At 61.9% G+C, this 56,199-nt stretch carries 53 protein-coding genes, 1 tRNA gene and 1 riboswitch (2 of these 55 cut by a window edge); of the genes, 27 read left to right on the top strand and 27 right to left on the bottom strand.

All coding sequences use genetic code 11. The annotated features are described in order from the left end of the window. The 3 genes from EHO51_RS05900 to EHO51_RS05890 all read right to left on the bottom strand — a co-directional run. Positions 1-148, bottom strand: the 5' end (the start) of a protein-coding gene (locus tag EHO51_RS05900; RefSeq protein ID WP_205789000.1) for a CoA transferase subunit A. It extends 506 nt beyond the left edge of the window; only the first 148 of its 654 coding nucleotides appear in the window; the start codon lies at positions 146-148; the stop codon falls past the left edge of the window. Between the two features lie 10 nt (positions 149-158). Continuing rightward, complete coding sequence (gene fabI, locus EHO51_RS05895) at positions 159-986, bottom strand: enoyl-ACP reductase FabI (protein WP_196394624.1); 828 nt, start codon at positions 984-986, stop codon at positions 159-161. A 214-nt stretch (positions 987-1,200) separates the two neighbouring features. Then, the gene (locus EHO51_RS05890) at positions 1,201-3,540 is read right to left on the bottom strand and encodes an RNA degradosome polyphosphate kinase (RefSeq protein ID WP_432431923.1); all 2,340 of its coding nucleotides are present in this window, start codon (positions 3,538-3,540) and stop codon (positions 1,201-1,203) included. A 112-nt stretch (positions 3,541-3,652) separates the two neighbouring features. Between EHO51_RS05890 and EHO51_RS05885 the strand changes: the two genes are divergently transcribed. Further along, a complete protein-coding gene (locus EHO51_RS05885) occupies positions 3,653-4,732 on the top strand; it encodes an alpha-amylase (RefSeq protein WP_245434769.1) in 1,080 nt (359 codons plus the stop codon). Between the two features lie 86 nt (positions 4,733-4,818). Here the strand turns inward: EHO51_RS05885 and EHO51_RS05880 are convergent, their stop codons facing one another. Then, positions 4,819-5,601, bottom strand: coding sequence for a 3-hydroxybutyrate dehydrogenase (locus EHO51_RS05880; protein ID WP_124738111.1), 783 nt, complete (start codon positions 5,599-5,601; stop codon positions 4,819-4,821). A 577-nt stretch (positions 5,602-6,178) separates the two neighbouring features. On the opposite strand from EHO51_RS05880, the gene EHO51_RS05875 reads away from it, so the two are divergent. The 4 genes from EHO51_RS05875 to EHO51_RS05860 all read left to right on the top strand — a co-directional run bounded on the left by EHO51_RS05875 (position 6,179) and on the right by EHO51_RS05860 (position 11,850). Beyond that, entirely contained in the window at positions 6,179-8,533 is a 2,355-nt protein-coding gene (locus EHO51_RS05875) for a DUF3141 domain-containing protein (protein ID WP_124738110.1), read from the top strand. Between the two features lie 761 nt (positions 8,534-9,294). Next, positions 9,295-9,771, top strand: a complete 477-nt coding sequence (locus EHO51_RS05870; RefSeq protein WP_124738109.1) for a hypothetical protein — start codon at positions 9,295-9,297, stop codon at positions 9,769-9,771. Next, positions 9,771-10,592, top strand: coding sequence for a hypothetical protein (locus EHO51_RS05865; protein WP_124738108.1), 822 nt, complete (start codon positions 9,771-9,773; stop codon positions 10,590-10,592). Before EHO51_RS05870 ends, EHO51_RS05865 begins: the two co-directional genes overlap by 1 nt. A 604-nt stretch (positions 10,593-11,196) precedes the next feature. Further along, on the top strand, positions 11,197-11,850 hold the full coding sequence (locus tag EHO51_RS05860) for a hypothetical protein (protein WP_124738107.1): 654 nt from the start codon (positions 11,197-11,199) through the stop codon (positions 11,848-11,850). Between the two features lie 360 nt (positions 11,851-12,210). Here EHO51_RS05860 and EHO51_RS20485 read toward each other — a convergent pair whose 3' ends face one another. The 4 genes from EHO51_RS20485 to EHO51_RS05840 form a co-directional block, all read right to left on the bottom strand. Beyond that, positions 12,211-12,570 carry a hypothetical protein gene (locus tag EHO51_RS20485; RefSeq protein ID WP_164479353.1) on the bottom strand — a complete coding sequence of 120 codons (360 nt, stop codon included), beginning with the start codon at positions 12,568-12,570 and terminating at the stop codon, positions 12,211-12,213. 93 nt (positions 12,571-12,663) lie between these two features. After that, positions 12,664-13,377 (bottom strand): hypothetical protein, encoded by a 714-nt coding sequence (locus tag EHO51_RS05850; protein WP_124738105.1) that lies wholly within the window; start codon positions 13,375-13,377, stop codon positions 12,664-12,666. Positions 13,378-13,486: 109 nt separating this feature from the next. After that, positions 13,487-14,416, bottom strand: coding sequence for a HEPN domain-containing protein (locus EHO51_RS05845; RefSeq protein WP_124738104.1), 930 nt, complete (start codon positions 14,414-14,416; stop codon positions 13,487-13,489). Positions 14,417-14,803: 387 nt separating this feature from the next. Then, positions 14,804-15,088 (bottom strand): helix-turn-helix domain-containing protein, encoded by a 285-nt coding sequence (locus EHO51_RS05840; RefSeq protein WP_124738103.1) that lies wholly within the window; start codon positions 15,086-15,088, stop codon positions 14,804-14,806. 143 nt (positions 15,089-15,231) lie between these two features. Between EHO51_RS05840 and EHO51_RS05835 the strand changes: the two genes are divergently transcribed. The 7 genes from EHO51_RS05835 (at position 15,232) to EHO51_RS05805 (ending at position 21,775) form a co-directional block, all read left to right on the top strand. Further along, complete coding sequence (locus EHO51_RS05835; RefSeq protein WP_124738102.1) at positions 15,232-15,804, top strand: hypothetical protein; 573 nt, start codon at positions 15,232-15,234, stop codon at positions 15,802-15,804. Positions 15,805-16,059: 255 nt separating this feature from the next. Then, complete coding sequence (locus EHO51_RS05830; RefSeq protein WP_124738101.1) at positions 16,060-16,656, top strand: hypothetical protein; 597 nt, start codon at positions 16,060-16,062, stop codon at positions 16,654-16,656. Between the two features lie 46 nt (positions 16,657-16,702). After that, entirely contained in the window at positions 16,703-17,668 is a 966-nt protein-coding gene (locus EHO51_RS05825; protein WP_124738100.1) for a hypothetical protein, read from the top strand. Further along, positions 17,665-18,981, top strand: a complete 1,317-nt coding sequence (locus EHO51_RS05820; protein ID WP_245434768.1) for a S49 family peptidase — start codon at positions 17,665-17,667, stop codon at positions 18,979-18,981. Before EHO51_RS05825 ends, EHO51_RS05820 begins: the two co-directional genes overlap by 4 nt. 55 nt (positions 18,982-19,036) lie before the next feature. Next, complete coding sequence (locus EHO51_RS05815) at positions 19,037-20,059, top strand: major capsid protein (RefSeq protein WP_245434767.1); 1,023 nt, start codon at positions 19,037-19,039, stop codon at positions 20,057-20,059. Positions 20,060-20,274: 215 nt separating this feature from the next. After that, entirely contained in the window at positions 20,275-20,565 is a 291-nt protein-coding gene (locus EHO51_RS05810; protein ID WP_124738098.1) for a hypothetical protein, read from the top strand. Further along, complete coding sequence (locus tag EHO51_RS05805) at positions 20,555-21,775, top strand: integrase (RefSeq protein WP_124738097.1); 1,221 nt, start codon at positions 20,555-20,557, stop codon at positions 21,773-21,775. The genes EHO51_RS05810 and EHO51_RS05805 overlap by 11 nt, the downstream gene beginning before the upstream one ends. 77 nt (positions 21,776-21,852) lie before the next feature. Here EHO51_RS05805 and EHO51_RS05800 read toward each other — a convergent pair. The 4 genes from EHO51_RS05800 to EHO51_RS05785 form a co-directional block, all read right to left on the bottom strand. Further along, positions 21,853-21,927: transfer RNA gene (locus tag EHO51_RS05800), tRNA-Gly, on the bottom strand. A 221-nt stretch (positions 21,928-22,148) separates the two neighbouring features. Beyond that, positions 22,149-23,147: a c-type cytochrome gene (locus EHO51_RS05795; protein ID WP_124738096.1), complete on the bottom strand. Its 999-nt coding sequence runs from the start codon at positions 23,145-23,147 to the stop codon at positions 22,149-22,151. Positions 23,148-23,185: 38 nt separating this feature from the next. After that, positions 23,186-24,187: a DUF1214 domain-containing protein gene (locus tag EHO51_RS05790; protein WP_124738095.1), complete on the bottom strand. Its 1,002-nt coding sequence runs from the start codon at positions 24,185-24,187 to the stop codon at positions 23,186-23,188. 35 nt (positions 24,188-24,222) lie between these two features. After that, entirely contained in the window at positions 24,223-25,380 is a 1,158-nt protein-coding gene (locus EHO51_RS05785) for a 2'-deoxycytidine 5'-triphosphate deaminase (RefSeq protein WP_124738094.1), read from the bottom strand. Between the two features lie 168 nt (positions 25,381-25,548). Here EHO51_RS05785 and EHO51_RS05780 point away from each other — a divergent pair, with 168 nt between their 5' ends. Further along, entirely contained in the window at positions 25,549-27,042 is a 1,494-nt protein-coding gene (locus EHO51_RS05780; RefSeq protein WP_124738093.1) for a vanadium-dependent haloperoxidase, read from the top strand. Positions 27,043-27,138: 96 nt separating this feature from the next. Continuing rightward, positions 27,139-27,217: riboswitch (SAM riboswitch) on the top strand. A 76-nt stretch (positions 27,218-27,293) separates the two neighbouring features. Next, positions 27,294-28,499: an O-succinylhomoserine sulfhydrylase gene (locus EHO51_RS05775; RefSeq protein WP_124738092.1), complete on the top strand. Its 1,206-nt coding sequence runs from the start codon at positions 27,294-27,296 to the stop codon at positions 28,497-28,499. A gap of 122 nt (positions 28,500-28,621) precedes the next feature. Here the strand turns inward: EHO51_RS05775 and EHO51_RS21210 are convergent, their stop codons facing one another. From EHO51_RS21210 to EHO51_RS20480, 6 genes are all read right to left on the bottom strand, one after another. Next, a complete protein-coding gene (locus EHO51_RS21210) occupies positions 28,622-28,753 on the bottom strand; it encodes a hypothetical protein (protein ID WP_281024508.1) in 132 nt (43 codons plus the stop codon). A gap of 112 nt (positions 28,754-28,865) precedes the next feature. Further along, positions 28,866-29,273, bottom strand: coding sequence for a hypothetical protein (locus tag EHO51_RS05770; protein ID WP_018408117.1), 408 nt, complete (start codon positions 29,271-29,273; stop codon positions 28,866-28,868). 3 nt (positions 29,274-29,276) lie between these two features. Continuing rightward, a complete protein-coding gene (locus tag EHO51_RS05765; RefSeq protein ID WP_124738091.1) occupies positions 29,277-29,507 on the bottom strand; it encodes a hypothetical protein in 231 nt (76 codons plus the stop codon). A gap of 114 nt (positions 29,508-29,621) precedes the next feature. Then, positions 29,622-30,017, bottom strand: a complete 396-nt coding sequence (locus EHO51_RS05760; protein ID WP_245434766.1) for a DUF2946 family protein — start codon at positions 30,015-30,017, stop codon at positions 29,622-29,624. A 156-nt stretch (positions 30,018-30,173) separates the two neighbouring features. Continuing rightward, entirely contained in the window at positions 30,174-32,759 is a 2,586-nt protein-coding gene (locus tag EHO51_RS05755; RefSeq protein WP_164479352.1) for a TonB-dependent receptor, read from the bottom strand. A 143-nt stretch (positions 32,760-32,902) separates the two neighbouring features. Further along, positions 32,903-33,268 carry a hypothetical protein gene (locus tag EHO51_RS20480; protein WP_164479351.1) on the bottom strand — a complete coding sequence of 122 codons (366 nt, stop codon included), beginning with the start codon at positions 33,266-33,268 and terminating at the stop codon, positions 32,903-32,905. 190 nt (positions 33,269-33,458) lie between these two features. On the opposite strand from EHO51_RS20480, the gene apaG reads away from it, so the two are divergent. Together apaG and argE are read left to right on the top strand one after the other, a co-directional pair. Further along, a complete protein-coding gene (apaG, locus tag EHO51_RS05750; RefSeq protein WP_124738089.1) occupies positions 33,459-33,851 on the top strand; it encodes a Co2+/Mg2+ efflux protein ApaG in 393 nt (130 codons plus the stop codon). A gap of 8 nt (positions 33,852-33,859) precedes the next feature. Further along, positions 33,860-35,017: an acetylornithine deacetylase gene (gene argE / locus EHO51_RS05745; protein ID WP_124738088.1), complete on the top strand. Its 1,158-nt coding sequence runs from the start codon at positions 33,860-33,862 to the stop codon at positions 35,015-35,017. 10 nt (positions 35,018-35,027) lie between these two features. On the opposite strand, the gene EHO51_RS21205 is transcribed toward argE, so the two are convergent. Next, positions 35,028-35,564 carry a hypothetical protein gene (locus tag EHO51_RS21205; RefSeq protein ID WP_205788999.1) on the bottom strand — a complete coding sequence of 179 codons (537 nt, stop codon included), beginning with the start codon at positions 35,562-35,564 and terminating at the stop codon, positions 35,028-35,030. Positions 35,565-35,923: 359 nt separating this feature from the next. Here EHO51_RS21205 and yajC point away from each other — a divergent pair, with 359 nt between their 5' ends. The 7 genes from yajC to EHO51_RS05705 are packed head-to-tail and all read left to right on the top strand — an operon-like array spanning position 35,924 to position 42,487. Next, positions 35,924-36,547 (top strand): preprotein translocase subunit YajC, encoded by a 624-nt coding sequence (gene yajC, locus EHO51_RS05735; RefSeq protein WP_245434765.1) that lies wholly within the window; start codon positions 35,924-35,926, stop codon positions 36,545-36,547. Between the two features lie 36 nt (positions 36,548-36,583). Continuing rightward, positions 36,584-38,176 (top strand): protein translocase subunit SecD, encoded by a 1,593-nt coding sequence (gene secD, locus EHO51_RS05730; protein ID WP_124738087.1) that lies wholly within the window; start codon positions 36,584-36,586, stop codon positions 38,174-38,176. Between the two features lie 13 nt (positions 38,177-38,189). Then, complete coding sequence (gene secF, locus EHO51_RS05725) at positions 38,190-39,245, top strand: protein translocase subunit SecF (RefSeq protein ID WP_124738086.1); 1,056 nt, start codon at positions 38,190-38,192, stop codon at positions 39,243-39,245. Continuing rightward, positions 39,242-39,619, top strand: a complete 378-nt coding sequence (locus tag EHO51_RS05720) for an Mth938-like domain-containing protein (RefSeq protein WP_018408103.1) — start codon at positions 39,242-39,244, stop codon at positions 39,617-39,619. The genes secF and EHO51_RS05720 overlap by 4 nt, the downstream gene beginning before the upstream one ends. A 4-nt stretch (positions 39,620-39,623) precedes the next feature. Next, positions 39,624-40,463: a phytoene/squalene synthase family protein gene (locus EHO51_RS05715; protein ID WP_124738085.1), complete on the top strand. Its 840-nt coding sequence runs from the start codon at positions 39,624-39,626 to the stop codon at positions 40,461-40,463. Between the two features lie 36 nt (positions 40,464-40,499). Then, positions 40,500-41,834 carry an ActS/PrrB/RegB family redox-sensitive histidine kinase gene (locus tag EHO51_RS05710; protein WP_124738084.1) on the top strand — a complete coding sequence of 445 codons (1,335 nt, stop codon included), beginning with the start codon at positions 40,500-40,502 and terminating at the stop codon, positions 41,832-41,834. Between the two features lie 59 nt (positions 41,835-41,893). Then, positions 41,894-42,487: an ActR/PrrA/RegA family redox response regulator transcription factor gene (locus EHO51_RS05705; protein ID WP_124738083.1), complete on the top strand. Its 594-nt coding sequence runs from the start codon at positions 41,894-41,896 to the stop codon at positions 42,485-42,487. A gap of 5 nt (positions 42,488-42,492) precedes the next feature. On the opposite strand, the gene EHO51_RS05700 is transcribed toward EHO51_RS05705, so the two are convergent. Next, positions 42,493-42,966 (bottom strand): MmcB family DNA repair protein, encoded by a 474-nt coding sequence (locus tag EHO51_RS05700; protein ID WP_018408099.1) that lies wholly within the window; start codon positions 42,964-42,966, stop codon positions 42,493-42,495. A gap of 105 nt (positions 42,967-43,071) precedes the next feature. Here EHO51_RS05700 and EHO51_RS05695 point away from each other — a divergent pair, with 105 nt between their 5' ends. Further along, the gene (locus tag EHO51_RS05695; protein WP_124738082.1) at positions 43,072-44,157 is read left to right on the top strand and encodes a polyamine ABC transporter substrate-binding protein; all 1,086 of its coding nucleotides are present in this window, start codon (positions 43,072-43,074) and stop codon (positions 44,155-44,157) included. Between the two features lie 72 nt (positions 44,158-44,229). Here the strand turns inward: EHO51_RS05695 and dnaA are convergent, their stop codons facing one another. The 6 genes from dnaA to coaBC form a co-directional block, all read right to left on the bottom strand. After that, a complete protein-coding gene (dnaA, locus tag EHO51_RS05690; RefSeq protein WP_124738081.1) occupies positions 44,230-45,732 on the bottom strand; it encodes a chromosomal replication initiator protein DnaA in 1,503 nt (500 codons plus the stop codon). A gap of 939 nt (positions 45,733-46,671) precedes the next feature. Next, positions 46,672-46,944, bottom strand: coding sequence for a 30S ribosomal protein S20 (rpsT, locus tag EHO51_RS05685; protein WP_026222925.1), 273 nt, complete (start codon positions 46,942-46,944; stop codon positions 46,672-46,674). Positions 46,945-47,063: 119 nt separating this feature from the next. Further along, the gene (locus EHO51_RS05680) at positions 47,064-47,837 is read right to left on the bottom strand and encodes an enoyl-CoA hydratase (RefSeq protein ID WP_124738080.1); all 774 of its coding nucleotides are present in this window, start codon (positions 47,835-47,837) and stop codon (positions 47,064-47,066) included. Positions 47,838-47,878: 41 nt separating this feature from the next. Further along, positions 47,879-48,325 (bottom strand): RrF2 family transcriptional regulator, encoded by a 447-nt coding sequence (locus tag EHO51_RS05675; RefSeq protein WP_124738079.1) that lies wholly within the window; start codon positions 48,323-48,325, stop codon positions 47,879-47,881. Continuing rightward, complete coding sequence (dut, locus tag EHO51_RS05670) at positions 48,325-48,786, bottom strand: dUTP diphosphatase (RefSeq protein ID WP_124738078.1); 462 nt, start codon at positions 48,784-48,786, stop codon at positions 48,325-48,327. Before dut ends, EHO51_RS05675 begins: the two co-directional genes overlap by 1 nt. Further along, positions 48,783-50,003 carry a bifunctional phosphopantothenoylcysteine decarboxylase/phosphopantothenate--cysteine ligase CoaBC gene (gene coaBC, locus EHO51_RS05665; RefSeq protein WP_245434764.1) on the bottom strand — a complete coding sequence of 407 codons (1,221 nt, stop codon included), beginning with the start codon at positions 50,001-50,003 and terminating at the stop codon, positions 48,783-48,785. The genes dut and coaBC overlap by 4 nt, the downstream gene beginning before the upstream one ends. A 415-nt stretch (positions 50,004-50,418) precedes the next feature. On the opposite strand from coaBC, the gene EHO51_RS05660 reads away from it, so the two are divergent. Both EHO51_RS05660 and recF read left to right on the top strand, forming a co-directional pair. Continuing rightward, positions 50,419-50,988: a DUF3124 domain-containing protein gene (locus EHO51_RS05660; protein WP_245434763.1), complete on the top strand. Its 570-nt coding sequence runs from the start codon at positions 50,419-50,421 to the stop codon at positions 50,986-50,988. Between the two features lie 43 nt (positions 50,989-51,031). Next, complete coding sequence (gene recF / locus EHO51_RS05655) at positions 51,032-52,171, top strand: DNA replication/repair protein RecF (protein ID WP_124738075.1); 1,140 nt, start codon at positions 51,032-51,034, stop codon at positions 52,169-52,171. A gap of 429 nt (positions 52,172-52,600) precedes the next feature. Here the strand turns inward: recF and EHO51_RS05650 are convergent, their stop codons facing one another. Next, positions 52,601-53,770, bottom strand: coding sequence for a zinc-dependent alcohol dehydrogenase (locus EHO51_RS05650; protein WP_124738074.1), 1,170 nt, complete (start codon positions 53,768-53,770; stop codon positions 52,601-52,603). Between the two features lie 255 nt (positions 53,771-54,025). Here EHO51_RS05650 and gyrB point away from each other — a divergent pair, with 255 nt between their 5' ends. Then, on the top strand, positions 54,026-56,199 hold the 5' portion of the coding sequence (gyrB, locus tag EHO51_RS05645; RefSeq protein WP_124738073.1) for a DNA topoisomerase (ATP-hydrolyzing) subunit B. Its footprint extends 274 nt past the window's final position; 2,174 of the gene's 2,448 nt are visible here — the first part of the coding sequence; the start codon lies at positions 54,026-54,028; its stop codon lies beyond the right edge, outside the window.

The raw sequence follows: 56,199 nt of genomic DNA, 5'->3' as shown, positions 1-56,199 counted from the left end.
AGATCAGAGTCAGCCCCCGCGCGCCGCGCGCCACTAAAGCGTCGATCACACGATCCGGAGAGCCGACGCCCAAGAAACCGCCGAACATGACGCTGGCGCCGTCAGGGATCATCGCCGCCGCCCTTTCAGCCGAAATGCCGTCTTGCATTATGTGCTCCTCAGGCGACGTTGTGCAGGCCAGCGTCCACATAGATCGTGTCGCCAGTCATTCCGGACGCGCCGCCTCCAACGAGGAAGGCGACGACGCGCCCAACTTCGGCGATGTCGACGAGTCGATGCGCGGGGCTGCGTGCGACAGCCGCGTCGACGAGTTCGTCGAACTGCGCGATGCCGCTGGCGGCGCGCGTCTTCAGCGGACCGGGCGAGACCGCGTAGACGCGGATGTCCTTGTCGCCGAGTTCCGCGGCTAGATAACGCACCGTCGCCTGCAACGCGGCTTTGACGGGACCCATGATGTTGTAGTGGTTGACGACCTTGTCGGCGCCATAATAGCTCATCGTCAGTATCGCCCCGCCTTCCGTCATCAGCGGCTCGGCGAGACGCGCCATTTCGATGAATGAATAGCAGGAGATTTGCATCGCTTGCTGAAAGCCTTGGAGCGAACAGTCGATCACCCGTCCATGAAGATCGTCGCGCGGCGCAAACGCGATGGAGTGAATAACAAAGTCCAGCCGTCCCCATTCAGTGCGAATCTGGTCGAAAGCGGCCTTAAGCTCTCCGGGATGCTCGACATTGAGAGGCATGATCAAGCTCGCCTGAATTTGTTCGGCGAGCGGACGAACATAGCGTTCGGACTTCTCGTTTGCGTAAGTCACCGCCAGTTCGGCGCCAAAGGCGCGCAGCTTAGACGCGCATCCAAAGGCGATGCTATTCTCGTTCGCGACGCCGACGACAAGACCTCGTTTGCCGCGCAACATGTCTCCGATGCGGCTTTCGGGATTCCAAACCTTGGGTAGCGGGTCAGTGAGTAGAGCGACATCGTTCATAATGGCGCCTCGCATGAGAATGGAGTGTCGCGACGGCGTTTTACCGCGTTCTTGATCTCGCGGGCTGTGCTGGATCGCGGCTGCTGATCTTTTCAACGATCCCCGTCGATACGGTTCAAGTTAGGCCGCGTAAATGACGTGGCCGTGAACTTTGCCCGAGAGACGAAATTTAAAGGCTTTGAACGCTGAGCGAAGATCAAACGCGATAGGTTTGCTATTCCGCGGCGCTTTCGATCGACTCCTCATCCTTCGTCAAACGCTGCGGGGCTGAAGCTCGCAGCGCCTCGCCGCGGCCTGAAAGGCTCGGATTGTCCAGGAAATACTCTTGCGCGCTGAAGCGTCCTTCGCCTTCCGGCGGCGTCATGCGCCGGCTCGAACCGTCCTCAAGAACGCGCCAACTTTGAACATTGTCGAGGAAATTGGCGAGCAGCACCTGTTCCAGAATCTGTTCGTGCAGCGTCTCGTTCGTGATCGGGAACAGCGTTTCGACACGCCGGTCGAGATTGCGCGGCATCAGGTCAGCCGAAGAAATATAGACCGCCGCCTCTTTATGAGGCAGACCGTGGCCGTCGCCAAAAGCGTAGATGCGTGAATGTTCGAGAAACCGTCCGACGATCGATTTCACGCGGATGTTCTCAGATAGGGCCTTCACGCCGGGCCTTAGACAACAGATGCCCCTGACGACGAGTTCGATGGCGACCCCCGCGGCGCTCGCTTGATAAAGCGCGTCGATGATCTCCGGATCGGCGAGGGAATTGCACTTCGCCCAAATCGCGGCGGGCCGCCCGGCGGCCGCATGTTCCGCTTCGCGTTGAATATGTTCGAGCAGCCGCTGCTTCGCTGTGATCGGCGTCACGAACATCCGCTCGAGAGGCGCCAGAACGCCCGAGCCGGTGATGTAATGAAAGATCCGCGCGACATCGCGCCCGATCGCCGGATTGGCGGTGAAGGCGGAGAGATCCGTATAGATGCGCGCCGTGACCGGATGATAATTGCCCGTGCCGACGTGGCAATAAGTCGTGACCGCGCCATGCTCTTCTTCGCGAACGACCATGCAGAGCTTGGCGTGAGTCTTTAGTTCGGGGAATCCGAAGACCACCTGAGCGCCGGCGCGCTCCAAGGTGCGCGCCCAGCGAATATTGGCTTCTTCGTCAAAACGCGCTTTGAGCTCGATGAGCGCGGTCACCGATTTGCCGTTCTCAGCCGCCTCGATGAGCGCATGAACGATCGGGCTGTCCGACGAGGTCCGATAGAGCGTCTGCTTGATCGACACGACCCTGGGGTCGCGCGCCGCCTGCTGGAGGAAAGTCACGACGACGTCGAAGGACTCGTAAGGATGATGAACGACGATGTCCTTCGCGTGGATCGCTACGAAACAGTCTCCGTCGAATTCGCTGACGCGTTCGGGATGGCGCGGCGAAAAAGCTGGAAACTTCAGCTCCGGTCGGTCGACGCCGACGATCTGCGAAAGACTGCTCAAACCTAGTTTTTCGCTTTGAACGATCATCCCCCTTGGCGAAACATCGACCTGCGACGCGACAAAATCGCGCAGCGCCAAGGGCATGGACGAATTGACTTCAAGACGTATGACGCAGCCTCGCCGGCGTTCTTTGATGGCCGCCTCGAATTCGCGGATGAGATCCTCCGCTTCCTCCGCGAATTCGATGTCGAGATCGCGAACGACTCGGAACAGGCCGAGCGCGCCGATCACGCAACCGGGAAACAGCCGGTCGAGAAATTGTGCGATGACGTCCTCAATGCGCGCGAAACGCAGTGCGTCATTCGGACCGTCGTCGAGGCGTACGAATCGCGTCAGCGTTCCCGGAATGCGCACGAGACCCGTGAGGTCGCGCCCATCGTTCTCCCGAACCAGTTGCGCAGCTAGGGACAATTCCAGATTGGGGATGAAGGGAAAGGGGTGCGACGGGTCGATCGCGATGGGCGTCACCACGGGAAAAATGTGGCTATTGAAGTGAGCGTCGAGCCGGTCAAGATCCGCGCTCGTCCAATCGGCGCGCTCCAGCAGCGTGACGCCGACGCCTTCGAGTTGCTCGCGCAACAATCGCCAGGTCATTTCCTGGTCGCGGCTCATTTTATCGGTCGACTCGAAAATGCGGGCGAGCAGCTCGGACGGCGTCAGACCATCCATTCCCGGCGTCTGGCCGCGCTCAATTTGCTCGATGACACCTGACACTCGGACCATGAAAAATTCGTCGAGATTGCTCGCCGAGATCGCCAAAAACCTCAGCCGCTCGAGCAGCGGATGAGATTCGTTGGACGCCTCTTCGAGAACGCGTCGATTGAAGGCAAGCCAGGACAATTCGCGATTGACAAAACGCCCTGGATCATTCGACGTTGTCGCGTCGAAGGCGCGAGCTGCCAGCCGAGGGCGTGCGGCCCCTGACCGTTTGGCTGCAGTTGTCGAAGTCACTCTACCACTCGGAAATCTGAGCCCCTGCTGAGGCGGTCTGCCTAAAGCAGCATGTGTCCGTGACAGTGCGGCAACAACGCTGGAAAAAGCGGCTCTCGCCAAGCCTCTCGCAGGCCAAGTCATTAGGACGTTTAAGAAGCGCCTTATGCCAGACGCGCTACAGGGTCAGCGCGTACTGCACTGATCCGAGGGTTGTCGAGTTCCCGGCGGTGACGAGATGTGTTTCCCCGGAAAAATGTTGACCGTAATGGGGTTGCTGTTCAGCACGACCGCCCTTGCGCAAGAGGCGGGCGGCAGCGGCGGAGTTCCAGACGTATCGCCGACGCCAACCAAGCAAAAGGCGCCGCCGGCTCCGCTTGGCGTATTCGGCTCCGATATCGCCGCGGTCGGCAAATTTTCGGTGGGGTTTTCCGGCGTCTTCACGGGGCTCGCCAATTCAAGAATCGGGACAAAAATCGTATCGCCGGAATATATTGTTTCGACCACGCCATGGTTTTTCGACCCCAGGAAACCCGTCCGGCTGGTCCCCTCGAGCGTCTTCGCGACCATCCAGTCAATCTCCTTCAGTTACGGCGTGGCGGAAAATTTCGGGATCGTCCTGGCGGCGGGCGCAGTGGAAAAAAGAGTCGCCGCGCTGACCTACGCCGCGCCGAGCGGAACGCGTTTTCTCGGTCAAAGCTACGCCACGGTCGCGGGCGTCACGGATCTCGAAGCCGCAGCGGTCTTACGCATCTATCGCGACGAGGTTCATCGCGTTCTCATCTCGCTTGGACTGACGTTTCCGACAGGGAGCAATGAATCCCAGTTCAGGCTGCTTCTCAGCGACGGCGCCTATGGGACAGTGCGCGCCTTCTATTCGATGCAGCCCGGCACGGGGACCTATGATTTTCTTCCCGGCTTCACCTATGGCGGCGTGATCGGACCCTACTCATGGGGAATCGCCTATCGCGGACGCTGGCCCTTGGCGTCAAATCCGGAGGGCTACCGTTACGGCGATCTTCACGACCTCCACGGCTGGATCGGATATTCATGGATCCCGGAATTGACGACGACGCTGCGCGTGACCGGCACGACCCGAGGCCCTATTCGCGGGTTCGATCCGAAAATCGACGGCAAATCGCAGTCGGCCAACCCCTTCTTTTACGGCGGGCAGCGCGTCGAGCTTTATGGCGGGGCGACGATCGCCGGAAGCCTTCTCGGATTGGATCGGGCCACTTTCGCAATTGAGGCGGGCATGCCGATTTATCAAAATCTCAATGGCCCTCAATTGTTTCGAAACTGGCAGGCGATTGTGGCCGTGCGCATCAGCCTGTGAGCAACAGACTGCTGCGAAGACGAATGTCGGCTGCAAATTCGACAGTCGCCTCCGCTTGCTTTCTCTTTGTCGACCGCGCCGGCCTTCTAATGCGCTGTCCAGCCGCCGTCCATGGCCAGAATTGCTCCCGTGATTGATTGAGCGTCCTCGGAAGCAAGAAAGACGGCGAGCGCGGCGACCTGTTCCGACGTGACAAACTCCTTGGTCGGCTGAGCCTTAAGAAGAACGTCGTGGATAACTTGTTCGCGAGTCATGTTCCGCGCCGCCATTGTCTCTGGAATTTGATGCTCGACGAGCGGCGTCCAGACATAGCCCGGCGCGATGGCGTTGACGGTGATGTGGTCGCGCGCAAATTCGAGAGCGGCGGTTTTGGTCAAGCCGGCGACGCCATGCTTCGCGGCGACATAAGCGGATTTGAAAGGAGACGCGATGGTCGCATGAGCGGAAGCGGTGTTTATGATCCGCCCCCACTGGCGGGTTTTCATTCCAGGCGCAGCAGCTCGGATCGCATGAAACGCTGATGACAGGTTGATGGCGATGATCGCGTCCCACTTCGCAATCGGAAAATGCTCGATAGGCTCGACGTGCTGGATCCCGGCGTTGTTGACAAGAACGTCGACCGAACCAAAGGCGCGTTCAGCCTCGGCGATCATCTGCGCAATCTGCGCCGGCGCAGACATGTCCGCCGGAGAGTAGAGCGCCTTGACGGCGAACTCCTCCTCAATGCCCTTGCGTTTGTATTCGATTTCGTCGGCCATGCCGAAGCCGTTGATGACGACGTTCGCGCCTTTTTCGGCATAGGCGCGCACAATCGCCAGTCCGATGCCGCTCGTCGAGCCGGTCACAACCGCTGTCTTGCCTTGGAGCATAATCTTCCTCCGCCGCCCGCCTCCGTCAATGCAGCGGCTGACCGATCATCGATATTCGCGCCTTCCGACAAATGCGCAAAGGCAATGTGACAGTTAAGCAAATTTGGATTCTAAGATGCGTCGCTGAACCAAGACTTTCGGTGAAGCGATTGAGACAATTACGAATTTCATTCGCCTGTAATCGAGACAGGACGCCGAGGGTCTTCAATTCCCGCGCCAGTCGCAGACCCGGTTGCCGATAGAGTGGGACAGCTAATTTTGAAGGAAGGCGGTTCATGATGTCTCGCGCCAAGCGGTCGCGCTCGCTATCCGCCGTCCCAGTGGGCCGGAGTCACCGGTTTGTCACTTAGGGCCGCAACAATGAAATTTGCGAACGAGGGGTTTTACAGCCTTTTGGAGCAGAACGTGGCTTTCCGCGAAGGGCGCAGTCTCTGTGTCGTCAGGGCCGAAGATCAAGCATGTGACTTGAATCTGTAGTCGAGCCCCCGGAGTTCGGAATGGCTATTGGAACGCCAATCCGCACCGCCTCTACGACTGCTGCGTTGGCCCTTCGTCCCCCTGCAGGAGAACTTGGGCGATGACGCCGCTTTTCAGTCTACAGAACGCTCCAAAACGCTCAGTCGAGGATCAGAAAGTCGCTGCGACAGCGCAGCAGCGCGTCATGACCGGCTATGCTCGGCGAATGGAGAAGATGGCGAGCGACCACGGCCGGCGCCTAGAGCAGCTGTGGGAAGAGGCGAAGGCGATACAGACCGAATTGAGTAAGCGCCGAGAGGCGGGCGATCTTTATCGAGCCGCGTATGATTACGCCGTCGACGCCGGGCGACGGACTGTGCTGACGCTAGATACGCTTCGCGAGAGGGGAAACAACGACATCGCTCACGAAGCCGCCGGCATGCCCCCTGCTCTCATCTATGACAACGAGGTGGTCGTAGACGGCCGCAATCTGCCGCGGCCGGTGAATTACCTCCTCTTGAGGATCATTCCTCCCAAGGGCGTCGAAAGCTTGAACTGGAAGCGCCCCTATCTGATCATTGACCCGCGGGCCGGCCACGGCGCCGGAATCGGCGGCTTCAAGTCTGATAGCCAGGTCGGCGTCGCCCTCCGCGACGGCCATCCGGTCTATTTTTTGGTCTTTCGTCCCCATCCCGAGCCGAACCAAACGCTCGCTGACGTCATGCGAGCCGAGGCGGCGTTTGTGAGCGAAATACGTCGGCGCCACCCTGAAGCCCCCAAGCCGATTATCGTAGGCAATTGTCAGGGCGGCTGGGCGACGATGATCCTTGCGGCCGCAAATCCGGACATCATCGGACCATTGGTCATCAATGGCGCGCCGCTGGCCTTCTGGTCGGGCAGGATCGGCGAGAACCCGATGCGCTACCTTGGCGGGCTTTTTGGAGGAACCTTGCCTACCTTAGTTCTCGCAGACTTGGGATATGGAGAATTCGACGGCGCGCATCTTGTTACTAATTTCGAAATGCTCAATCCTGGCCGCAACTATTTCAGCAAATATTACGACCTCTTTGCAAATATCGATCGTGATCGCGCCACATTTCTGGAATTCGAGCGCTGGTGGGGCGGATTGCATTTCATGAATGAGCCCGAAATCCGGTGGATCGTCGAACAGCTTTTCATAGGAAATCGTCTCTCGCGCGGAGAGGCGCGAATCGAGCGAGGGCGCCAGCTCGACATTAAGGCGATCAGATCGCCAATCATTGTTTTCACCAGCCGGGGCGACAACATCACTCCTCCCCAGCAGGCGCTCAACTGGATCGTCGACACCTATGCGGACGAGCATGAGATTAAGATTCGCGGCCAGCGCATCATCTACATGGTGCACGAGACCACCGGACATCTTGGCATTTTCGTCTCCTCCACGATCGCCAAAAAGGAGCACTCGGAAGTCGCCTCCACGATGAAAACCATCGAGGCTCTGTCCCCCGGCCTCTATGAGATGAAGATCGACGAGCAGATTGGCGAAGGATTGGATGCGCATTTCCTCGTGAGCTTCGAGGAGCGCACGATTAGCGACGTGCTCGCGTTTGATGACGAAGACCGTTCTGAAGAAATTGGCTTTGCTGCCGTTGCGCGCCTATCCGAATTGAGCGTCGAGCTTTATGATCTCTTCTTGCGTCCGTTCGTGCAAACGATGGTGACGCCGTTTACCGCTAAAATGATCAAGTCGACGCATCCCGCCCGGGCTCAGCGCCTCATTTTCACCGATCAAAATCCCCTAATGCAGCCGGTTTGTGAAATTGCAGCGCGCATTTCGAAGAATCGCGAACCTTTGGATCCGAGCCATCCGTTCCTCGCACTTGAGCGGTGGTGGGCCTCGAGCGTGTTGCAGACCATAGATGTTATGCGCGACTTCCGCGACGCGGCCTATGAAGCGATCTTTCTTTCGACCTACGGCTCACCCTTGATGACTTGGATCGGCGCTCCCCATGCTTTCGAGCGGACGCGCAAGGATCCGAAGGATCTTCGATGGCTGCCCGAGGTGCAAGCCATTCTAGTGGGCATTGATCGCGGAGGCTTCGAGGAAGCCGTCATCCGGATGCTGATTCTTCTTGCCGAGGCGCGTGGCTCCGTCCGCCGCGATCGGCTCCAACGATCGGCGCACGTTCTAACCAACGACGAGCCTTTCGCCTCGCTTGGGACGGAGCGCCGCGCCGCGCTCATCCGAGAGCAATCAATCATCGCCGAGTTCGAACCCGATCGCGCCATAGAGACACTGCCGGATCTCATACCCGAACGCCGACGCCAGGAGGCGATAGACGTTGTGGAATACATAGCGGGCTCCGTAGACGATATGGAGCCTTACACGGTCCGCACGCTTCAGCGCTTCCGCGCCGCGCTTGGTCTTCCGCGAATCGCACTTTCTGTCGCAACTCGAGATCCGCTCATTGCATCCATCACCACGCCCGCGTCCTAACTTGTCTCGTAGCGAGAGATAGCGAAGACGCGGTCGTCAAGCTGATGCGCTTTTTAACCGCGAAGCCTTTCATCTCACGAAGTTAAAAAAGTCTGGCGCCGCAGCGCAACGGGAAGCCACTCTGCGCGTTCCGAGAGCTCCGCTGATGCTTCCTTGTCATATTTACATGCTTTTTGCCCCGGAGGCCCTCAGCAGACTGCAGGCGCCCGAGGGAATAAGGCTTCCGAAATGCGTAAGTACGTTCTTGAGATTGTGGAACTGGGACATGCAAAATCGGCGGCTGAGATCGTATTGCTGCCGGAAGGCCAAGCCATTTGGCCTTCCGTCGAAGCCCTAGCTCTTCGTATGGCCAGCTCGGAGGGAGCCTTTATTCAGGTGAGTGATCCTAACGGAGCGACTCTTATTCGAGCAGGAATCTCGACTGCCTTGGCTTCGATCGAGAAGTGCCCGTGCTCAGAATGCATCCTCAAGAGAGAGCTACGACATCTTATCGTGACGGGCCGCGGCAGCGTTTATGGGTCGGAGCTGGTTGTCGATTGTCGCATGAGCAGCGCAGCTCTCGCTGCCTGACCCTCTCTGGCGGCGCACCGCCGGCCGGGCGTAGAGCTTCTGCGCAGGCGTCGCGCCATCCGATCTGCTTTTCTCAGCGCGCTGGATTGGAGCGGGCGATGGGAATCGAACCCACGACATTCAGCTTGGGAAGCCCGCATAAGCCGCTGATCTAACTACCTCTCGTTTCCCTCCTGCAACAGGAGGCGAAATTGAAAGTAGGTAAAAAGCAAACCGCCGCGCAGGGGGTCGGATCCCAGCGCGGCGGCAAAACAGAGGTGAAAGCAGCGAACTTTCGGGATTCAGACTACGTCCGCGACGGCCTTTGTGCAATCGCAAAATCGGGCTGTCCACACGCTAGCTTGATCGAGTCGCGTGCCACTGAAAGACCTCCGGCAGATTGGCCGAAGGTCTCTTCCGGATCACGATCACGCAGCGTCACGGTGATTTCAAACTTGCATCACGAAAGTTTGATCGCCGATCGCGGCGCTGGTTCCGCGCCCGACACAGAACTGTCGCCGCCAGTTACCATATTTGATCCACGGCTATTGCCGAGCCGCGCCACGCTCGCGCGGAAGTGGCCCGCGCTGAAGATCAACCGATTTACCGGCCGATGGCGCGATGACGCCAGCGGCGCTTTTGGGGCGGACGTCGCGTCGCTGCTCACCTTCCTTGGGGAGGGCGCGTGATGAACGCTTTCGCCCCAAAAGAGCAATCGCCGCAGTTTGGCGCTTGCGATGCAAAGTCGCGGACGTTCGCCAGCGAGGCGGCGGCCGCCCTCTATATCGTCATCGGCGCCGCAGCCGGGTCCGACGATCTTGACCGGCTCGTCAGCCAGGTGTGGCAAGGCGTCGTGCATGGCGCGATCGACGAGGGCGACGCCGACTTTCTGCAGTCCTTCGCCGAGCGCCGGCGACCGCTCGCTTGCGGGAGACGCGGCGTAGGTGGACGCGGGGTCGCGAAGCTCGTCAGCCGCTTCGTGCCGCGCCAGCGCGCCAGGTCGCACGATCACCAAGCGTCGCGCGAGCGTCGGCGCACGCTCGGCGGCTCGGCCGTCATGCCGCCGAATCTCCGCTGCCACTACACCGAAGGGCAGCGCGCGGTGTTGTGCATCCTCGCCGGCGAGGTGAAGCACCACGGCCTCTGTGATCTGGCGATCGACAAGATAGCCGCGCTCGCCGGGGTCTCTCGCACGACCGTGCAGACGACTCTGCATGAGGCGCGAAGGCTTGGGCACATCAAAGTGACCGAGCGCCCGCAGCCAGGCCGGAAGAACCTCACCAACATCGTGCATATCGCGTCGGCCGAATGGCTGATGTGGATCAAGCGCGGGCCGGCGGCTCATCGCCCGTTAAGGACAGGGTCCAATCCGTTTGCAGAAAAAAATTTGCGTCTCGATGAAACTTCGGTGAGCCCGACCAAGAGCACACATTTAAAAAATAGGTCTGGCGAAAAAGAGCAGTGGAGAGGTTCAGGGCCTCCTGAAACAAGGTGGAGGAGGCGAGCATGATGCTCTCACAACCATCAGAGGCAGCTAGGGCGGCGGAAGCATGGGAGCGTTTTTCAGCTGCGTGGCCGTTCGATCCTGTTCCATACCGACGCGCAGCTGCGGAGGCGGCCTTCGCCGAGCTGACACTTGAAGAGCGCGAAGCGGCGATCCGCTGCGCGCGCACCTTCGTGAAGGCATGGCGAGCGGGCGGGCGTAGTGGCTTGCCAGATGCGCGAAGCTGGATCAGGGCGAAGGGTTGGGAAGAGCTCAAACGAACGCCGGCCAACAGGCCTGTTGAGCCCGATCGCCCACCAAGCGGATCATGGTGGAAGCCGAAGGCCGATCGCCTGCCGGATGGGTCATGGTGGCTTCATCCCGACTCGCCGCAGCTTAGAGCTTGGCACGGCCACGAACGCCGAACGCTAGGGCGCGCGTCTCGTGGACTCTGTCGCCCGAGCGAGTGGCCACCGGGCTGCGCAAATTTGTCGGCCTGCGAAGTCCATCCTCGCGCGGGTCCTTCCTAGGCCCCCTCTGCCTGCGGGGTGCCACACCCCGGGATTCCGGCAGTCACAGTCGACTTGAAAGCGTGAAGTTCACGTGAATTTACAAGGGTGTAAGGGCGAAAATGGGCGAGAAGATCGTGTCGAAGTCAGATTTCGCGGGGGCGTGCAACGTCACGCCGAGCTGCGTGGCGAATTGGATCTCTCGCGGCAAGATCAGCGGCGACGCCTTGGTCGGTGAGGGCCGCGGCGCGCGGATCAAATTTGATGTCGCGATGGCTCAACTCAAGGAACGCCTGGATCCAAGTCAGCGATTCGGGCTCAATGGCATCTCGACGAAGCTCGACGACGCGCCGGCGACGCCACATGGCCCTTCCCCGCCACCGTCATCCGCTCGGCCTCCGGCGCAGCCCTTTGATCCGTCGGTCGAAGACCAAATCAAGCGGGAGAAGCTCCTCCAGGCGCAGCTCGCAACTTCGCGAGCGAAGGAGCAGGACCGCCTATCGCGCGGAGTCTACATCCTCGCCGCCGAGGCCCGCGACGAAACCAAACGCGCTGCAGCGCAGCTCGTCGCCTCATTTGAGGGCCGCGTCCCCGACCTCGCTGCGGCGATCGCCGCGAAGTGGCAGCTTCCGGCCCGCGACGTGACGCATCTGCTGCGCGCCGAAATCCGCAAGATCCGCGCTCGGCTCGCCGCAGAATTCGCCGAGCTTGCCGCCGCTGAGCCGGAATTTATCGACGACGACCTGGACGACGACAATCTCGGAAGGAAAAATTGAATGGAATAACGACGACCGCACGACCCCGCGTCTCGCGGGTGATATGGTGGGATAATCGATTGTAAGTCGTTTCGAAGAAAGGTAATTTACGGTGCTCGCCCTTGTCGCTGAGCGTATTGCGATATCTGAAGTATTAGGAGGCTGGCCTTATGCAATTTCAAGTCACGATCGACTGTAGCACCGCAGCGCTTAGCGGGGATTCAATCTCGCGCAACCAGGAACTCGCCAATATTCTAATCGCCGCCGCCGCGGATTTGTTGGACCAAGGCTTGGCGCCTGGCGACAAACTGCCTTTGCGTGACCGCAATGGCGACTCTGTTGGAATAGCTCAGCTGATCAAACAACCTGACGTGATCGCTTTCAGTGCGCCCCTAAAGCAGGACGTGGGAGGCGGCGCTGAACGTCTACGCCTGAGAGGCGGCCAAGCGCGGCCCTTGCGTCGCGAGCTTTTAATGTCCAGACGCTGACGATCGCGGCCTTAACAGCGCGGGCGTCGCTCAGAGGCTCGCGGGCTGATACATTCTCCCCGGCCTTGGCGCGCGCGATGAGAGACTTGCGCTCTTCGTCTGCGGCCTTCGCCAGCGCGTCGAGTTCGACGCCTTTGTCGAGGCTTTTGCCGACGACGTCGCCAGCTTTGCCGCCGCTGAGCCGGAATTTATCGACGCCGACCTGGACGACGACAAGACCGACGAATCGCGTTAGGGAAAAATTGAATGACAACAGTAGCCAAAGGCGACGCGCCGCGCCATGCGCTGCCGCGAATCGTCGAGTCTCCGCCGACCTCATGACCAAAATGAGGGATGGACGAGGAATTCACTTTTCCATGCTGTCCGAAAATAGCACCGTTAACTTATCGACTTGAATATTAGGTTTACCAGTGAATGTTACCCAAGAATTGTAAGTAAGAGTTTGTGCGGTCTCTCGCACAAAGTCCCTTTCATCGACACCCTTATATTTTATTTCATAACGCAGCACGCCTACAAACGTTGGATCATGCGCTGAATCAGACTTAATCGGCTTAATGTCATTTGCCATCGATGAAAGCAATCTTTGAGTCGCACGTGGGTGAATGTATCCCGAAAATTCTTCTCTATCTTTGTTGACTTCGACCCCGTTTATGTTTCCAAATAGCTTTGCTGTGTAGAACAAAAGTGTGTCTGTATTATTGCGGATATCGAACGTCATGCGGCCAAAGGTGTAATTGTTAGTGATTTTATGGTGTATTTCCATCGTTCCGGTTACGTAAATCAAACTCCCGATAGCGATGGAGCTGCTAACGGGCAGTAAAAAATACCAAGCGAGGCACAAAAAGAAGCCAACCCCAAAAAAAACCATGCCTGTAGCCGCGAGCATTTTTTGTCTAGCCCCAATGTGATGCGCCCATAATGTCGCGAAACCTATTGCCGAGAAAGCAATCAGGCCCCATCCAATTTCCGTATGCTGAGGGGCTATCATAATTGCCCCCGTTCCCAGCAGCCCAAATAGACCGAGGAAGATGCCGATTTTTCCTTCGACGCTAATTGCCATGAAGCCCTTCTTGCATTGGTAATTCCGACCAGCCTTAAAGCAAGTCGTTCCTTTTCTTGAGCCCCACGCCAGACCGTCGCCGTTCAATGAAGTTCAACGCTGAGCCGCTCTATAAGGATAAGTCTTTATCGCTAGTTGGCTGTAGCTCTAATGCCGACCAATCGGGTGCAGTGCCAAGCGACAAAAAACTTCTGAGCAACTGACGATAGATAAGCGAGCTTCGAAGCAGATTCTCTTCGAGTTCTTTTTGCTCATGGGCTTTAAGGGCGCCTCCATGCACGATGCCGTTGCGAAAGCCCCCGAGCTGGGAAACTACGCGCCGCGTCTCCTTGCGTTGCTCTAACGTTCCCCCTAACATTTGAGCGGTTCTTACAGCGATCCTCCAGTTCACAGGCGAATTGTCGCCTTTCCCGCCGCTTACAGCAGTTTCAAAAGCGAGAACAAGATCCAGGGCGCGATCTCCAGCATTGCGTCGGCATTGGCTCAAGACAAATCTTTCCATTGAGCGCAAAAGCTTGCTGCGCACGTCGGGCACAAGATCCCGCAACAAATCGGCTTCTCTCTTCAATGAAACCGTATCGACAGTGACAAGCTGCGTGATACTCGGCACGACTTCCGGGAGGAACCATGAGAAAGACCCAACGCGTTCGCCCAGTTCAAGATCCGGATCTTCGTATTCGAACCACGCCCCTACGGCCAACGGTTGACCAGCTACGGCGGCTTGCAGAAAATAAAGTGGAGCTCTTAAGTCCTCTTCAAGTTTTTCTATACACCGCATTGCCTCTTCTAGATTACCGACATACGGAAAATTAGTCACTGTCCTCACTAGCGCCGCGCCCGGCCGGCCGAAGAAGCCTGTAGAGTACCAAGCATGAAGAGGCCAAGGGATTGCTCTACCGACAAGCCACCGTTTCACTTCGCTATCGGGCAAATGATCAAAGGGTAGAAGCATCAATCCCGGTGCGATCTCTACCTCCTCTTCGATAGAAAGGCCCCAGATCGCGGCCACGAAACGGAAATTGGCAGAACGAGTCTCCAAGAGGCGAGTGAGCCAGTCTGCTGCCTCAAAATTGGAAGTTCGAACGGCGCGGAGGAAAATTCGCAGAGAAAGAGGTTCAGCGTAGAGGCCTATTCCAGAGTTTCGGCTGAATAGCGACGTACCCTCAACGCGTTTAAATGATTCGCAGTCATTAATAGCAGCGACGACCGGAGCTAAGACGCTGGCGTCGGGAGGAGATTCGGTCAGTAGAGTCCTCGAGCTTCTCCATTCGTTCCAGATTATCAGACTTGCCTCAAGCCCGGCAATAAGTCGATCGCGATCGGATGCGGTGTTTTCTACTTTCCCGGTCACCACTCAAATACCTTCTATCCCTTATCTGCCGCACGCGGGACCGCCGCCGTTCTCTTCGGTGAACTCGCCTCAGGTCTATTCATCGTTTTCGGCGCTCAGATCCTCGATGGGGATGGTCGGCGCGGATTGCTCCGTCTCACGAAGGCGAACGCCGGGACCGCCGCCATTTCGCTCGATGAATTCCACGCCGGCCGCCTCGAGCGCGCGGCGAAGCGCGTCCTTGGTCACTTCACGCGGATCGCGTGCGCTTCGCTCGAAGTCGACGATCGTTCGCAGTCCGACCTTGGAGGCATCAGCCAGCTGCTCCCGGGACCAGTCGATTAGAGCTCGAGCAGCTCGGCATTGCGCCTGAGTTAGCATAAAAAGATCCCTGTTGCACTTTTAATGTTGACATAGTTTGTGCCATATCGCACTTTCTATGCGCACTATAGCAAGCGCCCTCAAGCACCGCAACGCCGAGACCCTATCTCGGCGAATGCTCCCGTCTTGCCTGGAGAAAGCCTATGCCCTTTGAGATCGCCGACGCCGCCCCTCTCTTCGTTGAATATCGCCCTGACATGCGCCGGCGCATTGCCGCCGCTGTCGACGCGCTGGTCGCGCTGCTCGATCAAATCGATGGGGACGGAGATTTCGAAGATGCCGACCCGCCCGAAGACGACGCGCCGGCAGAGGACGTGGGCGACAACGAGCCGAGCCTCGGCGCGCCTGGCACCTTCTACTTTCCGGACCAGGCGCACTGGGCGCAAGGCGCTGGCGACGATCGGGAGGACGATAGCGATCTGCTCGAAGATGACGGCTCCGGCGAATCGGCGCTCGGCGCGACGACGGCCGTCAATCAGCAACACGCCTGGGCTGCGCCTCGCGTGACCGATGCGATCGTCGAAGACGAGCCTTCACTCGGCTGGACAGGTCACGGGCGCGGCCATCCTGAAATGGCGCTGCGCGGCTATGACGATGAGCGCGAGCAAAATATCGGCGCCGACGATCGCGAACACGACGACGCGGAGAGATCGGGCTGCGGCGACATGGACGGCGTCATGGAGCAGCACGGTTTCGGCGTGCAGTTCGCGGAATGACCGCGCCCGATCATACCGCGACTCGTCGCCTTTGGGTTCGTATCGTGCGCGTTGGCTTGGCGCTGTGGGTTATGCGCGTCGCGCATGCTCTCGACACGCTTGCCGAACGGCTGCTTCCCGAGGATTTACGACGAAGGCTCTAGGTTTTGCGTTTCGGCGGCTCGGGCGCTGGGCGAAGGATATGCCGCAACGTCTGTGTTGACACAGACGTGAACTTATCATAACCTCTGTTGCGTCACAGGGGATGGAATCTCGGTGGACGACGACTACCTCTCACGTTTGGACAAGGCGAGTTGGACGACCGCGCAACTCGTGGCCGGCGCCGACATCACTTACGACGCCTTCACAAACTACATGCGAAGCGATCTCCTTTTCGCGTCGAAGTCAGCGGGACGGGGGAAAGCGCGCGCTTTCCCTCTCATCGATGTTTATCAAATCGCCTTACTGGCGCGACTATCGAAGTTGACCGGAAAACTGGCATGGAGCGCAGGTGCCCTCAACTACGCAATTCTTGTTGATGCCGAGATTCAATGGCTCGGGCCAGACTTCTTAGATGGACGCCCTCGAAAAGATCAGCGTTCGATTCAGGATGTCCACTCTGACAGGCTCGCCGAAGTTGCCACGTCCATTTACGCTGCTCCCCTACCATACCACCATCGAGATACTCTTCAGCCGTATTTCATTTTTGCGCAGGAGAGGGATTTAGCGCGTGGCCGCACAATTATCGAATGTGGCCAAAAAGGCGCAATTGGTGTTCTGGATTCAACCGATGCAGGCGGTGTTTACATCAACATGACCGCCACATTGCGAGACGTGGATCGACGTCTGATCGGGGTCTCATGCAATGAGTAAATTTGCAGGCAATATCCCCCTCCAACCTTTCTTCAGGAGCGCTGAAATGAGCCAGGTTGCCGCCGGCAACGCGGATCATCGACAAGACGACGCATCTCGCGAACCGGAAACCCCCGGCCCGCTTCCGCGAGGCGATCGTTCCCGTTTGCTGCCCGAGCGCTCTCGCTGCAAGTATTTCGCGATCAAAACTCAGTGCGCAGAGGCCAACGCAATCGCGCGCGATTTGGCCGCGCGGGCGAATGACCTGCGAGAAAAAATCCAAAGCAAAACCGCTCTTCGAAACAACTTCCTGAACGGCGCGCATGACGGTCTGTCGCACAGCGAAAGGGAGCCTTACGCCGTTGAGCTCGAAGCGGAGATACGAGAGCTTGTCGAAGCGCGCAACAGGCTGGAGGAGCGCACCGTCGCGCACGCCGAGCGCCGCAACGTGTTGGCCGCTCTCGATCGCCGATTGACGGAATTTCTCGCGAGCCTCTCGGCTGCGCCTGCCGCGGCCGCGCCACTCGACCTAAAACTTTCGGCCGATAAGTTCGATACGGAACTCGCGAAGACGCGCGCTCAGATACGCGATCTCCTCGAGCGCATCGCGCAAGTCGAACGCGCGCCTCATCCGTCCGGCGTCGTGAAGGCGCGCGCCCGTGCGAAGATCGAAGCGCTCGCGGCGCACCCCAATGTCCGCGTCGCCGTCGAACATGGAGAAGACTTTCGTTTCCCCACCATCGTCGAAAAGACTGGCGCGGCGATCGACGTCGGAGGTTTGCTGTGCTGGTTGCTTAAGGATCGGCTCATCGCCGCCGTCGAGCGTGAGATCGACGAAGTCGCCGACGACTCCAGAGCGCTCGACGCTACCACGCGAAAGAGGATGCGCACGGATCTCGCTGCGGAACTCTTCGCCGCCGAGTCTCGGGAGGAAGCGATCATCTCAGCCGCAGAGGCGGTCGGACGGACCTTCGATCGTCGCGCCGATGGCGACGTGCGCGCGGTTCTCGGATTGGCGGCTGCGCGGCCATGAAGCACAACCTCGCCCGTATCGCGCTCCAGGCTTTTAATGAGCCGCTGTTGATGCATCCGCGCAAAGCGATGGTCATTAGCTCGGTGATTTCCGAGCACATGACGGGCGTCGCGCCGCTCGTCGACGTGGAAAACGCGAGAGCAGAAGCCCAGTTCGAGCGTGAGACGCATTCGCAGATGCTCGATCGCTTCGACGGCGAGCCGCGCGGACCTCGCGTCAAGAACGCTTACGGCGACAGCTATATTCAAACGCGCTATCGCTTTCGCAAAGGCGTGGCGCTGATCACCGTCGAGGGCTCGCTCGTCAATCGCGGCGCCTATATCGGCGCGGCGTCGGGGCTGACTTCCTACGAAGGCGTGACGGCGCAATTTGCTGCCGCCGCCGCCGACCCGGATGTCAAAACGATCATGCTCGATCTCGATAGCCCCGGCGGCGAAGCGGGCGGCGCATTCGAGCTCGCAGATTTCGTTCATGCGGTCGCGCAGGAAAAGCCTGTCGTCGCCATCGTGAACGCGCTTGCGGCGTCAGCGGCCTATGCGATGGCGTCCGGCGCATCGCGCATCATCACCACGCCTTCCGGCGTCTCCGGCTCGATCGGCGTCGTCGTTCTCCATCTCGATCAGTCGAAACGGCTAGAAAAGATGGGCGTCGTGCCGACGCTCATTTATGCGGGCGGCCACAAAGTCGACGGCAATCCTTTCGAGCCATTGCCGGAAGACACGCGCGCTGATCTCCAGGCTGAAGTCGATCAGCTCTACGCGATGTTCGTCGCGACGGTGGCGCGCGGCCGCAGCAACCTCACCGAAGATGCGATCCGCGCCACGGAAGCGCGGACCTGTCTCGGCGCTGAAGCCGTAGAGATCGGACTTGCCGACGACGTTGGGACGTTTGTCGACATTGCCGAAGAACTTCAAAGCAGCGGCATGGGCCGCAAATTTATGAAAGGAGCGACTATGTCGCAAGCTGATCTCAAGCGTTCGCCGAGCGTCGCCAGCGGCGGGGAGCCGCGCCTTGAAACGACGCCGCAAGAACTTTCTGGGGCGGTCCTCGCGCTCTTCCCCGACAGCAAGCGGGCGCAGGCGTTCGGCGAAGCGCTCAGCAAGGGCGCATCGATCGCGCTGGCGGCCGATCTCGCCAAAATGATCGACGACGGTCAGTCGACAAAGATGTCGCCGCTTCAAATGGCGATGGCGCAACAGCGCCGCGCCGATCTCGGCCCAGGTGGCGGTCCGGCTCCGCATCAAGCGGCGGCCAAGGATGACCTCTGGGCGCACGCCATCGCCACCGTCAATCGAGAATTCGGCCGCGCCTAGAGCGCGGCGTCATTCGCTAACAGACTATCGCAGGAAAGGTTCTCCTATGATCACGATGGACGTTTTTAACGAGGACGCCTTTTCCGCGACCTCGCTGACTGCTGCAGTCGACAAGCTCGACCATGTGCCGCGCCTGCTGGGCTCGATCCCCGGACTGTTCGAGATGGACCCGGTTCGCACCGAAGATATTTGGATCGAAGAGCGCGCGACCGGCGCAGTCGTTTTGCAGACCTCGCCGCGCGGCGGCGTGCCGCATTATACGAGCGGCGACCAGCGCGCCGCGCGTTCGTTCAAGACGGTGCGACTCGCCGACGTTTCGGTGATCCAAGCTTCCGCGCTTTTTGCCGTTCGCGAATTTGGGTCAGAGACTGAGGTAAAACAACTCGCAACCGAAGTTGCGCGTCGCCAGTTTAAGCTCAAACGGAATTTGGGTCTGACACTGGAGAATTTGCGCATGGGCGCGGTGCTCGGCCATGTGAAAGACGCCGACGGCTCGACGATCTATGATTGGGCGACGGAATTCGGCCAGTCGATCCCGGCCGAGGTGGACTTTGATCTTGACAACGGCTCGCCTGCGAGTGGCGCGGTGCGCAAGAAATGCAACGAGGTCTCTCGCTCCATTCTCAAGGGCCTCAAGGGCGTCGGCGAGCCGCAGCGTATCGTCGGCCTGTGTGGTGACGCGTTCTGGGACGATCTGACGAGCCATCCGGAGATCATCGCCACCTATCAGAACCGCTCCGACCAGTCGGGCGCGTGGCTGCGCAACGGTCTCGGCGGCGTCTATTCGACCTTTAATTACGGGAACGTCGATTTCATCAACTATCGCGGCACCGACGATGGAACGACGCTGTCGGTCGGGACCGATAAGTGTAAATTCTTCCCCGTCGGTGCCGGCATTTTCCGCTGGGCGATGTCCCCGGGCGAGAGCTTCGAAGATCTCGGGCAGCTCGGGAAAGAGTTTTATTCGCGCATCGTCGTCGACAAGGATCGCGGCGCTTGGGCCAACGTCGAGGTCTATTCCTATCCGTTGCCGGTCTGCACCATGCCGCAGGCGCTGCACCAGGCGCGCCGCACCTGATTAACTCATCGCAGGCGCGGGAAAAAACCCGCGTCGTCGCAATCGGGGAGGTCTCATGAGGGCTTCAGCGGCCAGTCCAAAAACGGGAATGGAGATCGGACTCCCCGGCGCGCGTCGCGTTGAAAAGCCGTCAATCTCCTATGGCCGCAACCCCGTGCGCCTCGACCGCGGATGTAGCGGCGGGGCGCACGGGAAACTCTAAACGGACATGAGCGATGACGGTTGCGGAAAGTTCCAGATCGGCAAGGGACGGCGAGCGGCGCGCACGCGTGCGGACGCAAGGGCTTTTCCCTTCCGAATGTGAGATTGCGCGCCGTCTTTCTCAGACGGCCGTGGAATGGGCTGCAAAGGCCGTGATCCTCGAGCGCGACGGGCTTCCTCGCATCGATCCGCTCATGGGCGGTCGGTATTGGCCGGCCGTCGAAGCCTACTGGCGTCGCCGCTACGGCCTGCATAGCATCGAGCCGTCTCAACCAGACGGGAAGGAAAACCTCGATGCGCTATGAGTTCCCTGGCCTCAAGCGAAGGCTGAATAAAGACGGTCGCGCGCGGCTCTATTGGGTTGCGCGTGCTGACCTGGCCAAGGCCGGCTACAAGCCGAAAACGGTTCCCCTGCACTACGACTGGCGGGACCTCGAACAGCATCAGCTGATCTCGTCGGCGTGCATGAAGTTCCAAGCGGAGATGCTCGAATGGGCATCCGGACGCAAGGATACGGCACCGCCATTTGACGGCACGGTCAAGGGCCTCTCGCGCCAATATCAGCGCGACGAAGCTAGCCCATATGGGCGGCTGAAGTGGAACACACAGCGCACTTACGACCATGTGCTCGAAACAATCGAAAATGCGTTCGGAGATCGCGCGCTTTCCTGCATCGGCTTGAAGGATTTCCGCAGATGGTATGATGCGGCGCGCAAGCCCAAGACCTCTGGCGGCAGAGAACGCATCCGCAAGGCGCACGGGGTCATTTCGATGCTGCGCCGGCTCGTCTCCTACGGCGTCGCTGCCGAACTTCCGGAATGTGCGCGGCTCGCCTCTATCCTTCGCGAGACCTCGTTCGAACAGCCGGCGCAGCGCCGCGTGCGGCTTATGCTGGAGCACGTGGAAGCATTCATTCCCGTTGCGATCAAGCGCGGGCGTCTGTCGCTCGCGCTCGGCACGGCTTTCCAATTCGAGACGACGCTGCGCCAGCGCGACGTGATCGGCGAATGGGAGCCGCTCAAAGACGGCGATGAACCCTCGGGTATTGTGCTGCGCGGCCGGCGCTGGGTGAACGGCCTGACGTGGTCGGATATTTCGAAAGACTTCGAAATCTACAAGGTCACGACGAAGACGGGCGCGATCGCGGCGCATGACCTGAAGCTCTGCCCTCTCGTCATGAAGGTCATCGGAATGATCCCGGCAGATAAGCGCATCGGGCCGCTCATAATCGACGAAGAGGCCGGCCGGCCCTATGCCGAGCATGCATATTCGCGTGAGTGGCGCGTCATCGCCGACGCGGCGGGCGTGCCTCGCGCCGTCTGGAACATGGACGCTCGCGCCGGCGGCATTTCCGAGGGCGACGAGGCCGGCGCCGATCTCGACGACATCAGGGCGCAGGCGGCGCATTCGCAGGCCTCGACGACGATTCGATATGTGCGCGGGACGATCGGCAAATCCCGCCGCGTCGCGCAACTGCGCTCCGCGCATCGTGCGGAACGCAAACCGAACGGCTAATGGGGAACGTCTTGGGGAACGCGGGGAACGTGTAGATCAGCGGTAGGGCGTTAAACGATTGTCAATGCTCGCGAAATTGGAGCGGGCGATGGGAATCGAACCCACGACATTCAGCTTGGGAAGCTGACGTTCTACCTCTGAACTACGCCCGCGCGCTCCCTTGTGTAACGCGGCCGGGCGCCGGTTTCAACGGCGCGGCTTCAGTGCTGGCTAGAGGCCAGAAGGGCTTCCTCATCCTGAGGAGCGCCGGAGGCGCGTCTCGAAGGACGAGGAAAGCCCTTAGGGCGCAAATTTTACCTCACCCTCGTGCTTCGAGACGGCTCCTTTGGAGCCTCCTCAGCATTAGGGTGAGGTAAAAGCGTTCCTCCCCGCATCACTTCACATTCGGATTCCTTACGTCGCGCTTGTCCTTCTCGATTTCCTTCAGCTTTGCGCGAATCGGCCCGTAAGGCCCGTATTTGTGCTGCTCTTCGGAGAAGCCGTCGGCATAGGGGCCGTAAGGCGCGTCGATCGGCTTTTTCAAAAGGTCGGGAAAATCCTTGTCTAACCCCGCGCGCTGCGGCCTCGGTTTCGAGATCATCAGCGCCGCGACGTCCCAGGCCTCTTCCGGCGAGAGCCGCGGATGCAGATAATCGACGCCGTCCGGCATGTTGGAATGGATGAAGTTCGCCGCCGTGATCAGCCGCGCCATGCCGGCGCCGTCGTTGAAACTGTCCGAGCCCCAGAGCGGCGGAAAGGCGTAGCCGGCGCCCAGCCCCGGCAGGCTGTTCTGCACGCCGGCGCCGTCGACGTTGTGGCAGCCGATGCAGCGCGCTTGATAGATGTCGCGCCCGCGCGCGGGATCCGCGGCGCGATCGAGTTCCGGCATCGTCCCCGCGCCGAGTCCCGAGAGCTTCTCGCCCTTGCGCACGCCAGACGACAGAAACTGAATATAGGCGACGATGGCGCGCATCGGCGGGGATGACGCCGGCAGCGGGCGGCCGTTCATGCTGCGCGTCATGCAGGAATTGATGCGCTCCTGCAGCGTGATCTGCGCGCCGATGCGCGCGCTATAAGCGGGGAAATCCTCGGCCAATCCGAAAATCGGCAGACCGAATTTCTTCACGCCGGCGTCGAGATGACAGTTGCCGCAGGCGAGATTGTTCCCAGCGTAACGCTGCGCGGGGTCGGGCATGTCCGGACCGATATGGGAATAGGTCGCGGTGATGAGATCGCGCCCGTGGCGGATCAGCCGGCTATGCGCGTCGTAAGGCAGCGCGTCGACTTGCGGAACCGACCAGAACTTCGCGCTCGACGCGCCGATCTCTTCAGCGGCCACGGACGTCGCGAGCGAGAGCGCGAAGAGCGCGGCTAAAAGAAATGCCTTACGCATGAATTCGCTCCGCTTTGACGTCCAAGTTCAGAAACCGGCTATTTGCTGACCGTCGCCTCGGGAAACTTCCACTTGCCGTTCAGCGCTTCCGCGCGCGGCCTGTAGAGGCGGACGGTGTAATTCCACCCCGGCATAATGCGGAGATAGTTCGGCGCGTTGGGATCGCCGCCGAAATGAATCGTGACTTTCCCATCCTTGTCCTTGCGTGCGGTGATATTATTCACCGAGATCGCGTTTTCCGGCGCTTCGTAGAAGCCTTTTGCGTTGTAGACGGTGACCGACCAGAAGCCCTCGACCGGCACGTCTCCGACGTTCAGCGTATACGGCGTCTTCCCATCGTTCTCTTTCGGGGTGACGCTGAGATAGAGCGCGTCCTGTTCGCGATTGCCGCCCCAGCCCGCCGCTGTCGTGATGAGATGGCGAACCGGATCGACCTCCTTCTCGTCGCCAAAGGCGCGGCGGCTGTCGCCGACGAAGGGCGTGAGAGCCAGCAGCGCGTCATGCAGCTTCTCGCGCTGGGCCTGATCCCAATCCGGCAGCTGGAGCTTGCCGGGGTTGGCCTGGATGACTTTGATCTCGTCCTGCGCCTTGTGGCCGGCAGCAATGTCCGCCGGATCATTGGGATCCATGAAGGTGCGAACGATGACCACGGCGTATCGCGTGCCGATCTTGTCGCGGGTGAGTTTGTAGCGGCCTGGCTTGTAGGCGACGAGCTTGATATAATGATCCTCGTTGATGACGACGAGCGATTGATAGCGCTTGCCTACGTCAGGCAGAACGATCGTCACCGGCGAGGTCAGGTCGAATACGCCGCTGCTATAGGGCGTATCGCGATTGAGGCGAATGACGGCTTGCTTGTCGACCGGCATCGGTCCGCGTTCGCTGCAGAGCTTCGCGAAGCAGCCGGCGTCCGCCCTCGACTGCATGTAATAGTCGGTTTCCGCCCGCTTGAAATTATCGACCGTAACGCGCTCCGCGGCGAGCGCGGGCGCGCAGGCCATTACGAGCGCGGCGAAGAGCGACGCCATCGAAATCTGCATCTCAGACACCTGCCTAAATTTTCGCGGCTCTACGGTCAGTCCGCCATGAAATGTTTCGAGAGCTTGAGCCCCTGCCCCTGGTAGTTCGATACCCCGCTTTGGCCGTAAAGCGCCTTTGGGGTTTCGGCCATGCGTTCATAGACCAGGCGGCCGATGAACTGGCCGTCTTCGAGGATGAAGGGCACTTCGCGCGAGCGCACTTCGAGAACGGCGCGGGCGCCCGGCCGGCCGTCGGGCCCGGCGCCGAAGCCGGGATCAAAGAAGCCCGCGTAATGCACCCGGAACTCGCCGATGGCCGCGTCCATCGGCGCCATTTCGGCGGCGAGATCGGGCGGAATGGCGAGGCGCTCTTGCGAGGCGAGGATGTAGAAATCGCCTGGATCGAGAATCAGCCGGCCGTCACGCGCCGGCAAACGCTCCCAATAGTCGTCGATCCGATAGGCGGCGATGCGATCGACGTCGATCACGTCGGTGTGCTTCTGCGCGCGATAGCCGATGATTCCCCCGAACGCGTCGGCGTCGAGCGCAACCCGCAGCACGACGCCGTCGCGCAAATTGAGCGGTCCGTCGACGAGCGGCGATGTGCGATGCAGTTCGGCGAGCGCCGCGTCGCCCAGCGTCCCGCCCTGCGTTTCGCTCTGCGCATAAGTGCGAAAACGCAGTTGGTTCAACCGCGTGCCGGTGCGAACGCGCACCGAAAAGCTGCGCGGCGACACTTCGGCATAAAGCGGACCGTGATATCCGGGGGCGACCTCATCGAAGCGGTCGCCGCGATCCGTGATCAGCCGCGTGAAAATATCGAGTCGCCCGGTAGAGCTTTTCGGATTGGCGGCGCCGAGGACGGCGTCGCCGAGCGCCAAGCTTTCCAAAAGCGGCACGACATAGAAGCAACCGCGCTCCAGCACGGCGCCGTCGCCTTCAAGCGACATCTCGTCATATTTGAGCGCGCCGAGGAGCTCGTCGACGCTGCGCCGCTTTCCCGGCAGAAAACTGGCGCGCACGCGATAGGCCTTGGGGCCGAGCCGCAGATCGAGGCTGGCCGGCTGAATCTGCCCATGCGTCAAGGGCGCGGCGAGACGGATCTGACCGGCGTCGGCCATCGCCTGGATCTGCCGGCTGGAAAGCACGCCGCGGCCAGCCGCGACTTGAGTTGAATTCGCCCGATCTTCGAAGGGCGCGGCGGGCGCGTTCATTCTGTCCTAGCCGTCTTTCGCGAAATTGGCGGGAGCTTACCCTACAAATCGAAAAGCCGAAAAGCTTGGCGCTCATTCGTTCGAATGACGCGTCCTATGCGTGAGGCGCGCAATATCGTTCAAACGGGCCTCGATTGCCGTGCATCTCTATATTGCAGGAGGGACATTATGCGCGATTACGTAATGCTTTGGAACGCAGTCGCTCTGGAGATGAATCGCCGCGATCACACGGGCAGGATGAACGCTAAGAACAATCGCGGCCCCACGGCGAGCTCCCGCGCGCTGGCGATCATTCACCTAGCGATGCATGACGCGTTTTTCGGTCTGACCGGCCGCCCGCCGATAAGCTCGGCGCTCGCCGGTCTGTCCGGCCCAATCAACCCGTATTCGAATGTCGCGCCTCACGCTCCGCAGCCGTGGAGCGCCGACAATGAAGGCGCCGCCGTTTCTGGAGCCGCGGCCGCGACAATGACCGCGCTTTACCCCGATTTCCGCACGCTTGTCGACGACATGTTGCGGGGATTCCAGTTCGGCGCCGGCAATCCCGCTTTCGACTTCGGCTTCAAGGTCGGCGCGGCGATCGTGGATTCCCGCAAGAGCGATGGTTCGTCAGATTCGGGCGGGGTCGATCCTATCGACGCCTATTGGCGGCATCGCGAAGATCCCACGGATTTCACTCAGGGGCTGCTCGGCCCGAGATGGGGCGCCGTCAAGCTCTTCTCAGCGGCGGCGATCCCACCCCAGAACGCGCACCCCGCGCCGCGCTCTGCCGCATATAATAACGCGCATGACGAAGTCCGCGTTAAGGGAAGCAAAAATCCGACATCCGGCACGCCAGGCGTCACTTTCAGCCAGCGCTCGCCCTTCGAGACGATCGTCGGCTTTTACTGGGCCTACGACGGCGCTTCGCAGATCGGCACGCCTCCGCGGCTCTACAACCAAATCGTGCGCGACATCATCGCGCGCAACGTAACGGGATCGGATCGCGCGGCCGCATCGGCGCGGCTATTGGCGTTGATTAACGTCGCGATGGGCGACGCAGGCATAGCCGCCTGGTACTGGAAGTATCGCTATCAGCTGTGGCGGCCGATCCTCGGCATACGCGAATACGATAATAGCTTCTGGCACAACAGAGACATTGTTTCCTATCACCTTCATCGGCGTTGTGATCCCTGGTGGCTTCCGCTCGGCGCGCCCCGAACCAATGAGCCCGGAAAGCGCAGTTTCACGCCGCCATTCCCGGCCTATCCTTCCGGGCATGCGACGTTCGGCGCGGCCTGCTTCGAAATGACCCGAAGGTTTTTTGGCGTGGCCCCGACCGCGGCCGACACCCTCGCTTTCAACTTTGTATCCGACGAGCTCGACGGACGCGCCATTCACGAAGATGGCTCGTATCGCGCGCTTCACCGCCGCCACTATGACTCGCTGCTGCAAGCGATGTTCGACAACTCGGTGAGCCGCGTCTTCCTGGGCGTTCACTGGCGCTTCGACGGCATTGACGAAAGCGTCGCGAACCCGAGCGACATTCTCGCGGATTCGTCCAACGTAGGCGGCGTCCCAATTGGACGGGCGATCGCAAAGAACATCTTCGAGAACCGGCTGACGAAGAGCGCCGCAGCGCCGGGCGTGGTGACGCCGATCAATCTGCCGCCGGTTCCTTAGCGCGGCAAAAACAAAAGGGCGGCGCTCGCGGCGCTGCCAGCCTCAATCAAGGCCGGCCGGGCTGTCTGTTGACAGAGTCCGGCCGATCGGCAATTTTGCAGACCACGTGGTTATTTGAGCCGGCCGGCTTGCCGCCACGAAAAACAACGCGCTAAAAGGCCGGGTCTCCCTAAGGAAGCCCCGCTTTTTGCGTAGCAGCGCCGTTCGGCGCGCATCAAGCGAATGGCGCGCCTTGCGCCGAGGGAGAACGAATGTCCGCCGACGCCCCGCCCCGCAGGCCGCTCAAACCCGCGACGCAACTCGTGCATGGCGGGACGCAGCGCTCTTCCTTCGGAGAATTGTCGGAGGCCCTCTACCTCACGCAGAGCTTCGCCTATCCGACGATGGAGGCGGCCGAGGCGCGCTTTAAAGGCGACGAGCCGGGCTTCATCTATTCGCGCTTTTCCAACCCGACCGTGGCGATGTTCGAGCAGCGCATGTGCCTTCTGGAGGGTACGGAAGCGGCCCGCGCCACGGCGAGCGGCATGGCGGCGGTGACTGCGAGCCTGCTCGCGCAGCTCAAAGCGGGCGACCATGTGGTTTCGGCGCGCGCGCTGTTCGGCTCCTGCCTCTATGTCGTCGAGGACCTCCTGCCGCGATTGGGAATCGCTTCGACGCTCGTCGACGGCGTCGACCTCGAACAATGGAAGGCGGCCGTCCGGCCTGAGACGAAGCTCTTCTTCCTGGAAAGCCCGACCAATCCCGGGCTGGAGGTCTATGACCTCAAGGCGATCGCCGACATTGCGCATGAGGCCGGCGCGAAGCTCGTGGTCGACAACGTCTTCGCCACGCCGCTCTTGCAAAAGCCCTTCGATTTCGGCGCCGACGTCGTCGTCTATTCCGCGACCAAGCACATCGATGGGCAGGGCCGATGTCTTGGCGGGGTGATTTTGGCCTCGCAGGCGCTGATCGAAGAGAGCGTCCACAATTTCCTGCGCCAGACCGGTCCGGCGATGTCGCCGTTCAACGCCTGGGTGATGCTGAAGGGCCTCGAGACCTTGCCGCTGCGCGTCGCGCAGCAGACCGCGAGCGCGGCCAAAATCGCCGACTTTCTGGCCGAAGAGAAGGCCGTCGGCCGCGTGCTTTATCCGTTCCGCGCCGATCACCCGCAGGCCGATCTGGCGCGACGTCAGATGTCGGGCGGCGGCACGCTGGTGAGCTTTAGTATGGCGGGCGGCAAGGCTGCGGCGTTCAGACTCGCCAATGCGCTGGAAGTGGTCAAGATTTCGAACAATCTCGGCGACGCTAAGAGCCTCATCACCCACCCGGCGACGACGACCCATCAGCGGCTGACGCCGGAAGCGCGCGCGTCTCTCGGCATCGGCGACGGGCTGCTGCGCCTGTCGGTCGGCCTCGAGGACGCCGACGACCTCGTCGACGATCTCGCGCGCGGGCTGTGGGCCGCCGCGCGCGCCTGAGCTTTACGGCTAGAGCGCTTCCCGATCACATGGAATCATGTGATCGATAAGGAATCGCTCAAAATCAAAACGTTAGAGCAGGTTCTCATCGAAAAAGTCTGTCAACTTTTTCGGAACCTGCTCTAGGCGCCGGGCCGCCTCTTGCGGCGGGCGGGGATTTTTGCCTCCTGCATCGCGCATTCGGCGATGAAATAGGACGCGGCGAGTATGGCGCAAAGCGTCTCAAGCACGACGCCCATGATCAATTCGTTCATCAGCATGCCCTTTGAAAAGCAATCGGCGGAATGGTGAAAGTCGAAGCGGCGGCCCGCGGCGGCGGCGGGAGAAGAGAGTTTACGCCGACGCAGGCCGTTTCGCGACGCAGCGTTAGGCCTCCGGCGGCGCGCGCGGGCGGTGAGCTGGGCTGGGACGGGGCGTCGGCGCGACGCAGTCCGCCACCGTCCGCGCGAGCATGAAGCTCGGGACGGGCGTCGCGCCGATCGGGCCGGGCCGCGCCGGAAGAGGCGCAAGACCGCTGCAAAACGCCTGACAGAGGATACAGGCGGAGCGATCGTCTTTGGGGCCCAGCCGCCCCGCAAGCGCGCCGGGTTGGGAGGCCCCCGGCGCGAAACAGATAAAGAGTTGAGCGAAGAGACGCCCCCCGACGCCAGACTCGGCGACGCCACGCGCGAGCGGCGCGACGGCAAAGAGCGACGCCGCCGAGAACAGCAGTGTCGCGCCAAGCCGCGCACGCGCGTGACGCAGCGAAGCGAGCCTGAGCGCCGACGGGGACATCGGTCAGATCGCGTCGGTCAAAGGCCGCGAGAATCTCGCGCGGCGTTCGAGGTCGATGAGGCGAATGACGCGCTGGTCATTGCCGCGCCACAGGGGCGTCGCCGGCACGATGGCGGCGAGCGCCGCCATGCCCGGCGCATGACACGGCTGCGCGCGCTCTCGTTCATTCAAAGATTCGAGCGTCGCGCCGGCGACGAGGCTTTCCCTCGCGCTCGGCTTGCGTTTACGAAACATGCGCTTACTCCCGTCCCGCCGCTTGACGCGGCATTGTCCTTAAGCTGCGCCGATGCTGTGCGCGGTCCCGGAATCCGGGCGGGAGCGCAAAGCGGCGCGGCAGCGTGCGAAGGATCAGGAGTTGGCGGGAGGCGCTCGCGCCTGTCTTGAATAATCCTGCAGGCGGGTCGGCAGGGCGCAGTCCGCCACCGTCCAATCAAGCGCTGTCCATTGGACGGGCGCCTTGCCGAGATGAATGACGCGCGCGGCAAGCGGCGCAACGCCATCGCAATGGTTTTGACAAAACAGACAGACGTCCCGGTGGCCCTTTGCGTGGCCCGGAGCCTGCGATCGATCGCTCGAGGCGACGTCGGTAAAGCAAAATTCGCTGACGGCGTCGCCCGCGCCCATCCGCGACGCGACCTGCGCCGCGGCAGGCGCGAAGGCCTGAACGGTCAGCGCGAGCGCGAACAGCAGAACTGTCAGCCAGTTACGACGCATAAAGTCTTGAGCCCTGGAATCGGCGCGCATGCGGAATTCACATGCGCGCGCTGATGTAAGCAAAAAGCGAAGGCCACGACAAGTTAATCTTGGGGCGACCGCCTCGCCGCGGCAAAGCGTCTCAGCAGGACGATCGCAACTTGGAACGCCCAAGTGTCGAACGCCCAAGTAGCGAACGCCCAAGCGTCACCTGACCGCCGCCGTGCCTCCGGAACCACCCCGGTCGATCGTTACGCCCGATCCGTCCGGGCCGCCGAAGTCATAGTTGAGCGCGATAAAGAAGGTGCGCTGCGGATAGGGGTTCGGATTCACATAGGCTTTCCAACGGCCGATGTTGTTCACGCCCACGGACAGCCACCAATTCGGCTCGAGCCGGTATCTCGCCTTCATATCGAAAACGAGGATTTCACTGTCCACGTTGCCGTAATTATTGTGGTTGAAGTCGGTGTTCGCAAAGGTGACGAACGCCGGGGACGAGTAGCGCGCGCCAAGGGCGAAGGACATGTCGGGATTGGGGCTGTAGCTCGCGACGCCGCGGAAACGAATTCTGGGGACGCGAGGGAACTGGTTGCCGGCAAAGAGAATGCTGTCGAGATTGCGGCTCGAGAGATTGCTCTGAATTTTTGCGTCGGTGAAGGTCAGGCCGCCCTCGAAATCCAGTCCCGGAACCAGAATGTCCTTCATATGCGCCGCCGCCTCGATGCCGCGAAACCGTACCTTGTCGAGATTGGCGTTTTGCGAGATCTGCGTGCCGAAAATGGAGAGCGTGGTCTGGCTGGCGATGGCGTTCCAGCGATCGTCGAGAAACAGGCTGATGCGCGGATTGAAGAGCCCGATCGCGCCGCCGAACGCGTCGATCTTCCGATACTCGCCGGTCAGATCGTAACAGGTGCATATTTCAGGCTGCAAATTTGGATTGTTGATGAGCACCGAACTTGGGCTCGACAGGGATTGGAACAATTCGTTGACTGTCGGAAAGCGATAGGCGCGCGCGATCGAGCCGCGCAAAGAGAGTTCCGGCGTGAAAAAATATTCGAGCGCCGCCTTCGGCGAGAAAGCGCCCTTATAGGAATCCGGGAAATAGGTGATGTTCGCGGCTCTAAGCGGCAGGCCGACGATTGCCTGGCCCGTCGGGTTCGACGCGTTGCCAAACCCGCCGGTCGCGTTCATCCCGCCAAAGGCGCGCCACCACTCGCCGCGTGCGCCGGCGGTGAATTTCCAATCCGGCAGAGGCCTCCAGACTTCCTGAACATAGACGCCTTTCGTTTCGGTTTTGCCGAAGTTCTGCGCCTGAATCCCGAGATAATAATTGTTCGGCCAGGACACGGTGCTGGTCTGCTTGGTGGCCAGCGAATAAAGATCGCCATGGGCGCCGAACGACACTTCATGCTTGCCGAGGATGTCGTAGGGCGGGCGCCAAATGAAGCGCGCGTCGCCGGTGCGCCAGAACGTTCCGCCATTATTGGTGTTCAGCCCGCGCGGATCGACATTATAGGCGGTTCCGGCATTATTGACGCGCGGTCCATAGGATTGCGCATTGTTGGTGAAATCGCGAAGGAAGTTGAATGAGGTCGCCGACAAATCGAAATCGAAGACCCCGCCGGTGTCCTGTCTGAGTTCGAGCGCCTGCATCAGGTGGTTTGCGGCGCCGTGCCCGGGATTGACGCCGCCGGGCGTGACGGAATAGGGGCCAAGCTGCACGCGCCCGCTCTGGGTGTTGTAGATCGGCACGCCGTTCCTGTCGTTAATGAAGCTTTCCACGGTGGTGTTGTTGTTCAGCGTCCAGAAGCCAACCTGATATTTGGCGCGCAGAAGCGGCAAGATGTCATAAGAGACTTTAACCTTCGCCAAGTCTGTTTGAACATAATCGGCGCCTGCGGCTCCTGTAATGATGCGCGGACGACCCTGTTGGTCGAAGTCCTGGTAGCCCCCAGAGAACGCCGAACCTGTGCCCGGCGTCAAAAAGAGGCCGGGGAATGTTTGCGCCTGTCCTTGATTGTCCAGGTGTTCGTAGCCGACCCAGTAACGGAAGTCGTTGATGCGATCGCCGACTAGGATATTTGTCACGCCGCCGAGATTGAGTTCTTTTCTGCCATAGAGGCTGAACGGCTGCACCGCCACGGTGCCCATCGCGTGGACCTCGAATTCGTCCGGCATCCGCGTCGTCATCGTCAGCACGCCGCCGATCGAATTGCCCGGATAAAGCGCCGAGAACGGCCCGTACATCACATCGACGCGTGAAATTTCGGCCGGGGAAACCATGCCCCAGCGCGGCGCGAAGTTGAAGCTGTTGCCGAGCAGATTCGAGAGCAGCACATTGTCGGCATAGACAAGCACCAACGCGCTCTGAATGGTGCCCGTGGTGCGTGTCGAGACGATTGCGTTGCGATCGCCAATATAGCGCTCGCGAATGAGAATTGACGGCATATATCTGAACGCGTCGGAAGAGGTCATGATATTTGTGGTTTTTTGAATCTCTTTGCGCGTCCTGCTCTCGACGACCGCCGGAATGTTCGCCGGCAAGGTGCGGCTGAAAGGCGCTGGCGTTGGCTCCGCGTAACGATCCGCCAAAGCGGGCCCCGGCACAGGCGCCGCGGTGGTGACGCGTCCCTGCCCGCCGACGGGTCTGCCGACAGGACCCGGCCGCACGGGGCTGCGGGCCCCGCCGACGCTGATGGTGGGAAGCGCCTGCTGCGCATCCGCGACCGACGGGGCGAGTAGGCTGAGTACGGCGAAAGAGGCTCCTCCGAGGAGGCGAGAACGACGGATCATGACGGTGTTCCTTGACGCCGACGTCAGTCGGCATAGGGAGAGCGGCCGCAACGTTGAACGCAACGCGCACGCGGACCAGTGACGTGGAGGCTGCTTCGAGCAGCGGCGAGAACCGGACGTCGCGCTCTTGCGCGCCAGCGGCCTCAGGCGTGTGAGAAGGGCGGCGCCCGTGCGCTGTGCGCGCGCGACGATCGTTCGGAGAGCGATCGCACCGCGTATGTGGGCGCGTCGATCAGCGCATATTCGCCCCGCGCGACGACATAGTCCGAGGCCGCCGAAACCCAGGCCGGCGGGGGCTCGCCGCATAAGAGGCAGGATTGGCAGTTGTGCCGATGGCCAAGCTGATCGTGAGGCGCGGACTGTTCGCCTGCGCGCACCTGCTGGCAATGAGCTGCAATCGTCTCTTCGGGAGAGATCGAAGCGGCGCGCGCCAGCCCGGCTCCGCCGGCGACGGTCTGGACGACCATGGCCAGGATAAGCAGTAGCGTGCGAAGCGTCGTGAGCCGCATTTTGATTCCGGTCAAAACTGACAACCCACTATTTACAATTCACTGCATCGCGGATAGTCGCGGCGCGACGAAATGAGTCCGAAAAGCCGTTGGTGTGGCCATTGGGCCACAGTCTGTGATCGTTCGCGCGCCGATCGGCGCCCAATCAAAAACATTTCACTTTGTCGGCGCCCGTTCTAATCTTGCATCCATGTACATCTCCATCACCAGAGACATTCAGGTCACGGCGCTTCCCGACTTCCTGCCGGATCGCTCAGACCCCGACCAGGATCGCTACTTCTGGTCCTATACGATCGAGATCGCCAATCTTGGGCGCGTTCGAGTGCAGCTTTTATCGCGCCACTGGATCGTCATCGACGCCAACGGCCGGCGCGAGGAAGTGCGCGGACCGGGCGTCGTCGGCGAACAGCCGGTGCTCGAGCCTGGGGAGACGTTTCGTTATGCCTCAGGTTGTCCGCTTGGCACGCCTTCCGGGATGATGCAGGGCAGCTATCGGATGATCACCGACGCCGGGGAAACCTTCGACGTCGAAGTGCCCGCGTTCTCGCTCGACAGTCCGCTGTCGCGTCCGACGCTGAATTAGGCGGCGAGATGGACCGCCTGGAAGACGCGATCGATATGCTCTCCCGATTGGTCGCCTTCGACACGGTGAGCTCCAAATCCAATCTGCCGCTGATCGATTTCGTCGAAGCGTACCTGCGCGAACAGGACGTGCGCTTCGTGCGCGCGCCGAACGCCTCCGGCGACAAGGCCGCCCTCTTCATCACGATCGGCCCCGACGCTGACGGCGGCGTGCTGCTGTCCGGCCACACAGACGTCGTGCCGGTCGCCGGGCAAGCCTGGAGCGGCGATCCGTTCACGCTGCGGCGCGACGCGACGCGACTCTACGGGCGCGGCGCTGTGGACATGAAGGGGTTCGACGCCGCTTGCCTCGCGATGATCCCGGAATTCAAGGCGGCGCGGCTGTCTCGCCCGATCCACATCCTTTTGAGTTATGACGAGGAGACCACCTGTCTTGGTCCTCTCGACGTCATCGCGCGCTTCGGGACGGACCTGCCACTCCCCTCAGCCGTGATTGTCGGCGAACCGACGTCGATGGAGGTCGCCGACGCGCATAAGAGCGTCGCCACCTATGTGACGCGCGTGCGGGGCTTCGAGATCCATTCGGCGAATCTGCATCGCGGCGTCAGCGCCGTGCATGTCGCCTGCAAGCTCGTGTGCGAGTTGGAGCGCCTTGGCGAAGAGCTGCGCGCGGCAGGCGATCCGAGCGGGCGCTTCGATCCGCCCTTCTCGACCATTCACGTCGGCGTGATTCACGGCGGAACGGCGCGCAATATCGTCGCCAAGGACTGCGAATTCCAGTGGGAGTTCCGAGCGTTGCCGGGCGCGCCGCCGAATTTCGCCTACGACCGGCTGGAAGCCTATTGCGAGGCGTTAAGACGAACGACTTTCGTCGGCTTTCCAGACGCCGGCGTCGAGACCACGATTGAGAATCAGGTGCCGGGGCTCGCGCCGCAGCCGGGCTCCGAGGCGGAGACCCTGGCGCTGCGGCTCGCCCGGCGCAACGGGACGATCGCCGTCCCCTATGCAACTGAAGCCGGTCAGTTTCAGCGCGCGGGCGTGGCCGCCGTCGTCTGCGGCCCTGGTCGCATCGACCAGGCGCACCAGCCCGACGAATATATCGACATCGCCGAACTGGCAGCCTGTCTTGAGTTCCTGCGCGGCCTAGCGCAGCAACTTCGCCCATAAGGATCCTGCGTTAGCCGCAGACCCACATCCAGGCCTGGCGGTAGGGATGCCAGCGCCAGCAACGGCCCACGCCGTAATCCCACCAGCGTCCGCGCCACCAATGTCCGCCTCCATGGCGACCGCCCCATCCGCCGCCGCCGCCGCCCCAGCCGCCATGGTGACCGCCGCCGCCCCAGCCGCCATGGGGACCATGGCCACCGCCGCCCCATTTGCCGCCGCCGCCCTGGCCACCGCCGCCCCATTTGCCGCCGCCGCCCTGGCCGCCACCGCCCCATTTTCCGCCGCCGCCCTGGCCGCCGCCGCCCCATCCGCCGCCTTGGCCGCCGCCGTCCATACCGCCGCCTTGGCCGCCTCCTCCTTGTCCGCCGCCCCAGCCGCCGCCACCTTTACCGCCGCCGGCACCCCCACCTTGGCCGCCGCCGCCGCCTTGGCCGCCGCCGCCGCCTTGGCCGCCGCCCCAGCCGCCGCCAGCGGCGCCGGCCGCAACGGGCATCGCCAGCGCGCCGATGAGCGCCGCGACCAGAGAAATATTCTTGAAAGCTGACATTGGCTCCACCTTCCATTGAATGGCTCAGCGCGGATCCGCGGATCGGCGAAAAGCTTGGACTGAGGCATGGCCCCATAGCTATGTGGCGTCGCTACTATAATTTGCGAGCGCTCCGAATCCGACGCCGCAAGTGAGCGGCTTCGTGAAAGCGCCTTAGGACGCTTTGAAGTCACTATGCTCTCCTACGACGAAGGGCGGTGCGTGGCCGCACATCGCGTTGTTCGCGCTTATGCGTGCGCATCGCGTGAAGTCGGCCGCGCGCCATTGCTTTCGTGAAGTGAGCGGCTATAGTCCGCGCCCATTCCGGCGCTTGGAAAATAATCCGCGCCGGGCTCCGAGCCCTTAAAGAGATTTTCGCGATGAAGCTGATCCCGGACGCTTTGGCCCAAGCCCAGACGCCCTCACCGCCTGCCGCCGAGTCTCCTGCGAGCCCGCCGGCCCAGCCGACCGCGCCTTCAACGCCGGCGTCGCCAACCCCGCCACATCCGCCGACCGCCACCCAGACGGGTCAAGCCGTCGAGACGCCGCCCGAAGCCCACCAGCCTCCGACCATGCCGGAGATGCTGGGTCAGCTTATTCCCATCTTCGTGGTGATGGGCATCGTCTACATCTTGGTGATCCGCCCGCGCTCCCGACGCGAGAAGGAGCAGCTCGCGCAGCTGCGCAACGTCCGACGCGGGGACACGCTCGTCACCACGAGCGGAATCGTCGCCAAGGTGACGAAATCCATCGATGACGCTGAAATCGAGGTCGAGATCGCGCCCAACGTGCGGGTGCGCATGCTGCGCACCGCCGTCGCCGAAGTGCGCGCTAAGGGCGAACCCGTAAGGGAGGAGACGCCGCCAGCGGCCAAGACTGGCGGCGCCAAAAGCGGCGGAAAGTCGGCGAAGTCTGCTGAAGCCAAGTCGAGCGACGTTAAGACCGGCAACGGCAAAGCGGGCGACAACAAGCCCGGAGACGCTGGATCCGGCTCACAGAGCTGACGCGGCTCCTTTCGATCACTAGCCGATAGCAGGACAATGCTGCGATTCTCGACCTGGAAATTTTTCGCCATTGTGGCGATGACTGTCGCTGCGGTGCTTGTCGTCGCGCCGAGCATGTTGTCGCCGTCCCATTACGAAGAGCTGAAGTCGCGCCTGCCCTCCTGGCTTACGCCTCCGACCATCGTGCTCGGCCTCGACCTGCAGGGCGGCTCGCATGTGACGCTCGAAGTGGATCAGGCGGATCTCATCAGCACGCAGGTGAAAAATCTGCGCGACGACGTGCGCCGCATCCTGCGCGAAGAAAAGGTCGCCATCTCCGGCGGCATCGGAACGACCACGCGCGGCGTACAGGTGCGCGTCGCCGACCCTGCGGATCGAGAGAAAGTCCTTCCAAAATTGCGGCTGCTGCGCAACAGCTTCAGCGGCGCTCTCTTGGGCGGGCCCTCGCCGCTCGACGTCGAGGCGTCGCCGGACGGCGTCATCCGCGTGACCGTCACCGACGCGGGCATCACGGATAAGTCGCGCAAGGCCGTGGAGCAATCGATCGAAGTCATTCGACGCCGCGTCGACGCCCTCGGCACGCGTGAGCCGAGCATTCAGCGTCAGGGCGACGACCGCGTGCTGGTGCAGGTGCCGGGTCTTCAGGACCCCGAGACGCTCAAGGAAATCCTCGGCAAGACAGCGAAGCTCGAATTCCGCCTCGTCGCCGATCCGGGCCAAAATCCGTCGGAAATCGAGGAACTCGATCAAGTCGATCAGGAAGGCAAGCTCGGCGTCGAAAAACAGGTGATGGTCAAGGGCGAGGATCTCACCGACGCACAGCCCGGATTCGACCAGCAAAGAAGCGGCGAGCCGGTCGTCAATTTCCGCTTCAACATCCGCGGGGCGCAGGCTTTCGGCGAAGTGACGTCCAAGAACGTGGGGCGCCTCTTCGCGATCATCCTCGACAACAAGATCATTTCCGCGCCACGGATCTTGACGCCGATCACCGGCGGCTCCGGCCAGATTTCCGGACGCTTCACCGTCGAACAGGCGAACAACCTTGCGATCCTGCTGCGCGCCGGCGCGCTGCCGGCGAAGCTCAACATCGTCGAAGAGCGCACCGTCGGTCCGGGCCTCGGCCAGGACTCGATCGACGCCGGCAAACGCGCCGCCTATGTCGGCGCGGGCCTCGTCGTCGTCTACATGCTCGTCACTTATGGCGTCTTTGGCGTCTTCGCCAATCTCGCGCTCTTCGTGCACATCGCCTTCATTTTCGCCGGACTCGTGCTGCTCGGCTCGACGCTGACGCTGCCGGGCATCGCCGGCATCGTGTTGACGATCGGCATGGCTGTCGACTCGAACGTGCTGATCTACGAGCGCATACGCGAGGAAAATCACGCCGGGCGCTCTATCCTCGCGTCGCTCGACGCGGGCTTCACCCGCGCCTTCGCGACTATCGTCGACTCCAACGTCACCATGTTCGTCGCGGCGGCGATCCTTTATTTTCTTGGCTCGGGACCGGTGCGCGGCTTCGCCGTGTCGCTTGCGCTCGGCATTCTGACGACCATCGTCACCGCAGTGACCATGACGCGCATGATGATCGCCGTCTGGTATCATTACGCGCGGCCGACAAAACTGCCGATCTGAAGGGTCGACATTTATGAAACTTCTGCGCCTCGCTCCGGAGAACACCAAGTTCCCGTTCATGCGGTTCCGCCGCGTGAGCTATCCATTCTCGGCTTTGCTGTCGCTGATCGCGGTCGCCCTCTTTGTCTTCAAGGGCATGAATTTCGGCATCGACTTTGCCGGCGGCACGGTGATCGAACTGCGGGCCAAATCCGGCGCCGCGGAAGTAGGGACGCTGCGCACGCTTGGCGAAGGCCTCCAGCTCGGCGACATCGAGGTGCAGGCGTTCGGGAATCCGGCAGACGCCACATTGCGCTTCGGTCTGCAGCCCGGTGGCGACGTCGCCCAGCAGGCGGCGGTGGAGCGCGTGCGCGGCGCTGTCGGCGGATACTATGATTTGCGCCGCGTCGAGGTCGTCGGCCCGCGCGTCTCAAACGAATTGGTCCAGTCCGGCACGCTCGGCGTCGTGCTGTCGATCATCGCGGTGCTGACCTATCTCTGGTTCCGTTTCGAGTGGCAATTCGCGATCGGCGCGGTGATCGCGACGATGCATGATCTGCTGCTCACCGTCGGCTTTTTCTCGATCACGCAGCTCGAATTCAACACCACATCGATCGCGGCGATCTTGACCATCGTCGGCTACTCGTTGAACGAAACCGTGGTGGTGCTCGACCGAATTCGCGAGAACATGCGCAAATACAAGAAACTGCCGACCGCGCAAATGGTCGACATGTCGATCAACGCCGTCCTGCCGCGCACGATCATGACCGCGACGACCGTGATGCTCGCCCTGTTCGCGCTCGTCGCCTTCGGCGGCCAAGTGATCCGGTCGTTCTCGGTCGCGATGATTTGGGGCATTTTCGTCGCGACCTACTCGTCAATCTTCATCTGCTCGCCGATGCTGATCTATCTCGGGCTGCGCAATGAAGACGCCGACAAGGCGGCGCAGAAGCACGAGACGGAGCGCAAGGCCGACACAGTCGCCGCGCGCGAGGAGTTTACGGAGGAGCCCGTCTCCGCGCCGCCGAAGTCGACGCCCGCGCCCGCTCGGAAGACGTCCGGCAAACGCGCCAAGACGAGGCCGGCTTGACGAGCAGCGACGGCGGCTATGTGCCCGGCCGTCATAAAATCGATGACTATGGCGGCGGGGGGTTCCGCTTCGCCGACATGTCCCACCGCGGCTCGATTCTCGCGCTGCCCTCGGGCGTGCGCGCCGTGCCTCTGACCAGCGCTGCGGAGATCGACGATTCGATGATCGATAGCGCGCTTTCCGAAAGCGGCGGGCTCGACGTGTTTGTCGTCGGCACCGGCAAGGATTTGCTGCCGCTTGCCGGCGGCTTGCGCGCGAAGCTGCGCGCGGCGGGCGTCGGTTGCGAAACCATGGCGACGGGAGCCGCCGTGCGGACCTACAATGTTCTCGTCGACGAGAATCGCCGTGTCGGCGCGTTGCTGATCGCCGTGTGACATCATGACCGCCGCCTCGCAGGAGCATTATGTGCAGTGCGAGGAACTTCTGCGCGCGCGTGATCGCGACCTCTGGCTTGCCTGCCTCTTTGCACCCCAGGCCGCGCGCCCGCATATTCATGCGCTCTACGCCTTCGCCCAGGAAACGGCGGACGTTAGCGGCAAGGTCACGCAACCGCTGCTCGGCGAGATGCGGCTTCAGTGGTGGGTCGACGCGCTGGAAGCCGACGCCGCGCAAGGCGAAGGCGTGCGCGCCAATCCCGTGGCCGATGCGCTGATCGACACGATCGAGCGATTCTCCTTGCCCCGCAGCGAATTCGTCGCGCTGACGGAGGCGCATATTTTCGATCTCTACGACGATGCGATGCCAACATGGACGGCGCTCGAAGACTATTGCCGCGCTACGGCGTCGGCGCCGATTCGCTGGGCGGCGCGAATTCTCGGCGCAGATCTTCACGCGCCGCCGGCGGGGGCTTTCGATGCGGCGGGCGTCGCGCTCGGCCTCACGCGCATATTGCGCGCTCTTCCTGATGGCCCCCACCAGCAGAAATTCCTGCCGGACGAGGCGTTCGCGCAGGACGGCGGGCCGTCAGGTGGGCGCAGCGAGCTTGGTCCGATCGTGAAGAAATTGCACGGACTGGCGCAGTCCCACTATGAGCAGGCGCGCCGGCTGGCCGCGGATCTCGGACCCGCCCGCGCCGCGCTGCTCCCCTGCGCCACCGCTCCACTTTATCTGGAGCGGCTGGCGCGAAGCGATTACGATCCGTGTCGCCCGCTTGGCGATCCCTCGCCGCTGCGACGACAGTGGCGCATCTGGCGCGCGTCGCGCGGCGTGGGATTGTGAAGCACGCCGGAAGCAGCGCTCCATGGAATTACTGAAATGACAACTGTCGATTATGACTACGACGCGCGGCGCCTGCGCATGGAGACGCTCCTCATGCTACGCTGGGTGGCCATCACCGGTCAGGCGGCGGCATGTATCGGCGTCTATTTCATTCTCGGATTCGATTTTCCCGTCGGCCTCTGCTTCGTCTTCATCACGGCGTCGGCGACGCTCAACATTGGCATGCGCTTTGGCACGCCGCGCAGTTTCCGCCTCGGCGACGTCGAGGCCGCCGTCCTGCTGGGATACGACATCATCCAGCTGGGATTTCTGCTCTATCTCACCGGCGGGCTGACGAATAGCTTCGCGATGTTGTTTTTGACGCCGGTGATCATCTCGGCGGTGTCGCTGCCGAGCAACCTGACGCTGCTGCTCGGCATCGTCATGATCGCGGTCGCGACGGTGCTCGCGGTCGAATATTATCCTTTGCCTTGGTATGCCGACGAAAAGTTGACGTTCCCCCTCCTCTACCGCACCGGCGTTTGGGCGGCGCTCGCGCTTAGCGCCGCCTTCATCGGCATCTACGCCGCGCGCGTGTCGGACGAGGCGCGGCTCCTGGCCGACGCGCTCGCGGCGACGGAATTGGTGCTCGAGCGCGAGCAGCACCTCTCGCAACTCGACGGCCTCGCCGCCGCCGCCGCGCATGAACTTGGCACCCCGCTCGCCACCATTACGCTGATCATCAAAGAATTGCAGAATGCCCTGCCGGAGAATGCGCCGGCACTGCGCGACGACCTCGCGCTCCTGGCGCAGGAGACCGCGCGCTGCAGAGAGATCCTGGGCAAGCTGGCCTCGCTTGGCGCGACAGACCAGAGCAGCGTGATGAATCTGCTGTCGATCGACACGCTGATCCAGGAAGTGGTTGAGCCGCAGCGTGAGTTCGGCGTCGAGGTCGAAATTTCCAAAAACGGACCCTCCGACCCGCCGGTGCTGGCGCGTAATCCAGCGATTCTTTACGGACTGGGCAACCTTGTCGAAAACGCGATGGACTTCGCCAGTTCACGCGTGAAGATCGACGCTTGGTGGAGTTCAAGCTACGTGACGATCGCCATTCAGGACGACGGGCCCGGCTACTCTCCAGACATTCTTGATCGTCTCGGGGACCCGTATCTGCGGGGACGGCCGCTCGAACGGCGCACGAAAAACGATGCCGAGTCAGGGCTTGGTCTCGGCCTCTTCATCGCCAAGACTCTGTTGGAGCGCTCGGGCGCTACAGTCGAAACAATGAATGTTTCTCCGCCACGCACTGGCGCAATCGCCAAAGTCACGTGGCCGCGCGCCGCGCTGGAGCCTGCCGCGGCCAGGCCAAGGCTTCCCCAACAGGACAAATAGAATCGACGCGACGCCGGCGATAAGCTAGATTTGACAAAAATCAGGGTTGGAAACGCGCAATGTCGACCGAAGAATTGAAGGCCGATCGAGAAGGCGTCTCGGAACCTGAGCAAGTTCCAGCGCCGCCAGAGGATCGTTCACTGTTGATCCTGGATGACGACAAGCCGTTTCTTGGCAGACTGACGCGTGCGATGGAGGCGCGGGGCTTCCTGGTGACGCCCTGCGAAACGGTCGCCGAGGGCCTTGCCGCCCTTGAGACGAACCCGCCGGCGTTCGCCATCATCGACATGCGGCTTGACGACGGCAATGGCCTCGACGTCATCTCAAAGCTGAAGACGTCACGTCCCGACGCGCGCGGAATCATTCTGACCGGCTATGGCAACATCGCGACCGCGGTCACCGCTGTTAAGCTCGGCGCCTTCGACTATCTGGCGAAGCCCGCCGACGCCGACGAAATCTATCACGCGCTGATGGCGACGCAGGTCGACAAACCCGACGCTCAAGAAAATCCCATGTCCGCCGACCGCGTGCGCTGGGAGCATATCCAGAGGGTTTTCGAGTCTTGCGACCGCAATGTCTCGGAGACGGCGAGGCGGCTCAACATGCACCGCCGGACCCTGCAACGCATACTCGCCAAGCGTGCGCCCCGCTGACGGCTTTAGTTCGCCTGTTCGTCGCCGAAGGCCAGCAGGCAGTAACGGTCCGCCGCCATCGCCGCGAAACGTAACAGCATCGAACGTCGACGGGCCGGCGCGAGGGGGAACGCCGGCGCCTCGCGCGTCAGCAGGGCCCCGTGCGCGTCCGCGACGATCAAGCCCGCATCATTTGGAAAAATCGCCGGATCGAGCGATGCGGGGATCGCGAAATAGAACCGATCGCAAAAACCGCGATACTGCGGCCATTTAAGATCAGCGCGAAAATCGGCGTAGCTCGACTTGACCTCGACGATGCGCAGGACGCCGTCGGAAGCGAGCGCGATGAGATCGGCGCGTCGGCCGTTCGGCAGGGGCGCTTCGCAAACGACCGAAAATCCGCAGGCCCTCAGGTAGCGGCGGGCGCCGCGGGCGACGCATTTGGTCGCGTCGGCGCGGCTTTCGAGCGCCGTCGCGCCTTCTACGAGGATCGCGGTCATAGTGTCTCCGCTGGGCTGTCGCCCGCTCCACCCAGCATGGCGCGTCGCCAAAGCGCGCGCAACCATGATAGGTTCGCCCCATTGATCCGCTACACGGCTAGTCGCATGAAACGGCTTCTTCTCGCATGCCTCCTCACGCTCGTCGCAGCAACATCGCCCGTCCTGGGCGCAGAGCGCGTCGTCAACATTTTCAACTGGAGCGATTACATTGATCCAAGCGTGCTCGAGGACTTCACCCGAGAGACCGGAATCAAAGTCATTTACGACACCTATGACTCGAACGAGATGCTCGAGGCGCGGCTTCTTGCCGGCGACACCGGCTACGATGTGGTCGTGCCGTCGGCGACATTCCTCCAGCGGCAGATCGCGGCGGGCGTGCTGCAGCCGATCGACAGAAGCAAGCTTGTCAACGCGCGCAATGTCTGGCCCGAGATCGACTCCAGACTTTCGCGTTTCGATCCGGGCAACCGCTACGCCATCAACTACATGTGGTACACGACGGGCGTCGCTTACGATGTCGCGAAGGTCCAGGAGCGGCTTGGCAAGCCGATAACGAGCTGGGATCAGGTCCTGCGGCCGGAAAATTTAAAGAAGCTCGCCGACTGCGGCGTCTACATGCTCGACAGTCCGGAGGACATGTTCGCGATCGCGCTCAACTACCTGAAGCTCGATCCCAATTCGAAAAATCCGAAGGATCTTTCGCGCGCCGCCAGCCTCTTAGGGAGTCTGCGCCGCTATGTGAAAAAATTTCATTCCTCTGAATATATCAATGCGCTGGCGAACGGCGACATTTGCGTCGCCATCGGTTGGTCGGGCGACAGCCTGCAAGCGCGCAATCGCGCCCGCGAAGCCGGCACCGACGTCGATATCGCTTACACGATACCGACCGAGGGTTCGCTCCTGTCGCTGGACAATCTCGCGATTCCAAAGGATGCGCGCCATCTCGACGAAGCCTATATCTTTATTGACTATCTGCTTCGACCCGACATCGCCGCGCGCAATTCGATCGCCACCAATTTCGCCAATGGCGTCGCGCCGTCGCGACCGCTGATCGACAAGGCGGTCGCCAATGATCCGTCGGTCTATCCAAACGACCTCACGATGCGACGCCTGTTTACGGTCACGGCGCCCGATCAGACAGTTCAGAAACTGATCACCCGAATGTGGACGACGGTGAAGACCGGCCGATGAAAAGATCTTGCGCTTACTTGCGCCCGACGGATCGCGCCACGCTTTTCGCGTGAACCCAGCCGAGCGCCGCGTCTACTGCTCGCTCAATATGCGCTTCAGAAGTTCGATGACTTCGGCGAGCCCTTTGTCCTTGGCGGCGAGCTCCTCGATTTTCCTCACCGCGTGCAGCACGGTGGTGTGATCGCGGCCGCCGAACCTGCGGCCAATCTCGGGCAGCGAGCGCAGCGTCAGCACTTTCGACAAATACATGGCGATCTGCCGAGGCCGCACCACATTGGCGGTGCGCCGAGACGACAGAATGTCGGAGCGTGAAATATTGTAGTGGCTCGCCACGAGCTTCTGGATGTCGTCGATCTTGACGCGTTTGGGATCCTGTGTGCGCACGAGATCGCGAATGGCCGTTTCCGCGGTCTCGACGGTTAGCGGCGCCCCGGTCAGCGTCGCGTGGGCGAGAAGCCGATTGACGGCGCCCTCAAGATCACGGCCGTTGGTGGCGATCGTGCGCGCGACGTAGGAGATGACTTCCGGCGGCACGTAGAAACTGGATTGCGACTCCTTCGCCGATGCAATGCGCGCGGCGAGGATCTTGATGCGCAAGGACTCGTCCAGCGGGCCGATGTCCACGCAAAGCCCGCCCTTGAATCGCGACAGCACGCGCTCGTCGAGCGTGTCGAGCTCCGACGGCGGCCGGTCGGCGGCGACGACGACCTGTCGGCCGGCGTCAATCAGCGCATTCAGCGTGTGGCAGAATTCCTGCTGGATTGATTTGCCTTGAAGAAACTGAACGTCGTCGATGATCAGCACGTCGATGCCGCGCAGCTTCTCCTTGAACGCCAGCGATGTATGCGTGGTCAGCGAAGAGACAAAGCCGCTCATAAAGCGTTCAGCGGTCAGATAAATCGTATGCCGGCGGTTGTCGTTCGACGCATGTGCAAGCGCTTGCAGGAGATGCGTCTTTCCGAGCCCGACCGCCGCATGGGCGTAGAGCGGATTGAACATCGGAAGATCGCCGGCGCGCGCCTCCGCGACGCGGCAGGCGGCTGCATAGGCGAGCTGGTTCGACGGCCCGACGAGAAACGTCGAGAAGGATAGCCGTCGATCGAGCGGCGAGCCGACGAATGCGTCGGCGTCGTGACGCAAGGTCATCGGGCGAGCGGCGCGGCGCGCATTGCCTTCATTGGCCGCCTCGAGAGCCGGCGCGAATGTCGCGACGGCGCGCGCGGCGCAGTGCGGCGCGTTGGACTCGACCTGATCTGCGCCGTCTTCACGCGAGCGCGTCTTGCGCATAGGCGAACGCACGTCGATGAGGACTCGCTCTACTTTCGAGAATTCGCTCGCCACGCGCGCCTTGATGCGCGGCGCATAGTGCGACTGCACCCAGCTTTTCAAAAATTTGGTGGGCACCGTCAGATGCACTGCGCCGCCGTCGATGCGCTCGAGTTCCAATCGCGTGAACCAGGAATTGTAAACAGCGTCGCCGAGGTCGCTCCTCAGTCTGTGTCGGACTCGGTCCCATTTCGAGCGATCTTCAGCGGTTACTCCGTCGTCTGCCAATTGTTCTCTATGATCGGACATATCAGACCTTTTTTCCGAAACGAGCGCCAGCAAGGGAGCCCCCGGCGAATCTCGCCGCTGGCGCTGATCGAAAGGAACCTAGTTGGATCGAGTAATTGTCGCCGCAACCGGCGCTAAATCAACACTCTTGAAGGCGGCCCAATCGCGAGCCGCGCGCATCTGCCGACGTTGGCCTCCTGCGTGAAACAGACGCTGCACGGCGCCGCGAACGACCGCACACTGATGCGAACGTTGACGCTGCGCGCTCCCTGGACTGTCTCGGCCAACCGCCCCTTCGCCATGGCAAAGCCCTCCCTCGTCCGGGATCAGCGAGAATCCCGGATTGATGCGCGTCGCAGGAAACGGAATTTACTCTACGCCCTTGCGAACTATCACTTGAGTTTTCACGCCGAACGGCTGGAAGGCGGCAATGCGTCTCGCTCTGTGGGCCCATCCGCGCCGGGGAACGCAGGTCGTTCCCCTCACTATTGCGCGCCCATGAAAAACCGACGCCGACCGCCTTTCGTTCGACCCTTCGAAGCTACACGTCAGCGCCATCACGCGCAACGACGCTCGTGATTAAATCCGTCACAATGATTGGAGTTCTCTAGCGGAGCGCCGCGATCTTTTGTCATCTTTGGCCATAAGCCGATGATTCGCCGCCTATAAAATTCCACAGGCGACAGGCGCGTTGGAGTCGCTCGCCGCACGCCAACGCCGCGCGAAACAAACGCGAAAATCGTGTCAAGTGCCTAGCTTTTTCCCGTTCGTGACAGCTTCATTGCAAGAGATTGAATCGGGAGAATTTTGAATGATCACGCATTATTGCTGCGAAAAAAAATCACGACCGTGTCATCTGGCTTATTGCGACGAATTGCCGTCGCCGTCCTGCGCAATAAAAAAGCCCGGCTCTCGCCGGGCTCCTAGAATGTTGCGTTCACGCTATGCGCAGCGAGGCCTCTACGCCTGTGCGGCCAGCGCCTTCACGCGCGCGGTCAGTCGCGAAACCTTTCGCGAGGCCGTATTCTTGTGAATGACGCCGCGCTGCGCAGCGCGCATTACGATCGGCACGGCATTTTGCAGCGCGTCCGCCGCCACCGAGGCGTCGCCCGAGGCGATCGCCTCCTCGACCTTGCGCACAAAAGTGCGCATGCGGCTGCGACGCGCACGATTGACCGAAGTGCGGCGGGCGATCTGGCGAACGGCTTTCTTGGCCGAACTCGTATTGGCCATGCTTTGCGTGTCCTCGAAAGTGACGGCGATGCGCCGCCTAAAAACCAAGCGGCCGCGAAATCGCGGCCAAGTGGCGTGGTTTATAAGCGCGGCGGCCGCCGTTCGTCAATGGCAGCGCCCTATCGATTAACGAAGGCCGGCTTCCGCTTCTCCACGAAGGCGTTCATGCCTTCCTTTTGATCGCCCGTGGCGAAAAGTGAATAGAAAAGCCCTCGCTCGTGCCGGATTCCCTCCGCGAGCGTCGATTCAAAAGCGCGATTGACCGCCTCCTTGGCCATGATCACCGCGGGAAGCGACATAGACGCGATCGTCGCCGCCGTCTTGGTCGCCTCGGCGAGAAGATCGGCGGCCGGGACAATCCGCGCGACGAGGCCGGCGCGCTCGGCCTCCTCGGCGCCCATCATCCGACCCGTCAGTATGAGATCCATCGCCTTGGCCTTGCCGACGGCGCGGGTCAGCCGCTGCGTGCCGCCGGCGCCGGGAATCACGCCAAGCTTGATTTCCGGCTGGCCGAAGACCGCCGTGTCCGCCGCGAGAATGAAGTCGCACATCATCGCGATTTCGCAGCCGCCGCCCAGCGCGAACCCAGAGACGGCGGCGATGATGGGCTTGCGGGCCCGCGCCACGACGTCCCACCGGCCGATGAAATCGTCGAGAAAGGCGTCGACGAAGCCCTTGTCGCGCATCTCCTTGATGTCCGCGCCAGCGGCGAAGGCCTTCTCGGAGCCAGTGAGGACGACGCAGCCGACGCCGTCGTCCGATTCAAACGCTGCGAGCGCGTCGTCGAGCTCGGCGATGAGCTGTGCGTTCAACGCGTTGAGCGCTTCAGGCCGGTTGAGACGGATCAGTCCGACTCGGCCCTGCGTCTCGACTGCAATCGTGTCATAAGTCATGCGGCCTCCTCGCCCATCCGGCAACTCTGCCGGCTTGCGCTTCATATCTCAAAAGCGCCGCTCGCGTCCGGCCTTTCTCCAAAACCGAGCGCGACCGCGCGGGCGTGCAGATCGTCGAGCGTCACGTTGTCCAATTGCTGGAGCGCGCTTTCTTCGGCTTCGGCGATGATCGGCTCCAGCACCGCCGAGAGCAGCGGCGGCGCCACGTCCGGCGCCTCTTCCTCTTCAGCACGCAAGGCGACGCGAACGATCTCGCCGACCGAAAGACGACGCCTCTCGCGCGCCAGCGCATAGCCGCCTGCCGGCCCTCTTACGCTTTTGAGAATCCCCGCTCTCACCAAAGCCTGCAAGACCGTCTCCAATCGTCGCGGAGGGAGATCGTGACGCGCCGCGAGCTGTTTTGACGACACCGGCCGGCCCCGTGCATGAAGCGCCACGTCGAGCGTCGCCATGAGCGCGAAGCGGGCGGTGCGCGGCAGAAGCTTCATCACGCGTCTTCTCCGCTCACGCCCGTCGACCCGAAGCCGCCGGCGCCGCGCGTCGTTGCGTCCAGATCATCGACCTCCTCAAGCGTCACATGCGTCACGGGCGCGATCACGAGTTGCGCGATGCGCATGCCGCGAACGATCTCGAAGGGCTGCCCCCCGAGATTGATCAGCAGCGTCTTGATCTCGCCGCGATAGTCGCTGTCGATGGTGCCCGGCGCGTTGAGCACGGTGACTCCGTGCTCCGCGGCGAGGCCCGAGCGCGGGCGAACCTGTCCCTCATAGCCCTGAGGCAACGCGATCGAGAGCCCTGTGGGGATGAGATCGCGCGCGCCGGGCTCCAGCACCAGCTTTTGCCCCGGCGCCAGGGCGGCGTGGAGATCAAGCCCCGCCGCGCCTTCGCTGGCGTAAGCCGGGGATGGCAGCCCTTCGGCGTTCGGCAGTCGGCGGATCGCGACTTTCATGACATTTCGCCGCTGATCAACTGCGCAAAGCGCGCCACGAGCCGCTCCGCGACGTCTTCCTTGCGAAGAAGCGGCCAATCTTCGACGCCCGCTCGCGAGACGAGATGGGCCTGGTTCATGGCGCCGCCAAATACGCCGGTTCCCTCGCTGACGTCGTTGGCAACAATGAGATCACATCCTTTTCGGGCGAGCTTTTCCTGCGCGTGGCGGATAAGGTCGCGCGTTTCCGCCGCAAAGCCGACGACCAAGCGCGGGCGGTTCGGTCCGCGTGAGACGCTCGCAAGAATGTCGGGATTTTCGACAAGCGACAGACTCGGCGCGCCGCGCGCGTCTTTCTTGATCTTGTCGACCGCCGGCTCCGCGCGCCAATCGGCGACAGCCGCTGCGGCGATGAATATATTTGCCGGAAGCGCGGCCTCCACGGCGGCCAGCATGTCTCGCGCGCTCTCTATATGTATGGTCTCGCAGCCGGGGGGGTCCGGGAGGGCGACCGGCCCTGTGATCAACGTCACGCGCGCCCCTGCGCGCGCCGCCGCCGCCGCGATGGCGTGCCCCTGCCGTCCTGACGAGCGATTGGCGATGTAGCGAACCGGATCGATCGGCTCATGGGTGGGCCCGGAGGTCACGACGACATGCAGCCCTTCGAGCGCGCCGCCGCGCATCGATAGGCCTTCGGGCGCGGGCAGCCTTGTATCCTGCTTCAGCGCCGACTCGATCGCTTGGACGATCTCCAGCGGCTCGCTCATGCGCCCTGGCCCATATTCGCCACAGGCCATGTCGCCGACATTTGGCCCGACAAACCAGGCGCCGTCGCCATGCAGCGTCGAGACGTTGCGCTGCGTCGCAGGGTGAAGCCACATACGCACATTCATCGCCGGCGCATAAAGGACGCGCGTGTCGGTTGCGAGCAGCAGAGTGGTCGCTAGATCGTCGCAGAGACCGCGGGCCGCGCGCGCGAGAATATGCGCCGTCGCGGGAGCGACGACGAGAAGGTCGGCGTCGCGCGATAGCTGGATATGGCCCATCTCTTGCTCGTCGGTTGCGGAGAAGAGATCGTCGTAGACTTTTTCGTTCGCCAGGCTGACGAAGGCGAGCGGCGTCACGAACTCCTTGGCCGCCGCCGTCATGACGACGCGCACCCGCGCGCCGCGCTCGCGCAGCCGCCGCACGAGATCCAGCGATTTATACGCGGCGATCCCCCCGCCGACGATCAGCAAGACGCGCTTAGCCTCAAGGCTCCGCGCACAACCCACGCCCGCCACTGAATAAACTCCGATCGCCGCAGGCGGAGAATACAGATTTTATGCGTAAGGCCAAACGACTTCGCTCATCCGATCGGGAGAGCTTTTCCGCTCGCGGGACGCTTGCGCCTACATTCGCCGCTCTGCGATAAGGTCGCGCACGACGCTTTCGGGCAAGGCCCGTCCGACAAGAACGGACTCCCCCGGTTAAAACGCGCTGCGCTGGCCTCAAGATTACCGAAACACGCTAGGCTTCCGCGATGCGACGCCGCGTCGCGCATGCCCAACCGTCGGCCTCCACGGCGAATGACATTCGATTAGACCTTTCGCAGCGCGATGCTAGTGTGCGCCGGCGCCGCATATGTCGAGTCGAAAGGAAAAGGTGTGCGCAATGCCGCTTAACCTTGCCCCGCGTGTTCTTGTCCCCCGTGTTCTTGCCCCGGGTGTTCTTGCGCTCGCTCTGGTCGTGAGCGCCTTCGTCACGGAGTGCGCGGCGCGGTCGTCGCCGCCGTCGGCTCAGCCCGTCATCGTCAGCCCCGACGCCACGACATCTGCTCCGGCGGAGAAACTCGCCCTTCGCGGGCGCACGCTGATTCCGCTGCATTCGACGCTCATCGGGCAAGGCGGCGTGACGCGACTGAACTTCTCCGGCGCACTGTCAATACACAACGCCTCGGCGACGAATATTCTCGCGATCGAAAAGATCGAATACCGCAACGGCTCGGGTCAGTTGATCGAAAGCTACCTGAATGAACCCATCTATCTGAAGCCATACGCCTCATTGCAGGTCTTGATTGCGCAAGACGACGTTCGCGGCGGCACGGGCGCCAGTTTCACGGTCGATTGGTCAACCGCCGTAGGGTCGGACGAGCCCTTGATCGAGGCCATTATGACGTCCTTCACCGGACCCCACAGCTACGCCATCCTCTCGCCGGGACGCCGCGTTTCCCCCGCGCAATGATCGCTCGCGCGAAGGCGCCGCGTCGCTTCGACGCGACGGCGTCATGATGACCCTTTCGACCAAGAGCGCGCCGCGCGTGCGCCGCCTGACGCTCAGCGACTTCCGCTCCTATGCGGCGCTCGATTGCCGGTTCGAGTCGACGATGATTGCGCTCTTTGGGGAGAATGGCGCGGGCAAGACCAATCTGCTCGAAGCGCTGTCGCTGTTCTCGCCCGGCCGCGGCCTGCGCCGCGCGGAACTCGCCGAATGCGCGAGGCGTGGCGGCGCCGGCGGTTTCGCCGTCTCGATCGAAGTCGAAGCCGACGGCGTGGCGACGCAGCTCGGCCATGGTCTGACGCCGTCAGGCGAGCGGCTTTTTCGCGCTGATCGCATGCCTGTGAGTTCTGCGCGGGCCTTCGCCGATCATGTGCGGGTGCTCTGGCTCACGCCGGCGATGGATGGACTTTTTTCCGGCGCGGCCGGCGAACGACGGCGCTTTCTGGATCGGCTGGCGCTCGGCGTCGACGCCGAGCACGGCGCGCGCGCCAACAGGCTGGAGCGGGCGCTGCGTAACCGAAACCGGCTTCTCGAAGAAGGCGTCGCCGACCGGCGCTGGCTCGACGCCGCTGAGCAGGAGATCGCCGCGCTCGGCGTCGCCGTGGCCGCCGCGCGACGCGAGACCGTTTCGCGGCTCGTCGCGCTGATCGCCGCGGGCCGCGACGACGCCTCGCCCTTCCCTTGGGCGGACGTGACGATCGAGGGCGAGCTGGAGCGGCGGCTGGCGCTCGAGCCAGCGCTCGCGGTGGAGGAATGGTACCGAGGCGAACTCGCCGCGTCGCGCCGCCGTGACGCCGCCGCTGGACGAACGTTAATCGGTCCACAGGCGAGTGATCTCGCCGTGCGCCACGGTCCAAAGAATGAGGCGGCTCGGGCCTGTTCAACCGGCGAGCAGAAAGCCCTGCTGACGGGGCTGACTCTGGCGCATGCGAAGCTGATCGGCGCCATGACCGGACATGCGCCGATTCTTCTTCTCGACGAGATCGCCGCGCATTTTGACGTGAAGCGCCGTGAGGCTCTCTACGCGGAACTGCAGGCGCTTGGCGGCCAGGTCTGGATGACTGGCGCCGACCCCGCCTTATTTGCGCCCTTGCGCATGTCCGCCGAGACTCTGCTTGTCACGCCCGGCTGCGCCACCCATGTCTGAGGGCGCGCCGCGTAGGCGCTCGGCATGCTGCAACCTGAGATTTATAGATGATAAATATGCTCGTATGACGCGAAAATGAACGAATGAAGAGGGGATTTCGCGAGATTTCGCGTCGCAATTGAAAAAAATTGGAGTAAGCCTCATGGCGTGTAGAACGTGACAGCGGCGGTCTCCTGTTTCCGCAACGGACAACTATTTCGGGCAGAATGACTACCTTACTGGCGATATTTGGATTGGCCCTCTTTTTGGTCTGGCTGGCTGTCGGCGCTCTTGTCGGATTCACGGCCTGGTTTATAGGCGCCACATTTCTGATCATCGCCCTGCTCTTCGCCTTACGCGTTGACGTGGTGACGCGCGGCATTCTCCGCCGCCGCGCGAAGGTCCAAGACCGCGATCCTCCGAACGTATCCGGGGACTAGCGCGTACGTATCAAGGAGTGAGCACGACTTTCACGCAGCCGTCCTTCCGGTCGCGAAAAGTCTTGTAGAGCTCAGGCCCGTCCTCGAGCGATCCTCGGTGCGTGACGACGAAGGATGGATCGATATCCCCGGACTCGATACGTTCAAGCAACCTCGGCAAATAGCGCTGAACGGGAGTCTGCGCCATGCGGAAGGTGAGGCCGCGATTCATCGCCGATCCCAGCGGCACTTTGTCGAGAAATCCCGCGTAAACGCCGACGATCGACACCGTTCCGAAATTGCGGCAGCAATGAATCGCCTGGCGCAGCACATGCGGCTGATCGGTCCCAAGAAACGTCGCGACCTTGGCGCGGTCGATCATCGAGTCGATGCTGGCGGTCGGGTCGGGTTCGGTTCCGACCGCGTCAATGCAGGCGTCGGCGCCTCGGCCCTTTGTCAGGCTTTGGATCGCCTCGTAAACATCAACCTTGCTATAGTCGATCGTCTCCGCCCCGGCCGCTTTGGCGAGGCTGAGCCGCTCAGGCACCTTGTCGATCGCGATGACGCGATCGGCGCCAAGCAGGAACGCGCTGCGGATGGCAAATTGCCCGACCGGGCCGCACCCCCAGATCGCGATGACGTCGCCGGGCTGAATGTTGCAGAATTCGGCCGCCATATAGCCCGTCGGGAAAATGTCGGACAAAAACAGCAGCTGATCGTCGCGAAGCTGAGAGGGGACCTTGATGGGCCCGACGTCTGCGTGCGGCACGCGCAGATATTCCGCCTGGCCGCCAGCGTAACCGCCCAGGAGATGCGAATAGCCGAACAGACCGGCCGGAGAGTGTCCCCAGAGCTTTTCAGCCTTGGCGCGGTCACGGTTGGTGCGCTCGCAGGCGGAGAAATACCCGCGCTGGCAGAAGAAACATTCCCCGCAGGAAATGGTGAAGGGCACCACGACTCGGTCGCCGACCTTCAGTTTCTTCGTTTCCGAGCCGACTTCGACGACCTCGCCCATGGTTTCGTGCCCGAGCACGTCTCCAGTATGCATTTCAGGAACGACGCCATCGAAAATGTGCACATCGGAGCCACAGATCGCGCAGGCGGTGACCTTGATGATAGCGTCGCGCGGGTCTTCGATTTTGGGGTCGGGAACGCTCTCGCAGCGAATGTCGCTTTTGCCGTGGAAGGTAAGCGCTTTCATGGAAAGTGACTTTCTCTTGGCGGCCCGCGAGCTTAGCCAGCCCGAAACGCGAGCGCGTCGCCCCGCCTGTGAACTAGCGGCCGCAGCAAATGGTTCCAGCCCGCACTAAGGGTCAGCGAGCGCCCGGCATAGGTGGCGCGTTCCCTGGCAAAAGCGCCCAATCGTCAACTATTTCCGTGCATTGACGTCGCCATTTGCGGTAAGATCGCCTGTTCGAATCATGAGCCCTCAACAGCACGGAAACTCCCAAAAAATATGAGCGATAGCGACAATCTGAACGGCGACCCGGCGGAATATGGCGCAGGGTCCATCAGGGTGCTGCGTGGCCTCGACGCCGTGCGCAAGCGTCCGGGCATGTATATCGGCGACACGGACGATGGCACCGGCCTCCACCACATGGTTTACGAGGTGGTCGACAACGCTATCGACGAGGCGCTCGCCGGCCATGCCACCCATGTCGACGTGACGCTCAACGCAGACGGCTCCTGCACGGTCTTCGATAATGGCCGCGGCATTCCGACCGACATCCATCACGAGGAAGGCGTTTCAGCGGCCGAAGTGATCATGACGCAGCTGCACGCCGGCGGAAAGTTCGACCAGAACTCCTACAAGGTATCTGGCGGTCTGCACGGCGTCGGCGTCTCCGTGGTCAACGCCCTCTCCGTGTGGCTGAAGCTGCGCGTCTGGCGCGACGGCAAAGAACACGCAATAGAATTCGCCAACGGCGACGCGGTTGCGCCGCTCATCGTCGTGGGGGACGCGCCGGTCGTCGACCGCGCGCCCAAGCGCGGCACCGAAGTGACGTTTCTACCGTCGTCCGCGACCTTCACGATGACCGAGTTCGACCTTGCGACGATCGAGCATCGGCTTCGCGAACTTGCCTTTCTCAATTCCGGCGTGCGCATCGTTTTGACCGACGCGCGACACGCCGAGGTCAAGCGGGAAGAGCTTTATTACGAGGGCGGGCTTGAAGCTTTCGTGCGCTATCTCGACCGCGCGAAGACGCCGCTTGTCTCGGCGCCGATCCTCATTCACGGCCAGCGCGACCAAATCAACGTCGAAGTCGCGCTGTGGTGGAACGACAGCTATCACGAAAATGTGCTGGCCTTCACCAACAACATTCCCCAGCGTGACGGCGGCGCGCATCTCGCTGGATTTCGCGGCGGGCTGACGCGCCAGATCACCGGCTACGCCGAATCCTCCGGCGTCGCCAAGCGCGAGAAAGTCGATCTCACCGGCGATGACTGCCGCGAGGGACTGACTTGCGTTCTGTCGGTGAAAGTGCCGGACCCGAAATTCTCCTCGCAGACGAAGGACAAGCTCGTCTCCTCGGAAGTGCGCCCGGCCGTCGAGAATATCGTCAACGAATTGCTCGGCCAATGGCTGGAGGAGCATCCGGCCGAAGCCAAGATCGTCGTTTCCAAAGTGTGCGAAGCGGCCGCCGCGCGCGAAGCGGCGCGCAAGGCGCGCGAGCTGACGCGCCGCAAGGGAGCGCTCGACGTCGCCAATCTTCCAGGCAAGCTTGCCGATTGCCAGGAGCGCGATCCGGCCAAGGCCGAACTGTTCATCGTCGAAGGCGACTCCGCCGGCGGCACGGCCAAGCAGGGCCGCAATCGGGAATTTCAGGCGGTGCTGCCGCTGCGCGGCAAGATCCTCAATGTCGAGCGCGCGCGTTTCGACAAGATGCTGTCATCCGAACAGATCGGCACGCTGATCACCGCGCTGGGTACGGGCATCGGCCGCGACGAGTTCAACGTCGACAAGCTGCGCTATCACAAGGTCATCATCATGACGGACGCCGACGTCGACGGCGCCCATATCCGCACTCTGATCCTGACCTTCTTCTATCGGCAGATGCCGGAGCTGATCGAGCGCGGGCATATTTTCATCGCCCAGGCGCCGCTCTACAAAGTGATGCGCGGCAAGTCGACGCAATATCTGAAAGACGAACGCGCGCTTGAAGATTATCTGATCGAGAGTCTGCTCGACGGCGCGGTGCTGCGCACCGGCTCGGAAGATCGCGCCGGCGCCGACCTGCGTCAAACGCTCGAAGATACGCGCGCGTTCCGCAATGTGATGCTGAGCCTGCATTCGCGCTATGACCGCGCCGTCATCGAACAGGCGGCGATGGCCGGCGATCTGACGCCGCTGACGGATGCAGCGGAGGCGAAGCGCTACGCCGACGACATCTCGCGACGCCTCGATGCGATTTCGGAGGAAACCGAACGCGGCTGGACGGGCGAGGTGCGTGAGGCCGGCCAAAGTCTCGAATATGTCTTCAAGCGCACGCTGCGCGGCGTGACGCATGCGGTGACGCTCGACGCATCGCTCTTGAATTCAAGCGAGGCGCGCAAGCTCCATGAGCGCGCCGAGAGCCTGCGCGAAATCTTCGCCGCGCCGGCGACTCTGATCCGGCGCGGCGACGAAGC

The sequence above is a fragment of the Methylocystis rosea genome (assembly GCF_003855495.1).
Lineage (GTDB): Bacteria > Pseudomonadota > Alphaproteobacteria > Rhizobiales > Beijerinckiaceae > Methylocystis > Methylocystis rosea_A.
This window is presented reverse-complemented; position numbering and strand designations above follow the sequence as displayed.

Excerpts from the sequence above, each read along its gene's own strand:
- fabI (WP_196394624.1), bottom strand. The coding sequence starts at position 986 with ATGAACGATGTCGCTCTACTCACTGACCCGCTACCCAAGGTTTGGAAT.
- EHO51_RS05890 (WP_432431923.1), bottom strand. The coding sequence starts at position 3,540 with ATGACTTGGCCTGCGAGAGGCTTGGCGAGAGCCGCTTTTTCCAGCGTT.
- EHO51_RS05885 (WP_245434769.1), top strand. The coding sequence starts at position 3,653 with ATGTTGACCGTAATGGGGTTGCTGTTCAGCACGACCGCCCTTGCGCAA.
- EHO51_RS05880 (WP_124738111.1), bottom strand. The coding sequence starts at position 5,601 with ATGCTCCAAGGCAAGACAGCGGTTGTGACCGGCTCGACGAGCGGCATC.
- EHO51_RS05875 (WP_124738110.1), top strand. The coding sequence starts at position 6,179 with ATGACGCCGCTTTTCAGTCTACAGAACGCTCCAAAACGCTCAGTCGAG.
- EHO51_RS05865 (WP_124738108.1), top strand. The coding sequence starts at position 9,771 with ATGAACGCTTTCGCCCCAAAAGAGCAATCGCCGCAGTTTGGCGCTTGC.
- EHO51_RS05860 (WP_124738107.1), top strand. The coding sequence starts at position 11,197 with ATGGGCGAGAAGATCGTGTCGAAGTCAGATTTCGCGGGGGCGTGCAAC.
- EHO51_RS05850 (WP_124738105.1), bottom strand. The coding sequence starts at position 13,377 with ATGGCAATTAGCGTCGAAGGAAAAATCGGCATCTTCCTCGGTCTATTT.
- EHO51_RS05840 (WP_124738103.1), bottom strand. The coding sequence starts at position 15,088 with ATGCTAACTCAGGCGCAATGCCGAGCTGCTCGAGCTCTAATCGACTGG.
- EHO51_RS05835 (WP_124738102.1), top strand. The coding sequence starts at position 15,232 with ATGCCCTTTGAGATCGCCGACGCCGCCCCTCTCTTCGTTGAATATCGC.
- EHO51_RS05825 (WP_124738100.1), top strand. The coding sequence starts at position 16,703 with ATGAGCCAGGTTGCCGCCGGCAACGCGGATCATCGACAAGACGACGCA.
- EHO51_RS05820 (WP_245434768.1), top strand. The coding sequence starts at position 17,665 with ATGAAGCACAACCTCGCCCGTATCGCGCTCCAGGCTTTTAATGAGCCG.
- EHO51_RS05815 (WP_245434767.1), top strand. The coding sequence starts at position 19,037 with ATGGACGTTTTTAACGAGGACGCCTTTTCCGCGACCTCGCTGACTGCT.
- EHO51_RS05810 (WP_124738098.1), top strand. The coding sequence starts at position 20,275 with ATGACGGTTGCGGAAAGTTCCAGATCGGCAAGGGACGGCGAGCGGCGC.
- EHO51_RS05805 (WP_124738097.1), top strand. The coding sequence starts at position 20,555 with ATGCGCTATGAGTTCCCTGGCCTCAAGCGAAGGCTGAATAAAGACGGT.
- EHO51_RS05795 (WP_124738096.1), bottom strand. The coding sequence starts at position 23,147 with ATGCGTAAGGCATTTCTTTTAGCCGCGCTCTTCGCGCTCTCGCTCGCG.
- EHO51_RS05790 (WP_124738095.1), bottom strand. The coding sequence starts at position 24,187 with ATGCAGATTTCGATGGCGTCGCTCTTCGCCGCGCTCGTAATGGCCTGC.
- EHO51_RS05785 (WP_124738094.1), bottom strand. The coding sequence starts at position 25,380 with ATGAACGCGCCCGCCGCGCCCTTCGAAGATCGGGCGAATTCAACTCAA.
- EHO51_RS05780 (WP_124738093.1), top strand. The coding sequence starts at position 25,549 with ATGCGCGATTACGTAATGCTTTGGAACGCAGTCGCTCTGGAGATGAAT.
- EHO51_RS05775 (WP_124738092.1), top strand. The coding sequence starts at position 27,294 with ATGTCCGCCGACGCCCCGCCCCGCAGGCCGCTCAAACCCGCGACGCAA.
- EHO51_RS21210 (WP_281024508.1), bottom strand. The coding sequence starts at position 28,753 with ATGAACGAATTGATCATGGGCGTCGTGCTTGAGACGCTTTGCGCCATA.
- EHO51_RS05770 (WP_018408117.1), bottom strand. The coding sequence starts at position 29,273 with ATGTCCCCGTCGGCGCTCAGGCTCGCTTCGCTGCGTCACGCGCGTGCG.
- EHO51_RS05765 (WP_124738091.1), bottom strand. The coding sequence starts at position 29,507 with ATGTTTCGTAAACGCAAGCCGAGCGCGAGGGAAAGCCTCGTCGCCGGC.
- EHO51_RS05760 (WP_245434766.1), bottom strand. The coding sequence starts at position 30,017 with ATGCGCGCCGATTCCAGGGCTCAAGACTTTATGCGTCGTAACTGGCTG.
- EHO51_RS05755 (WP_164479352.1), bottom strand. The coding sequence starts at position 32,759 with ATGATCCGTCGTTCTCGCCTCCTCGGAGGAGCCTCTTTCGCCGTACTC.
- EHO51_RS20480 (WP_164479351.1), bottom strand. The coding sequence starts at position 33,268 with ATGCGGCTCACGACGCTTCGCACGCTACTGCTTATCCTGGCCATGGTC.
- apaG (WP_124738089.1), top strand. The coding sequence starts at position 33,459 with ATGTACATCTCCATCACCAGAGACATTCAGGTCACGGCGCTTCCCGAC.
- argE (WP_124738088.1), top strand. The coding sequence starts at position 33,860 with ATGGACCGCCTGGAAGACGCGATCGATATGCTCTCCCGATTGGTCGCC.
- EHO51_RS21205 (WP_205788999.1), bottom strand. The coding sequence starts at position 35,564 with ATGTCAGCTTTCAAGAATATTTCTCTGGTCGCGGCGCTCATCGGCGCG.
- yajC (WP_245434765.1), top strand. The coding sequence starts at position 35,924 with ATGAAGCTGATCCCGGACGCTTTGGCCCAAGCCCAGACGCCCTCACCG.
- secD (WP_124738087.1), top strand. The coding sequence starts at position 36,584 with ATGCTGCGATTCTCGACCTGGAAATTTTTCGCCATTGTGGCGATGACT.
- secF (WP_124738086.1), top strand. The coding sequence starts at position 38,190 with ATGAAACTTCTGCGCCTCGCTCCGGAGAACACCAAGTTCCCGTTCATG.
- EHO51_RS05715 (WP_124738085.1), top strand. The coding sequence starts at position 39,624 with ATGACCGCCGCCTCGCAGGAGCATTATGTGCAGTGCGAGGAACTTCTG.
- EHO51_RS05710 (WP_124738084.1), top strand. The coding sequence starts at position 40,500 with ATGACAACTGTCGATTATGACTACGACGCGCGGCGCCTGCGCATGGAG.
- EHO51_RS05705 (WP_124738083.1), top strand. The coding sequence starts at position 41,894 with ATGTCGACCGAAGAATTGAAGGCCGATCGAGAAGGCGTCTCGGAACCT.
- EHO51_RS05700 (WP_018408099.1), bottom strand. The coding sequence starts at position 42,966 with ATGACCGCGATCCTCGTAGAAGGCGCGACGGCGCTCGAAAGCCGCGCC.
- EHO51_RS05695 (WP_124738082.1), top strand. The coding sequence starts at position 43,072 with ATGAAACGGCTTCTTCTCGCATGCCTCCTCACGCTCGTCGCAGCAACA.
- dnaA (WP_124738081.1), bottom strand. The coding sequence starts at position 45,732 with ATGTCCGATCATAGAGAACAATTGGCAGACGACGGAGTAACCGCTGAA.
- rpsT (WP_026222925.1), bottom strand. The coding sequence starts at position 46,944 with ATGGCCAATACGAGTTCGGCCAAGAAAGCCGTTCGCCAGATCGCCCGC.
- EHO51_RS05680 (WP_124738080.1), bottom strand. The coding sequence starts at position 47,837 with ATGACTTATGACACGATTGCAGTCGAGACGCAGGGCCGAGTCGGACTG.
- EHO51_RS05675 (WP_124738079.1), bottom strand. The coding sequence starts at position 48,325 with ATGAAGCTTCTGCCGCGCACCGCCCGCTTCGCGCTCATGGCGACGCTC.
- dut (WP_124738078.1), bottom strand. The coding sequence starts at position 48,786 with ATGAAAGTCGCGATCCGCCGACTGCCGAACGCCGAAGGGCTGCCATCC.
- EHO51_RS05660 (WP_245434763.1), top strand. The coding sequence starts at position 50,419 with ATGCCGCTTAACCTTGCCCCGCGTGTTCTTGTCCCCCGTGTTCTTGCC.
- recF (WP_124738075.1), top strand. The coding sequence starts at position 51,032 with ATGATGACCCTTTCGACCAAGAGCGCGCCGCGCGTGCGCCGCCTGACG.
- EHO51_RS05650 (WP_124738074.1), bottom strand. The coding sequence starts at position 53,770 with ATGAAAGCGCTTACCTTCCACGGCAAAAGCGACATTCGCTGCGAGAGC.